48 protein-coding genes and 1 pseudogene (2 of these 49 running past the window's edge) are annotated in these 57,671 nt (G+C 44.8%); 22 read left to right on the top strand and 27 right to left on the bottom strand.

Annotated elements, in window-relative coordinates; all coding sequences use genetic code 11:
• From L2717_RS03800 to L2717_RS03790, 3 genes are all read right to left on the bottom strand, one after another.
• Positions 1-602, bottom strand: partial view of an alpha/beta fold hydrolase gene (locus tag L2717_RS03800; RefSeq protein WP_246611788.1) — the 5' portion only. 346 nt of this gene lie to the left of the window's left edge; 602 of the gene's 948 nt are visible here — the first part of the coding sequence; the start codon lies at positions 600-602; the stop codon falls past the left edge of the window.
• A gap of 93 nt (positions 603-695) precedes the next feature.
• Positions 696-1,745: a 3-oxoacyl-ACP synthase III gene (locus L2717_RS03795; RefSeq protein WP_220774488.1), complete on the bottom strand. Its 1,050-nt coding sequence runs from the start codon at positions 1,743-1,745 to the stop codon at positions 696-698.
• Positions 1,746-1,997: 252 nt separating this feature from the next.
• A complete protein-coding gene (locus L2717_RS03790; protein WP_220774489.1) occupies positions 1,998-3,278 on the bottom strand; it encodes a methyltransferase in 1,281 nt (426 codons plus the stop codon).
• 165 nt (positions 3,279-3,443) lie between these two features.
• Here L2717_RS03790 and L2717_RS03785 point away from each other — a divergent pair, with 165 nt between their 5' ends.
• A complete protein-coding gene (locus L2717_RS03785) occupies positions 3,444-3,677 on the top strand; it encodes a DUF1289 domain-containing protein (protein WP_220774490.1) in 234 nt (77 codons plus the stop codon).
• 60 nt (positions 3,678-3,737) lie between these two features.
• On the opposite strand, the gene L2717_RS03780 is transcribed toward L2717_RS03785, so the two are convergent.
• From L2717_RS03780 to L2717_RS03770, 3 genes are all read right to left on the bottom strand, one after another.
• The gene (locus tag L2717_RS03780) at positions 3,738-4,097 is read right to left on the bottom strand and encodes a YajD family HNH nuclease (protein WP_220774491.1); all 360 of its coding nucleotides are present in this window, start codon (positions 4,095-4,097) and stop codon (positions 3,738-3,740) included.
• Positions 4,098-4,225: 128 nt separating this feature from the next.
• Entirely contained in the window at positions 4,226-6,202 is a 1,977-nt protein-coding gene (locus L2717_RS03775) for a BCCT family transporter (RefSeq protein WP_220774492.1), read from the bottom strand.
• Between the two features lie 400 nt (positions 6,203-6,602).
• Positions 6,603-7,187: a DUF502 domain-containing protein gene (locus L2717_RS03770; RefSeq protein ID WP_220772801.1), complete on the bottom strand. Its 585-nt coding sequence runs from the start codon at positions 7,185-7,187 to the stop codon at positions 6,603-6,605.
• Between the two features lie 498 nt (positions 7,188-7,685).
• On the opposite strand from L2717_RS03770, the gene L2717_RS03765 reads away from it, so the two are divergent.
• Both L2717_RS03765 and L2717_RS03760 read left to right on the top strand, forming a co-directional pair.
• Positions 7,686-9,170, top strand: a complete 1,485-nt coding sequence (locus tag L2717_RS03765; RefSeq protein ID WP_220772800.1) for a SulP family inorganic anion transporter — start codon at positions 7,686-7,688, stop codon at positions 9,168-9,170.
• Positions 9,171-9,202: 32 nt separating this feature from the next.
• Positions 9,203-10,057, top strand: coding sequence for a universal stress protein (locus L2717_RS03760; RefSeq protein ID WP_220772799.1), 855 nt, complete (start codon positions 9,203-9,205; stop codon positions 10,055-10,057).
• 147 nt (positions 10,058-10,204) lie between these two features.
• Here L2717_RS03760 and phoU read toward each other — a convergent pair whose 3' ends face one another.
• The 4 genes from phoU to L2717_RS03740 form a co-directional block, all read right to left on the bottom strand.
• The gene (gene phoU / locus L2717_RS03755; RefSeq protein ID WP_220772798.1) at positions 10,205-10,915 is read right to left on the bottom strand and encodes a phosphate signaling complex protein PhoU; all 711 of its coding nucleotides are present in this window, start codon (positions 10,913-10,915) and stop codon (positions 10,205-10,207) included.
• An 86-nt stretch (positions 10,916-11,001) separates the two neighbouring features.
• A complete protein-coding gene (gene pstB, locus L2717_RS03750) occupies positions 11,002-11,820 on the bottom strand; it encodes a phosphate ABC transporter ATP-binding protein PstB (RefSeq protein ID WP_220772797.1) in 819 nt (272 codons plus the stop codon).
• A 33-nt stretch (positions 11,821-11,853) separates the two neighbouring features.
• Positions 11,854-13,512, bottom strand: coding sequence for a phosphate ABC transporter permease PstA (pstA, locus tag L2717_RS03745; protein WP_220772796.1), 1,659 nt, complete (start codon positions 13,510-13,512; stop codon positions 11,854-11,856).
• A gap of 59 nt (positions 13,513-13,571) precedes the next feature.
• Positions 13,572-15,830 (bottom strand): ABC transporter permease subunit, encoded by a 2,259-nt coding sequence (locus L2717_RS03740; RefSeq protein WP_220772795.1) that lies wholly within the window; start codon positions 15,828-15,830, stop codon positions 13,572-13,574.
• 198 nt (positions 15,831-16,028) lie between these two features.
• Here L2717_RS03740 and L2717_RS03735 point away from each other — a divergent pair, with 198 nt between their 5' ends.
• The gene (locus tag L2717_RS03735; protein WP_220772794.1) at positions 16,029-16,529 is read left to right on the top strand and encodes a glycine cleavage system transcriptional repressor; all 501 of its coding nucleotides are present in this window, start codon (positions 16,029-16,031) and stop codon (positions 16,527-16,529) included.
• A 180-nt stretch (positions 16,530-16,709) separates the two neighbouring features.
• Here L2717_RS03735 and L2717_RS03730 read toward each other — a convergent pair whose 3' ends face one another.
• Positions 16,710-16,922: a hypothetical protein gene (locus L2717_RS03730; protein ID WP_246611725.1), complete on the bottom strand. Its 213-nt coding sequence runs from the start codon at positions 16,920-16,922 to the stop codon at positions 16,710-16,712.
• 189 nt (positions 16,923-17,111) lie between these two features.
• Between L2717_RS03730 and L2717_RS03725 the strand changes: the two genes are divergently transcribed.
• Positions 17,112-17,933, top strand: coding sequence for a DUF2797 domain-containing protein (locus L2717_RS03725; protein WP_220772793.1), 822 nt, complete (start codon positions 17,112-17,114; stop codon positions 17,931-17,933).
• A gap of 219 nt (positions 17,934-18,152) precedes the next feature.
• Here the strand turns inward: L2717_RS03725 and L2717_RS03720 are convergent, their stop codons facing one another.
• The gene (locus L2717_RS03720) at positions 18,153-18,764 is read right to left on the bottom strand and encodes a DUF4136 domain-containing protein (RefSeq protein ID WP_220772792.1); all 612 of its coding nucleotides are present in this window, start codon (positions 18,762-18,764) and stop codon (positions 18,153-18,155) included.
• A 360-nt stretch (positions 18,765-19,124) separates the two neighbouring features.
• Between L2717_RS03720 and L2717_RS03715 the strand changes: the two genes are divergently transcribed.
• Both L2717_RS03715 and L2717_RS03710 read left to right on the top strand, forming a co-directional pair.
• Positions 19,125-19,718 carry a LysE family translocator gene (locus tag L2717_RS03715; protein ID WP_220772791.1) on the top strand — a complete coding sequence of 198 codons (594 nt, stop codon included), beginning with the start codon at positions 19,125-19,127 and terminating at the stop codon, positions 19,716-19,718.
• 26 nt (positions 19,719-19,744) lie between these two features.
• Entirely contained in the window at positions 19,745-20,293 is a 549-nt protein-coding gene (locus L2717_RS03710; protein ID WP_220772790.1) for a DUF1415 domain-containing protein, read from the top strand.
• Here L2717_RS03710 and L2717_RS18180 read toward each other — a convergent pair.
• The 3 genes and pseudogenes from L2717_RS18180 to L2717_RS03695 all read right to left on the bottom strand — a co-directional run bounded on the left by L2717_RS18180 (position 20,262) and on the right by L2717_RS03695 (position 24,479).
• Positions 20,262-20,441: pseudogene (locus tag L2717_RS18180) on the bottom strand (hypothetical protein). The gene L2717_RS03710 and the pseudogene L2717_RS18180 overlap by 32 nt on opposite strands.
• A gap of 429 nt (positions 20,442-20,870) precedes the next feature.
• Positions 20,871-21,887: a protease SohB gene (gene sohB, locus L2717_RS03700; RefSeq protein WP_220772789.1), complete on the bottom strand. Its 1,017-nt coding sequence runs from the start codon at positions 21,885-21,887 to the stop codon at positions 20,871-20,873.
• A gap of 108 nt (positions 21,888-21,995) precedes the next feature.
• Complete coding sequence (locus tag L2717_RS03695) at positions 21,996-24,479, bottom strand: VolA/Pla-1 family phospholipase (protein ID WP_220772788.1); 2,484 nt, start codon at positions 24,477-24,479, stop codon at positions 21,996-21,998.
• Between the two features lie 262 nt (positions 24,480-24,741).
• Here L2717_RS03695 and L2717_RS03690 point away from each other — a divergent pair, with 262 nt between their 5' ends.
• Positions 24,742-25,479, top strand: coding sequence for a YciK family oxidoreductase (locus L2717_RS03690; RefSeq protein ID WP_220772787.1), 738 nt, complete (start codon positions 24,742-24,744; stop codon positions 25,477-25,479).
• Between the two features lie 90 nt (positions 25,480-25,569).
• On the opposite strand, the gene L2717_RS03685 is transcribed toward L2717_RS03690, so the two are convergent.
• The 3 genes from L2717_RS03685 to L2717_RS03675 all read right to left on the bottom strand — a co-directional run bounded on the left by L2717_RS03685 (position 25,570) and on the right by L2717_RS03675 (position 27,870).
• Positions 25,570-25,971, bottom strand: coding sequence for a YbaY family lipoprotein (locus L2717_RS03685; protein WP_220772786.1), 402 nt, complete (start codon positions 25,969-25,971; stop codon positions 25,570-25,572).
• Between the two features lies 1 nt (position 25,972).
• The gene (gene tesB, locus L2717_RS03680; RefSeq protein ID WP_220772785.1) at positions 25,973-26,839 is read right to left on the bottom strand and encodes an acyl-CoA thioesterase II; all 867 of its coding nucleotides are present in this window, start codon (positions 26,837-26,839) and stop codon (positions 25,973-25,975) included.
• A gap of 92 nt (positions 26,840-26,931) precedes the next feature.
• Positions 26,932-27,870: an SDR family NAD(P)-dependent oxidoreductase gene (locus tag L2717_RS03675; RefSeq protein WP_220772784.1), complete on the bottom strand. Its 939-nt coding sequence runs from the start codon at positions 27,868-27,870 to the stop codon at positions 26,932-26,934.
• A 350-nt stretch (positions 27,871-28,220) separates the two neighbouring features.
• Here L2717_RS03675 and L2717_RS03670 point away from each other — a divergent pair, with 350 nt between their 5' ends.
• Entirely contained in the window at positions 28,221-29,096 is an 876-nt protein-coding gene (locus L2717_RS03670; RefSeq protein WP_220772783.1) for a 1,4-dihydroxy-2-naphthoate polyprenyltransferase, read from the top strand.
• Positions 29,097-29,250: 154 nt separating this feature from the next.
• On the opposite strand, the gene L2717_RS03665 is transcribed toward L2717_RS03670, so the two are convergent.
• Positions 29,251-30,063: a DODA-type extradiol aromatic ring-opening family dioxygenase gene (locus L2717_RS03665; protein ID WP_220772782.1), complete on the bottom strand. Its 813-nt coding sequence runs from the start codon at positions 30,061-30,063 to the stop codon at positions 29,251-29,253.
• A gap of 100 nt (positions 30,064-30,163) precedes the next feature.
• Positions 30,164-30,646, bottom strand: a complete 483-nt coding sequence (locus L2717_RS03660) for a DoxX family protein (protein ID WP_220772781.1) — start codon at positions 30,644-30,646, stop codon at positions 30,164-30,166.
• A 162-nt stretch (positions 30,647-30,808) separates the two neighbouring features.
• Between L2717_RS03660 and L2717_RS03655 the strand changes: the two genes are divergently transcribed.
• A complete protein-coding gene (locus tag L2717_RS03655; protein ID WP_220772780.1) occupies positions 30,809-31,708 on the top strand; it encodes a LysR family transcriptional regulator in 900 nt (299 codons plus the stop codon).
• Positions 31,709-31,854: 146 nt separating this feature from the next.
• Here the strand turns inward: L2717_RS03655 and gndA are convergent, their stop codons facing one another.
• The 3 genes from gndA to L2717_RS03640 all read right to left on the bottom strand — a co-directional run bounded on the left by gndA (position 31,855) and on the right by L2717_RS03640 (position 36,048).
• Entirely contained in the window at positions 31,855-33,381 is a 1,527-nt protein-coding gene (gene gndA / locus L2717_RS03650) for an NADP-dependent phosphogluconate dehydrogenase (protein ID WP_220772779.1), read from the bottom strand.
• A gap of 160 nt (positions 33,382-33,541) precedes the next feature.
• A complete protein-coding gene (gene sugE / locus L2717_RS03645) occupies positions 33,542-33,856 on the bottom strand; it encodes a quaternary ammonium compound efflux SMR transporter SugE (protein ID WP_220772778.1) in 315 nt (104 codons plus the stop codon).
• Positions 33,857-34,089: 233 nt separating this feature from the next.
• Positions 34,090-36,048: a propionyl-CoA synthetase gene (locus L2717_RS03640; protein ID WP_220772777.1), complete on the bottom strand. Its 1,959-nt coding sequence runs from the start codon at positions 36,046-36,048 to the stop codon at positions 34,090-34,092.
• 290 nt (positions 36,049-36,338) lie between these two features.
• On the opposite strand from L2717_RS03640, the gene L2717_RS03635 reads away from it, so the two are divergent.
• The 10 genes from L2717_RS03635 (at position 36,339) to L2717_RS03590 (ending at position 47,463) form a co-directional block, all read left to right on the top strand.
• On the top strand, positions 36,339-36,746 hold the full coding sequence (locus L2717_RS03635) for a MerR family transcriptional regulator (RefSeq protein WP_220772802.1): 408 nt from the start codon (positions 36,339-36,341) through the stop codon (positions 36,744-36,746).
• A 182-nt stretch (positions 36,747-36,928) separates the two neighbouring features.
• On the top strand, positions 36,929-38,098 hold the full coding sequence (locus L2717_RS03630; protein WP_220772776.1) for an isovaleryl-CoA dehydrogenase: 1,170 nt from the start codon (positions 36,929-36,931) through the stop codon (positions 38,096-38,098).
• 105 nt (positions 38,099-38,203) lie between these two features.
• On the top strand, positions 38,204-39,811 hold the full coding sequence (locus tag L2717_RS03625) for a carboxyl transferase domain-containing protein (RefSeq protein ID WP_220772775.1): 1,608 nt from the start codon (positions 38,204-38,206) through the stop codon (positions 39,809-39,811).
• Between the two features lie 46 nt (positions 39,812-39,857).
• Complete coding sequence (locus L2717_RS03620) at positions 39,858-40,712, top strand: enoyl-CoA hydratase-related protein (RefSeq protein ID WP_220772774.1); 855 nt, start codon at positions 39,858-39,860, stop codon at positions 40,710-40,712.
• A complete protein-coding gene (locus L2717_RS03615; protein WP_220772773.1) occupies positions 40,713-42,770 on the top strand; it encodes an acetyl/propionyl/methylcrotonyl-CoA carboxylase subunit alpha in 2,058 nt (685 codons plus the stop codon).
• Position 42,771: 1 nt separating this feature from the next.
• Entirely contained in the window at positions 42,772-43,716 is a 945-nt protein-coding gene (locus L2717_RS03610) for a hydroxymethylglutaryl-CoA lyase (protein WP_220772772.1), read from the top strand.
• 61 nt (positions 43,717-43,777) lie between these two features.
• Positions 43,778-44,482: a CoA transferase subunit A gene (locus L2717_RS03605; protein ID WP_220772771.1), complete on the top strand. Its 705-nt coding sequence runs from the start codon at positions 43,778-43,780 to the stop codon at positions 44,480-44,482.
• A gap of 45 nt (positions 44,483-44,527) precedes the next feature.
• The gene (locus L2717_RS03600) at positions 44,528-45,184 is read left to right on the top strand and encodes a 3-oxoacid CoA-transferase subunit B (protein WP_220772770.1); all 657 of its coding nucleotides are present in this window, start codon (positions 44,528-44,530) and stop codon (positions 45,182-45,184) included.
• A gap of 225 nt (positions 45,185-45,409) precedes the next feature.
• Entirely contained in the window at positions 45,410-46,171 is a 762-nt protein-coding gene (locus L2717_RS03595; protein WP_220772769.1) for a sulfite exporter TauE/SafE family protein, read from the top strand.
• 134 nt (positions 46,172-46,305) lie between these two features.
• Positions 46,306-47,463, top strand: coding sequence for a PQQ-dependent sugar dehydrogenase (locus tag L2717_RS03590; RefSeq protein WP_220772768.1), 1,158 nt, complete (start codon positions 46,306-46,308; stop codon positions 47,461-47,463).
• A 784-nt stretch (positions 47,464-48,247) separates the two neighbouring features.
• Here L2717_RS03590 and L2717_RS03585 read toward each other — a convergent pair.
• The 4 genes from L2717_RS03585 to L2717_RS03570 all read right to left on the bottom strand — a co-directional run bounded on the left by L2717_RS03585 (position 48,248) and on the right by L2717_RS03570 (position 54,313).
• Positions 48,248-48,667 carry a hypothetical protein gene (locus L2717_RS03585; protein WP_248937984.1) on the bottom strand — a complete coding sequence of 140 codons (420 nt, stop codon included), beginning with the start codon at positions 48,665-48,667 and terminating at the stop codon, positions 48,248-48,250.
• 112 nt (positions 48,668-48,779) lie between these two features.
• Positions 48,780-49,586 (bottom strand): hypothetical protein, encoded by an 807-nt coding sequence (locus tag L2717_RS03580; protein WP_220774435.1) that lies wholly within the window; start codon positions 49,584-49,586, stop codon positions 48,780-48,782.
• Positions 49,587-50,423: 837 nt separating this feature from the next.
• Entirely contained in the window at positions 50,424-53,501 is a 3,078-nt protein-coding gene (locus tag L2717_RS03575) for a transglycosylase domain-containing protein (RefSeq protein WP_220774436.1), read from the bottom strand.
• A 233-nt stretch (positions 53,502-53,734) separates the two neighbouring features.
• Positions 53,735-54,313, bottom strand: a complete 579-nt coding sequence (locus tag L2717_RS03570) for a thymidine kinase (protein ID WP_220774437.1) — start codon at positions 54,311-54,313, stop codon at positions 53,735-53,737.
• Between the two features lie 540 nt (positions 54,314-54,853).
• Here L2717_RS03570 and L2717_RS03565 point away from each other — a divergent pair.
• Together L2717_RS03565 and L2717_RS03560 are read left to right on the top strand one after the other, a co-directional pair.
• On the top strand, positions 54,854-56,938 hold the full coding sequence (locus L2717_RS03565) for a multiheme c-type cytochrome (RefSeq protein WP_220774438.1): 2,085 nt from the start codon (positions 54,854-54,856) through the stop codon (positions 56,936-56,938).
• A 207-nt stretch (positions 56,939-57,145) separates the two neighbouring features.
• On the top strand, positions 57,146-57,671 hold the 5' portion of the coding sequence (locus L2717_RS03560) for a M3 family metallopeptidase (RefSeq protein ID WP_220774439.1). It continues 1,628 nt past the right edge of the window; only the first 526 of its 2,154 coding nucleotides appear in the window; it begins with the start codon at positions 57,146-57,148; its stop codon lies off the right edge, out of view.

Here is a 57,671-nt window from a genome sequence, read left to right as displayed (position 1 = left end):
AGGGTCGAAATCCGATTAGCCCAAGAGTTAAACGGCGCTACATAGGCTTCACGAATGTATTTAGACATAGGTTGGCGCTTCACGCCGACATAGGAGGCAATAGATGAAAAAGCATTAAAACCACGTACTAGCACGGTACCTAACAAGGTATTACGGCAGACCCACAACGGCCAAGGGAAAGGCTTAGACTTAGGTAGGTGAAAAGCACCGGTATTTAACATCACTAACCGTTTAATACGATCAGGATAACGCGCCGCATAGCCCATACCTATCATACCGCCCCAATCGTGGACGACTAAGGTGATATTGTCTTTAACATTTAGGCTATCTAACAGGGCCTCAAGATCATCAATTCGACTCTTAAGCGTATAATCATAACCGCTATCGTCGGGCTTATCTGACAAACCACAGCCGATATGATCTGGCACTATGCATTGGTGAGTCTCTTTTAAAGCGCTGACTAAATTGCGGTAATAAAACGACCAGCTAGGATTACCGTGAACCATCACCACAGGTTCGCCTTGGCCTTCGTTTATATAATGCAGCTTGTTGCCATTACGGCTCAAAAAATGACGTTGAAAAGGCAACAGATTGTCTAACATAACGCTTCCTATCTTTTTAATACTATTGAACGCGAGCGCTATTTAAAGCGAATAAATATATTAGGGTGCAAGATTAAAAGGCCTATAACGCTTTTACCACTTAATGCCTAACATCATACAATTTAATCCACTACCTATGCCTAAAAAGCTCACTTGGTCGCCCGCCTGTAAAAAACCTTGATCGTGCGCCATCGCCGCAGTCACAGGTAAAGATACGGTACCCATATTGCCAAGCAACTGATAAGTTGGGAATTCTTTCTCTGGTGGAATATTCAGTGCATTAAGCACTTGTCTGCGGTTTGATGCACCGACTTGATGACAAATCACTTTATCAACTTGATCAACCACCCAATTGCGCTGCTCAAGAAAATGATCCCAAGTGTGTTTGGCCAGCTCAACCCCTTCTTTTAACAAGGTGACCGCATCGGTTCGCATAAACTCGCGATATAGATTATGCCCCACTTCCTGTAATCCCCACTGACATAGCTGGTGATGCTCAGGTGCCGATAAATGCGATGCGCCGAGCAATTGATGCTGACGCACATTGGTCAGTGGCAAACTGCCGTCGGTTAAGATAACCGCTACTGCGCCAGAACCACCGGTTAAGGTCGCCAGCGACTGGGCAAAATTCTGCATGGTCGGATCGGCGAGCATGTTGTCGATAGTGACATCAACAATGTCCCTTGCCGATTCACATGACACCACCATACCTGCTTTAATTTGGCCCAACTCAATGCGGTTAGCAATATCTAAAATACCCGATAACACCCCAAGGCAAGCGTTGCTGATATCGTAAATAGCGGTGTCTTTTGACACCCCCAAAGAGGCCGCAATACGGCAAGCCGTGGCGGGTTCATGTTGGTCGCGGCACACACCGGTATAGACCACGGCGCCTAAATCAGCAACATCAATCCCCGTTTCAAGTATGGCTTTGCGGGCAGCCTTAATGGCACCGTCGGACAATTGATGCCCTTTAGGCCACCAGCGGCGTTCGGTGATCCCAGTCAATGCGGCAAGCTGTCCCATAGGAATACGGAACTTTTGATACAAAGGAGCGAGACGAGACTCTAGCTCACTACTGGAAACCACAACAGGTGCCAGTTCGTAGGCCAGGCTATTAATAAATACGCGGGAATATTTCATGAAACTGTTTTATTCGCTCACTAGAATGACTGACCTAAGGTCAGCTTTCAGTTGTTATTCGTCATTAATGCGACATTTGAACAAGAAAAGCCCGATGATTCAATAAAAAACCACCTTTAGTGTAAGACTTGTCTCACAGTGCAGGTTCTAAACACCACAGAGTTGAATTTGCTTTGATTCATTTAAAATAGACTAGTAAGCAAATACTTCATAAAAAACATAACAGTACAGTATACTTTAAGACAGTTTAAATTATGTCGCCATTTTTTGCGCTAAAATTAATGCATTTCTTGGTGTGACGCTGTTTGTACAAAATTCACCCACGCGAACGCCGTATCCCTGCTCCTGTAAAAAACAAACACGATCTAAGATTAACCACTGTTCTAGCACCGCGCGAAATAGATGTGCGACAAGGTCGATGCGCCGTGTTAATTGCTGCCTTTTGTACCCGACTTCAAGCCAAGCATCAAAATCACAGTTTTGCGTTAACTTAAGCGCTTTAATCTCAGCCGCCCATAGGCAAAAATGGCTGAAACTGCCGCTGAGTTGGCTCTGTTTAATCGATGGTAAGGGTAAGTATTCATCAATTTGTCGACATTGACGTTGCAGCGCATCAAACCCTAAACGCCAGGCAATTTCTTGATGACGCAGCGCCTGTTGTTTAGGACTGGCAATCACGCTTTGTTGTAGTGGTAGCTGTAAGTCATGGCGACTCAGTTTTATCGCGCTTTTTTTAGCCATATCTGACAATGCTTGATAATAACTGCCTTGAATTAAATGATAACAACAGGGAGAAATCGCCAGCGCCTGTGTGCCCGCGGCGGCCGCCAGCATTAATAACCTCACATGCAAATCACCGCAAGCATGCAGTGCCACGACTTGCTGTTGCCTCGTGAATGGATTGGTATTGACGTTAATAGCAAAGGCATCGGCGCAAACAAAAGTTTGCGGCAATTGCCACTTATCGGCAAAGGCTTGGCCAGCCTCACACAGTGGCGCTTGCCATTCTAGACTCACCACTTCGGCGCCGCGGGCCTTGGCTATCAAGCGGCCTAAATGGCCTTTACCTGCACACCATTCCAGTACAGATAAATTAAGATCAGGTAAATGTTGCACAAACGCAGTAATTTGCTGCCATTTACGACCTTTAATGTGCGCACTAAAATGCGTTTCATCATCAATGGATAAACCGTTAACCTGCGTCTCATCAACAACAAGTATTTTATCTGCAGCGGTAATGGGGTTAGTGAGTAATGATAAATCCCAGTCTTGGCCTAACGCCTTAAGATCTTTGCTTAATGCCGGTGTTAGTGCCTTAACCAGTATAGATTGCTCGGCATCGAGCCCATCAAGCTCATCGTCTGCCAGCGCCCACACAGCGGTGGCCAACTGCGGAAAATCCTGTGCCCAAGGTAAAGCGAACACTTCAAATGCACGCACTTGCCACAGAGCAGTACTCTTTTCAAGCAACTGATTAAGTTTGCTAAATTGCTGTGAGTAAGTGAATTGTTGCTGCAGATTATCTTGATTCACGTCATGCCCAGTGTCAAAAATACTTGTCTTATTTTAGGCCAAGTTAATGCGCCTTAAAGATGACTTTATACGAAAAAATGTTAGTATCGCGCCACGTTAGACACTCAACCATACTAGTTAACTGAAACCTTAACGTTATAGCGATAAGGTCCTCAGAGGACACCTATGCTTTCACCTTGCGTTGCACGCTGCGGTTTAAATGATGACGACTATTGCATGGGTTGCTTTAGGCATATCGATGAAATAGTGAGTTGGCGCACGTCCAACGAAGCGCAACAAGCCGCGATTTGCGCACAATTACCAGCCCGTAAAGTCGCATTAGAAGGTCATGAAAACCAACATATTTTAAGCCGCGAAAAATGGCTCGCCGCCGAAGCGCGTTTAATCACCAAAGATTAAATCCCGCTAATTAACCTATCGGCCTTAACGCTAGCAATCTATCGCTCACATCATAAAAAGCTACTTTTTTAGCAGCGATTTCAAGTCAGCAAAAGGATTATAAGTGGCCGCCGCTTGCTTAGTTTCAGTGGTGCCACCGTAACGGATCAGTTCTTCAAAGCGGGAATGTTCGTTATCGTGGCAATACAGGCACAATAGCTCCCAGTTTGAACCGTCTGACGGGTTGTTATCGTGATTATGATCTTTGTGGTGGACAGTCAATTCACTTAAATTTTTAGGCGTAAACTCACGGGTACAGCGACCACATACCCAAGGATAGAGTTTTAGAGCCTGTTCACGATAGCCACCTTCACGTTTGGCTTTGTACTCTCTCGCATCGGCTAATACTTTGTCTAATTTACTCTGGCCTGGTACTGACATAGTGACATTCCTAAAACAAACCCTAAAAAATTGCCCCAAGGATAATCGCTGTTATCACTTGGGGCAATATATGCCGCACTTTATAGGGTAATACGGCTTGAGATTTAGCCTTAGTAGGCTAAATAAAATTAGGTCACATGACCTTGGTCGGCATTAGACAAATGTAAATAGTGCAAGTATTTTTCATACTGAGTCACCACATCCGCGAGGATTTGGTCTTCAGTATAGCCCATCACATCATAATGCTGACCACCTTGCTCTAAGTAGACTTCAGCGCGGTAATACAAGGTATCACCCTGCTCGATTTCAGTCCCAACTGGGTTAATGATTTCAAAGCAACGCGTTCGTACACCGTAGACAAAAGGCAAGTTCAGCTCATTGCTGATCACCAGTCGTACCCGTCCATCTAAATATTCAAGATCGGCAGCAATCCCCTTAGCCATAAAATGTTGGCACACCTTTGATAGCGCAGGCGTTGCAACATTATTTAAGAAATACTGCGCTTCTTCATGGGTTGGATGCGAGACTAGTACGCCAATTCGTTCCTCCCAGCTCATGTTTGTCTTGGCATATTGCACACTGGTATTGTGTAGCTGCACGCTATTAATTTTCAGCCAATCATTCTTCAAGGCTTTAAATAAGCCCAGACACATGAACAGCATCACCACTAAGAACGGCATAGCACTGGCGATAGCCGCGGTTTGTAGCGCCTGTAAACCACCAGCTAGTAATAATACTGATGCGACAACACCTTGTAATAACGCCCAAAAAACGCGCTGCCACACAGGAGCATTACTATCGCCACCGGAGGTTAGGTTATCGATCACTAACGATCCCGAATCAGATGAGGTGACAAAGAAAGTGACCACTAAACAAATCGCAATCCCCGAGAGTAATGTTGGGAACGGCATGTGCTCAAAAAATACAAACAACGCCACTGACACGTCGGTATTGACCGCATCAGCAAGATACTTAGCGCCGTGATTCATGATCGAATCAATCGCCGAGTTACCAAACACTGTCATCCAAAGGAAGGTCAGCGTCGATGGCACAAATAATACCCCAATCAAAAACTCACGAATGGTACGTCCGCGACTCACGCGTGCAATAAAGGTACCGACAAAAGGTGACCACGAAATCCACCAGCCCCAATAGAGCAAAGTCCAACCTCCGAGCCAATCTTCTTTATGTTGATAGGCATACAAGTTAAAGGTTTTATTAACTAAATCGCTTAAATAACCGCCCGTATTTTGCACAAATGCCTGCAGTAACATCACCGTAGGGCCAAGAACTAATACTATGATTAATAAAATAATGGCTAGGCCAAGGTTAAGTTCGCTTAAACGTTTTACGCCCTTATCAAGGCCAGAAAATACTGACAGTGTTGCAAGCAAGGTTATAGCGATAATCAAACACACCTGCACGACCGCGTTATTGGGTAAACCTTCAAATAGATAACTCAACCCAGAGTTAACCTGTAACACCCCAAAGCCGAGCGACGTCGCCACACCAAACATAGTGCCGAGCACGGCAAACGTATCAACGGTATGGCCAATAGGGCCATAAATACGCTCACCAATTAAGGGATAAAGCGCACTTCTAGGCAATAAAGGTAACTTATGCCGATAAGAGAAATAAGCCAAACTCAATGCCACTACGGCATAAATCGCCCAAGCGTGCAGACCCCAATGGAAGAAAGTGATCTTCATCGCTTCTTTCGCAGCGGCGAGACTTTCAGGCGTGGCATCTGGCGGTGCAAGATAATGCATCACAGGTTCAGCGACGCCAAAAAACATCAAGCCAATACCCATACCCGCCGAAAACAACATAGCTATCCAGCTTTTATAGCTGTAATCCGGCACTGAATGATCTGGCCCTAGCTTGATATCACCAAAACGACTGACCATGACAAAGAGGATAAAAATCAGGAAAAAAGCCACACTTAAAATGTAAAGCCATCCGGCTTGCGTTTCTATCCATGACTGTATTGATTTAAAAATAGTATTAGCCTCTGTGGGCCATACCGCGCAAATCATCACCATTAAAGTGATCAAAAAAACCGATGAATAAAATACCGGCGGATTAATACTCGATTTGATCGACATTGATTCTCCCAATTTCTAGCGAGTTCACTCTCGAAATATCTCAGCACACAGTGAGATAAGCATAAACTTATATTTAAAATTTGTTTTATGGGGTGGGTTTATCCAATTGTAGTACGGACTTATTTCCTCGGCTTATTATAACGATGCACTCTGGCTAAACGTGGTAAAGACTGACAAGGAGATTAATCGCATAACTTTATAAGTTAAGGCTATCTAACAACCTAAGCCGTAAACGCTAGGTAAAACAGCATTCAGCATAAAACAATTTTTTATTAGTATATTTAGCATAAAAAATGGCGACTAGATTAGTCGCCAAAAAATTATACCACAAAAATCATCAAACTTGATGTTAAACGCTAAAGCATACAAGCCGATAACGTAAAATCGCCTTTAGACAAAGCTAAGGATTAGTCGGCGTTTGTGAAATTCCTGCGGTTAAATTAAAGCGCATCGCCTCTTCAAACGACCAATCGACCATAATTAAATCGTCCCGTTTGATTAAACTTGTCACGCCAGCCATTTGATAGCTGAGCTGGAATAATACCGGCACCCAATCTCCTTCAGGTAAGGCATCGAGCAGTGGTTGCGGTGGCGTATCCGTCATGATAAACCCCACCACAAAACTGCCATTGGCTTGTTTCACTAACACTGTTTTTTGGCTCGTCGGTTTGCCATCACGATTCATTAACGAAGCAATATCACGGATACTGCCGTAAACCGATTTAAACAGTGGAAAGCGCATCAGTTGCCGCTCAATCCAACCATAAATCCATACAATTGGGCTGACGGAAAATAACAGCCCAACGACAAACACTAATGCCACAACAAGGATAAAACCGGTACCAACAATATGTTGGTTAATACCCACTAACTCTAAAATAACAATCCCTAGGCCATCTAAGGATACAAATAACGACCAAAACAGCCACAAACTCAAGGCCATAGGTAACAAATTCATCAAGCCACGGGCTAAGGTATTCTTCATCACACTCTCATTTAATCACAGGTTCACTAGGCATAAGATATTTACGCAAAAATGCGTGGCAGATGCTACCACAGAGTCAGCAATGCACCAGCACATGATGTGTTCAACGCTTCCTGCACACTTTTTATCACCGCCGCTTATGTTCGCTATTTTGACTTTTCCGCCCCACAACTGTACTCTTTGCCGCCACTTTAGGTTGGCATGTATAACTTAACGTCAGCATTTTACTCATTGAGTATTTAATAGGGTTCTTTTTACAATGGCGTTAAGCCACATTAGTTTACCCCTTCTTTTTAAGTCCACTGCGTTCAGCCCATAGTGACTACTGTCTAGCGAGCTGTTTGCTACAACCTATTATTCCAATAGCCATGTCGCCCTTATTGCATTGTGCTAAATAAGTGCTGAATAAGTATCTGAGCGGCTGTACGCTGACATTTATGTCTCGCGTTAATCATGACTATTGGAGCGTATGACGATATTTTTAATAGAGTAAAAAACATGATACAAACCCTAAAAAAAGAATGGTTCTCTAATATCCGCGCAGATCTGTTAGCCGGTATTGTGGTGGCATTGGCGTTAGTCCCAGAGGCGATTGCCTTTTCTATTATTGCAGGCGTTGACCCTAAAGTTGGCCTGTACGCCTCTTTTTGTATTGCGGTGGTCATAGCCTTTACAGGTGGCCGGCCTGGAATGATTTCAGCAGCAACGGGTGCCATGGCGCTGCTAATGGTGACCTTAGTTAAAGAACATGGGCTTGAATATCTACTGGCTGCCACCCTATTGACTGGTGTACTACAAATTGCTGCGGGTTACTTAAAGCTCGGTAATTTGATGCGCTTTGTTTCGCGTTCTGTCGTGACTGGGTTTGTGAATGCGTTAGCAATTTTAATCTTTATGGCTCAATTACCTGAGCTCATCGACGTGACTTGGCATGTATATGCAATGACGGCTGCAGGTCTGGGTATCATCTATTTATTTCCATTAATTCCAGTCATTGGTAAATCCTTACCCTCACCGTTAGTCTGCATTGTTACCTTAACGATATTTGCTATCTATATGGGTTTAGATATTCGCACCGTTGGCGATATGGGGCAGTTACCCGATACATTACCGATATTTCTCTGGCCTGATGTGCCATTGACGCTTGAAACCCTGCTCATCATTTTCCCTTATTCTGCGGGGCTTGCTGTGGTCGGTTTGCTGGAATCGATGATGACAGCCACTATAGTCGATGATTTAACTGATACTCAAAGTGATAAAAACCGCGAGTGTAAGGGCCAAGGTATCGCTAATATTGGCGCGGGTTTAATGGGCGGTATGGCCGGTTGTGCCATGATTGGTCAATCTATTATCAACATAAAATCTGGTGGTCGCGGACGATTATCAACACTAACCGCGGGCGTATTTTTGTTAGTGTTAATTGTATTTCTTGGTGAATGGTTAAAATTAATCCCGATGGCAGCCCTTGTTGCCGTGATGATTATGGTATCCATCGGCACTTTCTCTTGGGATTCTATTCGTAATCTTAAGCACCACCCAATATCGACCAACCTTGTGATGATAGCCACGGTAATTGTAGTGGTCGCAACACATAATTTAGCCATAGGTGTTTTTGTTGGCGTGTTACTCGCTTCACTGTTTTTTGCCAATAAAGTAGCGCGTTTTATGGTGGTTAAGAGTACAACAGCTGATGCTAGTCGTTGTTATCACATTATTGGCCAAGTGTTTTTTGCCTCAGCAGATAAATTCTGTAACTCATTTGATTTTAGAGAAGTTATTGATAAGGTAACCATTGATTTAACTCAAGCGCACTTTTGGGATATTACTGCGGTATCGGCACTGGATAAAGTAGTGATTAAATTCCGCCGTGAAGGAACCAGAGTTGAGGTCATTGGCCTTAACGGAGCCAGTGCAACCATAGTGGATAAATTTGGAGTACACGATAAACCAGAAGATGTTGAAAAAATCATGTCTGGCCATTAAGTCTGTAGTAACGCCGTTAAAGGAGAATAATAATGACAAATGTGATTGCCTGTATCGACGGTTCAAAAGCAATGCTGTCAGTCTGTGATGCCAGCGCATGGGCAGCGCTAAGATTAGATGCGCCAGTAACCCTATTACATGTTTTAGATAAATCATCCTACCTTACGGGATTTAATTTATCTGGCAGCATAGGTTTAGGCACCCGCGAACATTTACTGGCCGAAATGGTTGACCTTGACGAGCGCAGGAGCAAGCTGGCACTTGAGCAAGGTAAATACATGCTACAAGATGCCAGCGCGCATATTATTAAGCAGTACCCCAAAGTTTCCGTTGAAACACTGCAGCGCCATGGTGACTTAGTTGAAACGCTGCTAGAACAAGAGCCAAACGCCAGACTGGTGGTGATTGGCCGTCAAGGTGAGCAACATCAAGAACAGACAAAAGCCATTGGCAGCCATTTAGAAAGTGTTATTCGCACCCTAAAGCAGCCTATTTTAGTGGTTATGGCTGAGTTTGAGGCGCCAAAGCGTTTTATGATTGCTTACGATGGCAGTGATACCGCCAAAAAAGTCATTAATCGAGTGATAAGTAGTCCATTGCTTAAAGGGCTGGAATGTCATTTAGTGATCGTATCAAGTAATCAATCACAAGAAGAAGCGGGACTGGCATCGGTTGCTGCATCCCTTACTGAGGCTGATTTCAACGTTGTAACGGCAGTTTTTCAGGGCGAAGTACAAACCGCCCTTGAGGTTTACCAGCAAGAAAACCATATTGATTTGATGGTTATGGGCGCTTATGGCCATTCACGTATCCGTGAGTTTTTTGTTGGTAGTAACACCACACGTATGATCAGCAAAAGCCATATTCCATTATTATTATTGCGTTAATAGTGACTACTGCGCTAGTAATGACTACTGCGTGAGTTACGATTGAATTAGTTATTATTGCGTTAGTATCCGATAACATTAACGCCTATGCGGCTAAACCGCATAGGCGTTAAATACCCGTAAAAAGCACGTAAGCCAACATAAATCTTAGCTTTGCATGTCCTTTTCCATTTCTTCGTAGGAAGTGTGGCGCACATCTTTGCCCTTCACGTAATAGATAATATATTCGCAAATATTTTTACAGCGATCGCCTACACGTTCTACCGCGCGCGCCGCCCACAGTACATCTAATATATCGGGAATTGAGCGCGGATCTTCCATCATATAGGTCATTAATTGTCGAATAATGCCTTCGTACTCGCGATCTAACTTAGCATCCTCTTTGTGCAAAGCTAAGGCGGCATCGGCATCCATACGAGCCAAGGCATCTAAGGTGGCATGTAGCATACGGGTTGCATGGCGGCCCATATTTTCAACACTCACCAACAAAGGTTGTTGATTATTCAAACGTTTATCTAATGCGGCTTTCGCTATTCGCACACAGGCATCACCAATGCGCTCAAGATCGGCAATGGTTTTTGAGATGGCAATAATTAAACGTAAATCGCTGGCAGCAGGTTGGCGCTTAGCAATTATGCGCGTGCACTCTTCGTCAATCGACACTTCCATGCCATTCACCTTGTGATCGCCCACTATTACCTGCTGTGCAAGCTCGGCATCTAAAGCACTTAAAGCATCAATGGCTTGTTCTAATTGACGCTCAACTAAGCCGCCCATAGCCAAAACTCGGTTACGAATATCATCCAATTCGGCGGTAAATTGTCCTGATATATGCTTGCTTAAATTCATGTTTTCCATTGTACACTCACCTTTTACTTAACGGTTGGTTAACCCACGCGAATAAGACTGTGCTTACAGCGCAATTCGTTAACGGCCTAGGACAATTAACCGTAGCGCCCAGTAATATAATCTTCAGTCTTACGCTTTCTAGGCGTAGTAAAAATAGTATTGGTATCTGCGTATTCGACCAATTCACCCATATACATAAAAGCGGTTTGATCTGAGACTCGCGCCGCCTGTTGCATATTGTGCGTGACGATAACCACGGTATATTTAGTTTTAAGCTCAGAAATCAACTCTTCAATGGTCAAGGTTGAAATCGGATCCAGTGCTGATGTCGGCTCATCGAGTAATAACACCTCAGGTTCGATGGCAATCGCGCGGGCAATCACCAAACGTTGCTGTTGGCCGCCCGATAAACCAAAGGCGTTGTCATGTAATCTGTCTTTTACTTCGTCCCAAATTGCTGCGCCGCGCAGTGAACGCTCGGCCGCTTCGTCAAGTTCACGGCGGTTATTCAACCCTTGTAAACGCAAACCATAAACCACGTTTTCGTAAATCGATTTAGGGAACGGATTCGGGCGCTGGAACACCATACCCACGTTACGGCGCAGGGCCGCCACATCGATTTTTTTGTCATAAATATTCTGGCCGTGCAGCAAAATCTCGCCGTCAATATGGCAATTATCAACTAAGTCGTTCATACGGTTTATACAACGCAGCAAAGTTGATTTACCGCAACCGCTGGGGCCGATAAAAGCGGTGACTTGCTTCTTGGGGATCTTCATCGATACATTAAACAGCGCTTGTTTATCACCATAGCGCAAATCTAAGTTACGGATCTCAAGCGCAGTATCGTTGGGCGCTAAGTTAGCTAAATCAAGGTTGTTAGCTTTCAGGGCAGTCGAATCTATAGAAATCATATTCAGTCCTAATACTTTCAGGATAATCGCTGGTTAGTGCTCAAGCGAACGGTATTTTTCACGTAAGTGGTTACGTACACTAATGGCCGTCAAGTTCAGTGCCACAATCACAGACACCAGCAAGAAGGAGGTTGCATACACCAGAGGACGCGCCGCTTCAACGTTAGGACTCTGGAAACCCACATCATAAATATGGAACCCTAAGTGCATGAACTTACGTTCTAAATGCACAAACGGAAAGTTAAGATCTAATGGTAATGTTGGCGCTAATTTTACTACGCCCACCAACATCAGTGGTGCCACTTCACCGGCGGCGCGCGCCACCGCTAAAATCAAACCTGTCATGATTGCTGGGCTTGCCATTGGCAGCACGATGCGCCACAGGGTTTCGGCCTTAGTTGCCCCCAATGCCAAACTACCTTGACGCACAGCGCTTGGAATACGACTTAACCCTTCTTCAGTCGACACGATAACCACTGGCAGCGTCAAAATCGCTAAGGTTAATGCTGACCAAATCACTCCGGGCGAGCCAAAGGTGGGTGATGGCAATGCTTCAGCGAAAAACAATTGGTCGATTGAGCCGCCCATCACGTAGACGAAGAACCCTAAACCAAATACGCCATACACAATCGAGGGCACGCCCGCTAAGTTAATCACCGCAATGCGGATCATCTTAGTAATTGGACCTTTCTTGGCGTATTCATGCAGATAAACCGCCGCGACCACGCCAAATGGCGTCACGATAACCGCCATTAACATCACCATGAATACAGTACCGAAAATGGCCGGAAATACGCCGCCCTCGGTATTGGCTTCACGCGGGTCGTCACTCACAAAACGGCCGATCCCAACAAACCATTTACCGACTTTATCGATAAAAGTTAAGTGATTTACGTAGGTTACATCAAGCACGGTATCAAGCTTAAGCTCGACATCTTTCCCGCGCATATCCCGCACGATTACAGAATCTCGCGCCGCATCATCACGCAGGGCAAATAATGCTTTTTCAAGTACGAGATAATCTTTTTGCAGTTGCGCTTTTTTAGCGGCGAGCTCGGCTTTATTACTGTCGGTTAGCTCGCCATCTAGCTCGTAACGGCGCTCCTGCAAACGCAGCTTTTCAATAGCATAGTTAATCGAGCCAATGTCTTGTTTCTGCAAATCGACCGCTTTGTCCGCTAGGGCAACTGCGCGCTCGATATGATCCATTAAGGATGATTCTATCGCATCGTTGACTAAATCAAGACGTTTACCGTTTTCAATCACAGCCACGGGATAACCGTAAAAATTACCGTTTTTGGTTCGCTCAATCATGGCGACATCGCTTGGCGTAGTGCGACTTAAAATATCTGTACCCAGTATCCAGCGAAAATCTAGGCCTACAAATTCACGGTTACCGGTTTTAACAAGATAACGGCTTACAAATTCTCCAGGAGACTGCTTAAACACATGGCCCGCGGCAATCAAACGCTCAGTTGGCACTTCTTCTCGGTCATAAATCTCACCAATTAAGGTTGACCGTACACCAGTATTATCTTCCAGTTCCCACTGGTACACAGTGGCGGGCCAAAAATAACTTAATCCACGCCATGCGATTAACAGTAGTAAGCCTAATACGGCAATCAAACTGATGCTCACCGCGCCGCCCGTCATCCATATCCATGGCGAGCCTGATTTTACCCACTTACCCATTGCACAAACCTCTCAAGGTCGCTGGCGAAATAGTATTTAATATCATTATTTTATCCCCGTTACAGCGAGCTATAGCGTTCACGTAGACGCTGTCTCACTACTTCTGCAATGGTGTTAAAGAAGAAGGTAAAGATGAATAGCACAAACGCCGCGAGGAACAGCACACGATAATGCGAGCTACCAATAGCCGACTCAGGCATTTCAACGGCAATGTTTGCCGCTAAGGTTCGCATCCCTTCGAACACACTCCACTCCATAATGGCAGTGTTACCGGTTGCCATTAATACAATCATGGTTTCACCTACTGCGCGGCCAAGGCCCATCATAATTGCCGAGAAAATACCGGGACTTGCGGTTAACAGCACTACCCGCGTCAGTGTTTGCCAAGGCGTAGCACCTAAAGCTAAGCTGCCGTTTGATAAATGGCGTGGTACGGAGAAAATGGCATCTTCTGCAATAGAGAAAATGGTTGGAATAACCGCAAAGCCCATGGCAATACCCACCACCAGCGCGTTACGTTGATCGAAAGTGATGCCCAGTTCGTTAGTAATAAACTCACGGGTATTACCATCAAACAGCGCCACTTCAATAGCAGGACTGATGGCAAAAGAGAACCATCCCACAAAACAGACCACAGGGATCAACATCAGCTCTTGGTAAACTTCCGGTAAACGTTGCTTCCAAATAGCGGGTAACTGACTCCAGCCATAGGCAGAGGCAAGAATCGAGGTGGGTAACAGGATAAGTAAAATCAAAATACCGGGGAGATGCTCTTCAATTAGCGGCGCTAACCATAGACCCGCCAAGAAACCTAAAATAACCGTCGGCAAGGCCTCCATGATTTCGATGGTCGGTTTAACTAAACCGCGTACCTTGGGCGACATAAAGTACGCCGTGTAAATGGCACCGGCAATGGCTAACGGTACGGCAAATAACATGGCATAAAACGCCGCTTTCATGGTGCCGTAAGCTAATGGCATTAAGCTCATCTTAGCTTCAAAATCGTCAGATCCAGAAGTGGACTGCCAAACATATTGTGGCTCTGGATAACCCTCATACCACACCTTGTCCCACATCGCGCTCCATGACACTTCTGGGTGAGTATTTTCCACACTGAAGATATGTAGCTTTTTATCAGCCTCAACCACAATGCCGTTTGAACGGGGCGTAAAGCCCATTTTACCCGGATTTTTAAGGTCAAATTTTTCGTCAAACAATTCACGATGACTGGTGGTGTAGAGCAATGTAAGCTCACCTTCTGGGCTCACTGTCGCAAAACTTTTACGATAGAATTCTGAAGCGATGGAGTTAATTGGCGGTAAGTCATCAAACTGGCGAATTTCTTGATATAAACGCCCTTTTGGGCCGTTAACTTGGAAGTACTGAGTCACAATACCCGTGTCGTAACTGACCAATAATGAGCTCGCCCCCGCCAGTAAAGCCACGTTATTAACGTGTGCTTTGGCGCGTTCAACATCAATCACCTGCAGCAGGTCAATACTGTCAGCCTCTGCAATGTTATACACAAAGATTTTATTGCCCGTTTGCAACATCAATTGACGTTGATCGGGCGTCATCAGCTCATGGGAGACTTTTTTCGGTGCATCTTGAATTTGTGACGTTGTAGAAACCCATTCCACGGTTTCTGTCATCATGTTCTCTTGCCCTTCCAAACGCGCGAGGCGCCAAGCGCCATTATCATCTTGATAAGCAAAGCTCATTTTATCTGAATTATAAGTGAAAGTTAGTTTGTGAATCGCACTCCCCGCGCTATCTACGGTAATGGGAGTTTCACCTGCAGGATAGACTAACTTAGGCGTAATTAAGCGTTGGTTATTGGGGTAACTTAAACCAAACTCTAGGCCAACAACTAAAGCCTGACCGTTACTTAAGCCCAGCGCGAAACGTTGCTCACTCGGCGCGGCAATCGCAGCACTGGTTACACTTACGCCCGTTGGCAGTGGCGGCGTAAAGCTAGATAGTAGGCTACCATCAGCAACGGTATAAAAGTCTACTTGGCCATCAACGGCCACGCGGTACATCACTTCATTTTGCTCATCGGCGCCCACCATTAAGGTTGCCACATCGCCATGTTGGTAGCTCACACTCTTAACCGGGGTGACACTGGCACTATCAAAAATAGGTTTAATCACATATAACAAATAAAAGAAAATCAACAATAAGGCGACAAACACCATAGTGCCGCCAATAGTGACCCCGATTTGTGCCGCTTTATCCTTAAACGCCCTACGATTCGAGCGCCCGCCTTTAAGCATACTGTGCGATAAAGAACCAGGTTGAGTGACCTGACTTTCCATGAAGAACCTCGATGATTAATAACTAGCGAGTTTTCCGCTAGGATTTGCTAAGTGCTATGCTTACACTGTTTGGACGTAAACTGAGCAATAACAACATCCTTTATTCTAAGTGCGTTGGATTATATGACGCAAAGATGACAGTTGTGTTACACCCCATTTAAAAATCGGTGCTTTTTGCAAAAATAGGAGCCAACCATAATGCTACGATATTTAATCACCTTACAAGCACCTGATAGAAAAGGATTAGTAGAACAAATCGCCCATGCAGTAAGCCGCCATGGGGGTAATTGGCTCGACTCAGAATTACGCCATATTGACGGGGTTTTTGCCGCAATATTACTGCTCGAAATGCCCTCACTGCGTATAGATGAGTTAATTGAAGCGTTAGAATGCATCGATAGCCTTAGTCTCACCTACTCCAAAACTGCTATTTCCCTTAAGCCTATCAAACGCTTAAGTTACAATTTGGTCGCCTATGACAGACCCGGACTCGTGCTTGATATCTCAAATAAAATCAATGCTCTTGGCATTAATATCGAGCAGTTTAGTAGCCAATATGAAACCGCAGGCCACACTGGTATTGCCCTGTTTAGAGCAACCATAGGCCTTGGACTCACCGATCCCGCCCAAGAAGATAAACTGCTGCAATCTCTCTATGATCTTGGTGATGATTTAGTGCTTGATAGATTAAGTCGTTAGCATACAAACAAATAGTAAGAGGTAAACAGTGTTCAATTTGCGAACAGTCCTATACCGGCGGTTCGCATTAAGCCGTCGAGACCGGTGAAACGGTAAAACGGTAAAACTGACTCTACTGGCGTTCTTATTTAACTCTCCCAATAGCTTTTCTCTTTCCCACTCTCAATCGAGAATTTCTATCTAAACGGCATTGGATAATCTTGTATACTGACGGCCACTCAATGACGATAAAGATAATCTCTGTACCCAAACGCTTGATGGGCGACTAATACCAATCGTATTAACTATCTGTTCATTCAGCGGGAGTTCAACGCGCTTTAGACAAGGCGAAGGCTTGAAGGCATAGTGGTGCTCTGTCGAAAGCCTTAAACGCAGTATAAAGCGCGTTGCTATGCAGTTAAATCAGCCGCCCTTTGGGAGCTTCACAGGCATCCTACTCCCGTGTTGCATTGACTTAAAAGGGAATAACCATTTCTGCGTCAATGCGCCTCGGATTGAAATATCTGTGAGGCTCTGAACTGATTAGATAGTTAATGTGGTTGGTATAAAGTACACCGATGACCGCAATACATTAGGATGACCATGTTAGGAACGCTAAAAAAAATGCGCGCACTGTTAGATGACGCGCAACAAGTGCAATACCAGCTCGTAGTGGGTGATGAGTTACTCCCGCTCAATCCATTGATAGGCAAGCAATTAACCTTGACTCATACGGGCAATATTTTTTGCTGTAACTGCGGTAAAAAGAGCAAAAAGAGTTACTCGCAAGGCCATTGTTTTGTTTGTATGCAAAAGCTCGCCAGTTGCGATATGTGCATCATGAAGCCGGAAACTTGCCATTATGACCAAGGCACTTGCCGCGAACCAGAATGGGCGCAAAGCCACTGTTTTGTGCCGCATTATGTTTATCTGTCCAATACCTCGGGTGTCAAAGTGGGCATTACTCGCCACAATCAGCTACCAACACGCTGGATTGACCAAGGTGCAACACAAGGCTTGCCGATTTTTAAAGTGTCGACCCGCCAACTGTCTGGTTTAGTGGAAGTGGAACTGGCAAAACTGGTCAACGACAAAACCCATTGGCAAGCCATGTTAAAGGGCCACGCTGACGATATTGATTTAACAGCAAAAGCGGCTGAACTTATCCCACTAATTGAGGCTAAGTTGCACGAAATCGGTATGCAAAAAGGCGATTACAGTATTGAACGTTTACATGAAACGATTCAGCCAATTCATTATCCGATAGACACGTTTCCGAAGAAAATAATCTCCCACAACTTCGATAAAGAAGTGATTGTAAGCGGCATTTTGCAGGGAATTAAGGGGCAGTATTTACTGTTTGATACGGGCGTAATTAATATTCGTAAGTTTTCATCCTACGAAGTCAGCGTTGAACACGGCTAATTATTCCGTAGAACAATACCCAGAGTATAAAAATAAGCATTTGAGAATTAAGCATAAAAAGCGCAACAGTTTTCACTGTTGCGCTTTTTTATTAGGATAACAATTGCTCAAACATGCCTTTGCGACTCAAATCATCACTAAAAATAGCAAACACTTCGCAATTAAACCCCACTTGTATTTACATGGTTACCGCTATGATGAAAGGCTTTTTTACCTGTATTAAGGCGTCACATTAACTAAGGGCAGATTAGTCAACATTGAATCGATTAAGCTGTCAAAGTTTGTCGTCAACTCATCTATTTTTTCGACGTTACCAAAACCTTGGGCAAGCACTCGCCAAATGAGATCATTACCCCCTTGCACTCCGATAGGTTTAAAAAGCGCAATTAACACCGTACCTTTATCATATTTTTGGGTGTTAACACCTTCGGTTGACAACCCCGCGACCAAGCCTGCTACTGCGAGAATTTGCGCATCACTCATTTCAGTGCCCATAGCGACGCCAAATCCCACCTGAAAATCCGCCAATTGTGGATCTTCAACAAAACGATAACCCTTAGCTTGCAAGGTCCGTTTCAATACATTTTGCATATGCTGTGATACTTGCTGTGGATCCAATCGTTTATCGGTAATAATTCTATGTAACTCGGGATGCCAAGAAAATGTCGTTGCCGAAGTAGATAATCCACTGAGATCGCCAGCCATAACAATGGTAGTTCTCAAGGGTTGTGCAGCATTATCTTCTACTGTGACACACCCTGCCAGGCTGGCGATGGCCATAAAGCTCAAAATTAACATCCGTAAATATCTCTTTAACAGGCTATCTATCATGCTCGTTTACCCCATTTAGTCCAATTTGCTGTAAGGATAGTGACTATTTTAAACTTCGAAAGTTGATATCCATCATAGTGTTAAATCATCTTTTTTCGATATTAACGTAGCATGTGCTTAATAGCTAAAAAATAACCACCATGCTCATGCCAATAACCGTTTCAAGAAAACATATTTCGTTATTATTTTTATCTTATAAACTCGTTATAACCTATAGGCGTTGCAATCTTTAACCGCTAAAATGCGTCGCCTGCGCTAAATTAACCATATAAATAACAGCTTGATTACTAACAAGTGAGCAAATTGCCACTATATAACCAATTCGATAACCACAACACACTAAAGGTATAAGATCTATCTATGGAGTTAATACTCGCTATCGCGCTATTTGCCTTTTCATCTGGGATAACTCCTGGACCGAACAATATTATGTTGATGACCTCTGGGGTTAACTTCGGCGTTAAACGCAGTATTCCGCACCTTATGGGGATAAGCCTTGGGTTTCCCACCATGATCCTCGCGATTGGTTTAGGGTTAAGCGCCTTATTTCAAACTTATCCCGTTATCCATCAAATCATTAAGGTCGTTGGTATCGCGTACCTTTTATATCTATCGTGGTTGATTGCCAATAGTAGTAGCAAAATGGAAGGCAAGACCATTGCCAAACCCTTTAGCTTTATTCAAGCCGCAGCATTTCAATGGGTTAATCCTAAAGGTTGGATTATGGCTGTAGGCGCCATAGCGACCTTTACATCAGTACAGCAAGATTTAACAGCACAAGTGATTACTATCGCCACAGTATTTTTATGTATTGCTTTCCCCTGTGCGCTCGTCTGGCTTGGTTTTGGCGTGGTGCTAAAGCGCCTGTTGAAAAATCCTCGGCAGCAAAAAATCTTCAATATCAGTATGGCCGTCTTGCTTGTGGCGTCTATCATCCCTATGATCGCCCCCTGATTTTAACTCCAGTACGAGCCACAACCATGAACGAAATCGACATGATCATTACACACACCGACAACTGGGTAAAAAATGTGATCATGAAATACAATATTTGCCCGTTCGCCAGGCGAGAAGTCGAGCGCGGCACTATTCGGTATCTGGTGGTGGAACAAACAAAAGTTAAACTCGTGCTTAAGGCATTAATTGAAGAATGCCAATTCCTCGACGCGCACCCAGAAGCCGAAACTACGCTATTTATTCTACCCCGCGGTTTTGAGGGTTTTTACGCCTATCTCGATCTTATCGATATGGCAACCGATGCGCTTATCGACAACGACTATGAAGGTATTTATCAACTGGCCACCTTCCACCCAGATTATTGTTTCGATGGTGAACTACAGGATGCTCCAGCCAACTTTACCAACCGCGCGCCCTACCCAACCCTGCACATCATCCGCGAAGCCAGCATGGAACTCGCATTAGCCAACTACACAGATCCCGAAACCATCCCTGAGCGCAACATCGCCTTTTGCCAACGTAAAGGCAGTGACTTTTTCGTCAAGCTGTTAGCTGAATGTATGGGGAAATAGCTTTTATACCGATCGTATTAAATATCTGTTCATTCAGCGGGAGTTCAACGCGCTTTAGACAAGGCGAAGGCTTGAAGGCATAGTGGTGCTCTGTCTAAAGCTTTGAACGCAGTATAAAGCGCGTTGAAACCCGCCCTTCGGGAGCCACACAGGCATCCCACTCCGGTGTTGCATTGACTTAAAAGGGAATAACCATTTCTGCGTCAATGCGCCTTGGATTGAGATGCCTGTGAGGCCCTGAACTGATTAGATATTTAATGTGATTGGTATTACATTTCATTCTTAGCGATGAAAATAAAGTCATTATAAAGGATTAGTAAAACTTGACGCAGACATATGGATCAGGAGGTTTGAGCATGGGATATGGAAGTTATTGGAAGCTTACGATACCACACAGACTTTGCCTTGTATAAAATCCAGCCAAATCTATGCAAAAACTGACTCTAAAAAAGTTAACACATCCTAATCATTCAAAAGTGTTATTAGGGTTGAGGTGTCCACTACTTTGCTAGATTGTAGATAAATATTTACCGCAAAAAAGTGTGAATACTCATCAAAGTATCCACACTTTGACCCATTACATTGGGCGATTTTTTTCGATAAGACGATTAAAAATCGCGTTCACAGATAACGAAGCGCCATGGGCAATTTTATCGGCTAATTTTTTTCTAATTTGATAACGAATCTTATACACATTGCGCTCACCCGCAAGAGACATAATCACATCATCACTGGTAGAAATTGCATCGACTAAACCTAATTCAATGGCTTGTTGACCGTACCAATGTTCACCTGTAGCAACTTTTGCTAGATCGAGTTCAGGCCGATATTTACCGACAAACTCTTTAAATAAAACATGGGTTTCTTCTAATTCTTCTTGAAACTTCTGTCTTCCTTCATCGGTATTTTCACCAAACACAGTCAAAGTACGTTTGAAGTTACCCGCGGTATGCTGCTCATAATCAATTTCATGCTTTTTCAACAACCGACTAAAGTTAGGCAATTGAGCCACAACACCAATTGAACCCACAATGGCAAAGGGAGCGGCGTAAATTTTATTGGCAACACAGGCCATCATATAACCCCCACTGGCGGCCACTTTATCAACGCACACCGTTAGCGGGATATTTGCTTGGCGTAAACGATCGAGTTGGCTAGAGGCTAGACCATAGCCATGTACCATACCGCCGCCACTTTCAACATTAACAACCACCTCATCGCCTTTGTCGGCGATAGCCAAAATGGCACTGATTTCTTCACGCAGTGACGCAACTTCAGCGGCATCGATACTACCTTTGAAATCGATGACAAACACTTTGCCCGTGCTGGCATCATCAGCAGCTTTGTCTTTCGCCTTTTCTTCAGCCTTTAATTGCTTTTCATAGGCTTTGAATTGTTTCTTTGAAAGGAGTTCTTCTTTTAAGCCATGCTTCAGTTCTTCTAACTCTTCAGACAGATTAGTGATCCTTAGCTCGCCCTTATCTGACTTATGCTTAACAGTGGAAGCCAACACCACAATAATAACAGCAACAATTGCGACAACTATCGTGGCAGCTTTCGCCAAAAACATTCCATACTCGTATAAAAATTCCAAAGCGCTCTCCGTTAGGGTACTTCACTCAATCAATTACGCGCTATTCTAACAGCCTAAAGGCCCATAAAAAAACCCAGCATTTGCTGGGTTTTTCAGATTAAAGCAAGATTAGTTAGGACAAGTCGCAATGACTTCACTGTTTGTCACTAAAATCGTCGCATCATTTTTACCTGCAGTGGCAGCATAGGTTGCCACTTGAGTCTGCATTTCAACAGTTGCTGCGGCGGCCATACCGTCAGTAGCGTCCGTTTCACCTGGACTCACAATCGAGCTATGGTGACCTTTAGCGAAGCGCACTGCGCCTGGGCCTTTTTCTGTGCTATCAACGCAAGGTAATCCAATAGCAGCAATCAGTGGCTCTGTGCCCGAAAGAGGGAAGTTATCCACACGGTTCGGTAACACTTGATCAGGTAAGTTACCGTTACCATCGCCTGCGATTTCAATTAAGTGCACCGGTAAACCCGTTGCTTTTAACATTACTGCATGGTTTACAGGATCCGCCGAATCCACGGCCGTTTGTACTGCAAAGGCAAACGTCGGAATAAACTGCGCATATACGGCTTGTACTAATGCCGCATATTCAGGACTACCCAGCTCATAACCTGCCGTGTTAGCTGCATTGACCAACGCTTGGAAAGTTGGCGATGCGGAGATATTGCTAAACAACACAGGGCCAAAGGTTGCTGAACCCGCAAATGAACCCGCTAAGCCACCTGCTGGTGCCACTAGCGATACCGCATTGATAGCATAAGGGTTAGGTAATGCACTTCCCGTTGCAGGATCTTTCATGCCTGTACTGGCATAGGTCGCAAAATCAGTACCGACGATAGCGCCTAAGCTAAGGCCTTGTGCACTGATTTTAGACACATCAAATACTTGTGGCTGACCTGCTTTTGCTAAGCCCTGCGCTAAACCGGTCAGCGCAAGACGCACACCTAAATGGTCCATCGTTGCTTGACGGAAATTATCACGCACCGACAAGGTGCTTGATATGTTCACAAACACTAATGGATTGCCATTTTTAAAGGCATCCGGTGTACCGACAACAGCACCGAAAGAAGGATCGGTTGCCGAGACTTCATAGATACCATCGCCGTTAGCATCGAATGAACGCGCTCCATGGAGCGGCATATCAATGGCAATCGTTGCAACCCCCATCGCCGCATATGAACCAGCGTAGGCCAATGACATTTCTTTACCACCCCCTAACCCGTGCAGTGCGATTGTTGTTGGCCAGCCCGCGGTCGGTGGGGTAAAAGGAATACCTTGTTGCTGGTAAAAGTTCGCTAATCTTACTTCATTTGGCATAGAAATCAGTACAGATACAGTTTCATAACCCTTGATGGCTGGGATTGGGTTAAATTTAGTGAGATGCTTGGTCTTATCTACCGCTGTACCATCATCTAATAGCCAGGTTTTACCCGCCATTAAAGACGGATTCGCTAAAGCATCGGCAGGATTTGCAATACCATTAGCGACTGCCTGCATACCAAAGTTAGTTTGACTTAGTTTGCCTGCTTGTAATGCAAGCAATACCGAGACAGGGCTATCACCTTGTGCTTTCCAACGGCCGTTAATTAATGGCTGCCCTGCAGACGATAAACAGCTCACTGAAGAACAGTCACCGTAAATAGGCAGTTTAATTTTTGCGGTATACACATCCGCTAAGCTTGCCACTACATAGGCTTTTCCTGCAGCAGGAGTTAAACCCGCGGCTTGTGCAACGGTATAACCCGCTGGCGTTGGCGTTTGAGCAAAGCTTGGTGCATAGGGGGCGCCCCTCGCCATCAGCAGTTTAGTGGTTTCATACACATTCGCGATTGACTGTGTCGTAAATAAACCAGAGTAACTAATCGTTGATGGATCAACATTGTGAGCCGCTGCGATCCCTTTTTCATAGCTATTGATTAAGGTTTGCAGCATGAGCTGGTCTGGCGTTTCTAACGGTAACGTATCAATATCCATCTTCAACAAACCATAGGTTGTTGATGGCGCAATACCGCGACCTTCAGAATCTTGAATAAGATTTGTTGTCGCATAAATATAAGACTGCCCAGCTTTAAGTGGCTTAAGAGGCACAATCACCACTTTTTTACCCGATGCAGTAGAAACAAAATCAACGCCAAACTGCAATTCAGCGCCCACTTTACACGCTGACACCGACGGCTTGGCCGTACATTCGGGATCAGAAGACAATGGACCGCCAACCGTCGCCTCAAACACTCTTACCGCGCCCGGTTGTGCAACTGATGCAGCCACTAACGTTAGTGGTGTGCCATCATTCTTTTTCGCTAAATCGATATCAATAGAAATGGGTGATGTTGTCGACCAACCATCTAACGCCCCAAGCGCTATTTGTGGGTCTACATAATTGCCCGAGTTTTCACCGGGAATGGATAAGGTCCCGTCAGTAGTACCACTGAAGAGCAAATCGTTCGGCAATGGCACTTTAGCATTAGCAGGGTCGAACACCATGTGTGATTCAGGGACGAGTGCTTCTGTCTTATCCTTGAGTTCGTTATAGCTGTCCTCACCACATCCAGTGAGTCCTAGCGCAGATGCAATCGCAACACCCAAAATGAGTCTTTTCATCTTTTTTCCCCAAATCTTGTTGTAATAGTTTTGTTTTCCCCAATAAATTAGTCACAATAGCTTCCAGCTCTGTGACTAAATAGGGCTTATGTTAGCCCCTAACTCATTTCAAGTTAACGTAAAAACATTGAGTTAGCTACAAGTTTGTCACAAACGTCATCGCTATTAATAACAAAGTTTCATTCATTTGTTTGAAACATGCGTTTATCACTTCGGCGACTCTAGAAGTGGCGGGCATTCCCGCCAAGAGGAAAAAAGACTCATGTTGGAATATCAAGCTGTAAAAGATTTACTCAAAGGCAAAACAATTTTAGTAACTGGGGCTGGGGCTGGTATTGGTCGCACAGCAGCCATCGAGTTTGCAAAGCACGGCGCTACGGTGATTTTACTGGGTAAAACAGTGAAAAAACTAGAGGCGGTTTACGATGAAATAGAACAAGCAGGTTATCCCAAGCCTGCAATCGTCCCATTAGATCTTAAGGGCGCGACCGAACAACATTATCGTGATATGGCTGATACCATCGCTGAACAATTTGACTCTTTAGACGGCTTATTACATAACGCGAGTTTGCTTGGCGCCTTAGGTCCGTTTGAACACATAGATATTCCATCACTCGAAGATGTACTGAAAGTAAACGTCATCGCGCAAGTCATGCTAACAAAAGCATTATTGCCTGTGATGCGCCAAGCACCAAGCGCCTCGATTATTTTTACCTCAAGCAGTGTCGGTCGCCAAGGTCGTGCCTATTGGGGGCCTTATGCCTTCTCTAAATTTGCCACCGAAGGCATGATGCAAGTTCTCGCCCATGAATGTGATGGCACGTCAATCCGTGTCAATAGTATCAATCCTGGCGCGACTCGCACTGAAATGCGCGCTAAAGCCTATCCTGCTGAAAATCCATTGGATCTTAAAACCTCAGAGGAAATTATGCCGACCTATTTATACTTAATGGGTCCAGATTCAAGCGCTGTGAACGGTCAACAGTTTAACGCTCAATAAATTTCGTTACGCACAAAAAAGCCCTTTCAACCGAACATTGAAAGGGCTTTTTATTAATCAAAATCCAGCCAGACTAGGTTACAGCCATAGTTACTTCGCCATAACTGCCTTCATTAATACTTCAGTGGTGAATTTATCATTATTTATCACAGGAAATCTGTCATAGGTTTGGAAAATCACTTGATCTTGATACTTGATCATCGCCACTACGCCATATTGAATATTTTTGTCGATTGATTTAGCGGGTAACGTAAATTTAAATGGCACAGGCGCCCTGGCAATGTTAAAGGTTTTTTGCGCAACAATAACACCCGGCGTATTCAAATCTATGATAGCAATCGTAATTTGACAACCTTGTGGTAACGGGAGCTGTTCTAAATAACCCGCGGCGCCATTGATGATAACAGGCTGCTCGGGTTGTACCGTCACGCAGCCATTAAGCAACAATGCCATTAGAGAGAATACAATTAACGTCTTAATTTTAAGATACATTTTAATTTCCTTTTACCCTACGGATCAGCCCTTCTTGCGTAGCTGAAGCAACTAATTCACCCTGTTGATTGAAAAATTGTCCTCTAACATAACCTCGGCCACCACTGGCATTGGGGCTATCAATACTGTACAGCAGCCATTCGCCCATATTGATGGGTCGATGAAACCACATAGCATGATCTATCGTTGCCATTCTTACGCCAGGCGTCAAAAATGACACGCCATGGGGCTGAGCTGCCGTCACCAAAAAGTTAAAGTCGGATGCATATGCGAGTAAATACTCATGAATATGCGCATCATTTGGCATGGGGCCATTAGCTCTTAACCAAACATAACGATAGGGCTGGGTTTCATTAGGAGCAAACGGGTGTAATGGATTGACGAGCCTCATCTCGATTGGCGCATCAGCCATAAATTTTTCGAGCATCCTTGTCGGTACTTTGTCCCGCAACGTCATCGCTAATTCTTGTTGGTTCAATAAACCTTCGGGGCCAACCACTTGCGGCATCGTCGCTTGGTGGCTAAACCCTTCCTCTGGTTCTTGGAAAGAACAGGTCATATGGAATATCGGCCGGCCTTTTTGGATAGCACTAACACGGCGGGCGCTAAAACTGCCACCATCACGCATGTTTTCCACTTCATAGACAATGGGTAACTTCTCGTCACCTGCCCGTAAAAAATAAGAATGTAATGAGTGAACTTTGCGCTCGGCGGGGACAGTTTGTTTCGCAGCACTCAATGCTTGTCCCATCACTTGGCCACCAAATACATGTCCAAATCCCAGATCTTGACTTTGACCACGGAACAGACCGATTTCAATTTGTTCAAGGGAAAGTAATGATAAAAGATCGTCTAATACCTGACTCATGGGGATCCTATTGCACAATTAGCCATTAATGCTAAAGGGTAACTCAGTTGGCCTTTAGCTGACTAGCCTTGTGTCGATTATTCGCAATGTGATCAATCAATTTTAATATGATGTTCTAGGGCACTTAAAATAGACCAAGACAGTACCTTATCTTCACCACAGGGATGTAAAGTTACAGGGAAAGAGCGGTATAACTGTCGCCAATGTTGTAACAGGTTATTAGGCGTCAACAGATCTTCATTAAAATACATCGGCTCAAACTCGACAAACATACCATGGCTAACACTGCCAGCTCCGGCAAGTAAATGTTGACCGTTAGGCGCTTGTTCGCTCACTAAAAATGCGGTAGTCGCCGTTAATGACTCAAAAGAAAATAGCGGCTGAATCACACTGGCTAAATGATGCTCTGTCATCGCAGTAACAGCATGGGGACATAGACTATTAACGTGAATATTATACGCATCACCTTCTAATGATAGGCAATTCACCATACCCACCAGCGCCATCTTACTCGCACTGAATCCTACTTGATGCAAATCACCAAACAAAGCCGAAGTGCCAGTGGTCATCATCACTCGACCAAAATTTTGTTGCTGCATATAGGGCCATACGGCTTGAGTCAGATAAAAGCAACCATTGAGATCGACATCCAATTGCCGTTGCCACTGCTCAAGCTTAATGTGCTCGAACGGACAAGCGCCGTAAACTCCCGCGTTATTAATCAAAATATCAATACGACGCCAACGGAGGATCACCTCCTCGACCATTCGATTAACCTCATCCCTGTGGCTCACATCAAGCATAAAGTAAATACAATCGCCACCGAGATTAATAATACTGTCGTAAGTTTGTATTAACGCCTGATTTGTCTGAGCGGCCTGTTCGCCGTTAATAAGCACAGACTCCTTGCAAGATAGCAACTGATCGACAAGTACGACTTTAGCCCCCCTCTCGGCCAACATAATCGCATAGGCACGTCCAAGCCCTGCTGCCGCCCCAGTGACTAATGCCACTTTATTATCGAAACGCATCCCAATGTGTCCTTACTGGTGAAGTAATGGCAGCAAAGCTTCGCCAAAATAACGCATAAAGTGCGACCGTAATGAACATCAATCGCCTCATATGGCCTCAAGCCATACATTGAAGTAATCAACAATACGAGCCGCCATTAACATCAACTATAGGAACATAGACTTTTATGCTTTTCTTTGAGCTTGGCGGCAAATCTTCGACCACATCAGTGAACATATGTGCGCTAATTCAAACTCTGTTACATGCGTTTATTAGATAGTGCTCACTTTCGAGTTAAATCTTGTTATGCTATGCATTAATAGAGCCCTAGCTTGAACCCATTCCCATTTACCCATAACGACTGGACACTATGAATCCTTGGATTTTAGCCATAAGACCTCGTACGCTCCCCGCAGCCATAGGTCCTTTACTCATCGGCAATATTCTTGCCCTGCATCTTGAGAGTTACAGCTGGTTAATTGCTGCAACCTCTATGCTTTGCGCTGTTTTATTACAGATTGCAGTCAATCTCGCTAACGACTATTTTGATTTTAAAAATGGCATTGATACCGCCGAACGCTTAGGCCCCATTCGCGTGACTCAAAGTGGGTTGCTTTCACCCTCTAGCGTCCGTAATGCGATGATCTTATGCCTGTTAATGGCGCTTGCGGTGGGTTCTTATTTAATTTGGCATGGCGGCTGGCCTATCGCCATTCTCGCCGCTGCCGCTATTTTAGGTGCGCTGGGTTACAGTGGTGGCCCCTATCCACTCGCCTCCCATGGCCTGGGCGAAGTCGCAGCCTTTATCTTTTTTGGATTAGTGGCCGTTGTCGGTAGTTACTATCTACAAGCGGGTGATACCACAATCAATGCGTGGTTATTAGGTTGTGCTATTGGGCTATTCAATGCGGCTATCATGCTGGTCAACAACACCCGCGATATTCGTACCGACACCCAAGCCGGCAAACATACTCTGGCTGTACGTATCGGCGAAGCGCAATCAAAAGTGCTATATCAAGCACTGATTTATCTGCCCTTTGGTCTCGTTATCGCAGGCTTCCTACTCGGCATTTTACCGGGACTCCCCGTATTGCTCGCGGGCTTATCACTGCTTATCGCCCGTAAACTTAGTAGTGATTTTTATGCTGTATCCGGCGAAGCTTTAAATCCATTACTCGGCCGCACAGCTAAATTAACCATGATTTTTAGTACTTTGTTTAGCGTAGGTCTAGTGTTTACCGCATAAGAGTAAAGCCGCTATGCTAATGCTATAAGACGCCCAAGCTTAATCCTGAATACAAAAAAGGTTCGTATCCTCAACAGATACGAACCTTTTTTATTGGCTAGCGAAGCCAAATCTAGTTTGCTGCCATATTCAACGACACAAACTCAGCATCTGATTATTGCCAGATATAGCCTGAGATCAGTGTGTTTAACAAAATACTGTTAAAGTTACGTAGCGCTTGAGATGAATCACTGCTCCCTGCACCAAAACACACATGTAGTGGTAATAAATGTTCTTCCCGCGGATGACTAAAACGCGCTTCAGGGGCCATTTCCCAGTGGGTTAATACAGCTTTAGCCTCGGCAATGCTCGCACTTGCCGTTAATGTTTGCGTGAGCCAGTAGTCAAATTCTGCGCTGCGGCTTTGTACTGTAAGATCGCTTGAGAAAAACGCCCGCATATTGTGAAACGACATGCCCGAACCCACAATCAATACCCCTTGCTCCCGCAGTGGGGCTAAAGCTTCCCCAATGGCAATATGAATTTTAGGATCGAGACTGTTAATTAAAGACATCTGCACCACAGGAATATCCGCCTCGGGATACATCAACTTAAGTGGCACAAAGGTGCCGTGATCAAATGCACGATTGCTATCTAAGCGGGCAGCAATCCCCTTTTCATCTAGCATATTCGCAATCTGTGTGGCTAATTCTGACTCACCGGGTGCAGGATATGTCAGCTGATAAGCCTCAGGTGGAAATCCATAGTAATCATACAAAATACTTGGCTTTGGGCTACTCGACAAAGTCACCACAGATTCTTCCCAATGGGCAGTGATCAACACAATCGCCTTTGGAGTTGGCATTGACGCTGTTACTGAAGTTAAAAATGCACGCAATTCCCTATGATTAACATCATTGAGCAAAGGCATTGAGCCACCACCGTGGGGCACAAATAGCACAGGCATACGACTCGTTTTAACTTGCATCACACTCTCTCATTTTGATTAAATTATCTGCATAACGGCTTACCGTGCACCCCAAAATTTCCGTTTAACTAACTGTTAAATAATACAATTCAAGGTAAATTTAAAATGCGGAGCGATTCAGCACCAACTGCCGCTGAAATTGCACTAAACGCTCAATAATTTCATCCAGTTTGATAACCAGAAAGAGGCCAGCCGATAAACTCAATGCAGGCAGTGCATTCATCGACGCTTCATAGTTAAAGTGGAAATAAATCGCTCCCATCATAATCGCCAGTAAACCGCTCGCCGATAACACTCGGTAGTCACGTAGACACAAACCAAGGGCACCAATCACCTCCATCAAACCAATCACGTAACCAAAACCTGTCGGTAAATTCATTAAAGTGAACGGAACATGGAACATAGGCACACCAAATAACTTAGCAAATCCCGAGATGAAAAACACGATACTCAGCGCCAATGTGACGGTTGCAGCGGCGCGATTAAGTGTATTGGCACAAAGGAATAGCTTCTGCGTATCAACCTCGGCAACTAAGCCATTGATACTTTGTCCCTTAGCACCGCATAAGCTTGAAAATCGCATAGTTCATACCCCATTAAACTTAATATTGCCGTCAATCTTGAGCACCAATGCACAGTCAACAAGCGAGAATGGCGTGGATTATGAGCCGATAAAATATAAATAAATATGGAATAAAATCTAATATCTCATAAACTAATAATTTATGACTTACGAGCAACACCTGTGACCTTAGACCAACTGCTGATGTTTAAAACCGTAGCTGAGGCGGGCTCACTCAAAGCTGCTAGTGACAAGTTACATAAAACCCAACCCGCAATAAGCCAAAGTATCAAGCAGTTAGAATCACAGCTCGATCTTATTCTGTTTAATCGGGAAGGTTATCGACTCGCCATTACTGAACAAGGCCGAAAACTGCTGCAACATACCCAACGGGTACTGAATGAAGCGCAGGAAATGAGGCAGGTGGCAAAACATTTGGCCAAAGGCAACGAAGCGAGTATCACCTTAGCTTTTGAAGCCTCTTTTAATCTCGCTCGAATTTTGCCGATTTTAGAGCTGACTCAAAATGAATTCCCTTACACCCAAATCATTCTTAAACAAGAGTTTTTAACCGGTGCACTCGAAGCCCTGAATCAAGATATAGCCGAAATCATCATCTCAGCGGGCGGAATTGAGCCCATACCTTCGAGCCATTTAGAATTGGCCTATTTATTTTCCGGCAACTTGCTCGATGTGGCCGCACCGCGCATGCTTGAGCGTCATCCAACACTAACCTACGCAAGAGAACTCGTTAACGAATATCAAATCGTGATCCAAGATACCGGCACTGGTACTGCGAATATTGAGTTTGGGGTACAGGCGGGGCAACGACGTTGGTATGTTAATGATTTTTATACCAAGAAAATGCTCATCCAAAGTGGTATGGGTTGGGGCAAACTGCCGCACTATATGATTGAAGATTCACTCAAACAAGGCACATTGCTGGCACTGGATTTGCGCGAAAGACAAAACAACATCCAACTCGATTACTATGTGATGCGAAAACCCCATTCACCCTTAGGCCCTGTTGCCCAAGCACTGTGGCAAAAACTGATCGCCTTTTCATCTGAGCTGAATGCTTAGGACTTCAAACTTAAGATGTAGCTTTTTGACTTAAAATGAATTGAAGCCAAAAAGTTATAAGCCGTTATGAAATCATCGACCATAAACAAAAACGCCCCTTGATAAGGGGCGTTTTTCATTTTGATAATAAGCTAGAAACCTTAGGCTTAAACCTTAGCTAAAGTACGCTCTTTAGCGCTCCAATCTAAGTGATATTTCTCGCCTGCTGGTTTGTCAGTACGCTCAAAGGTGTGGGAGCCAAAAAAGTCACGTTGACCTTGGAGTAAGTTCGCCGGTAATGTTTCGCAGCGATAACTGTCGTAATACGCCAGAGCCGAGCTAATACAAGGCGCTGGAATGCCCTGCATGACAGCAGTCGCAACGGCTGTACGCCATAGTTCTTGTTTTTCAGATAAAACAGATGCAAAACTGTCAGCCATCAACAGATTGCTAAGATCGGCTTTTTCTTCATAGGCTTGAGTGATTGATTGCAAGAAAGTGGCGCGAATAATACAACCTGCGCGCCAAATTTTTGCAATTCCAGCAAAGTCTAACTGCCATTTTTGCTCACTGGCCGTCATTGCCATTAACTGGAAACCTTGTGCGTAACAACACACTTTGGCGCAATATAACGCGCTTTCAAGGGCATCAATTAATGCTACTTTTTGCGTAGCATCAATCGCAACTCTTTTTGGCCCAGCCAATTTTTTATTTAATTGCAGACGTAAAGATTTTTGGGTACTTAAAGCGCGGGCATACACAGCTTCAGCAATCGTCGGCGTTGGGCAACCCATTTGTAAACTGCTCACAGCAGTCCACAAACCAGTGCCTTTTTGGCCCGCTTTATCTAAGATCATTTCCACCAGCGGTTTACCCGTTAAAGGATCGGCCTGTTTTAATACTTCGGCGCTAATTTCCATCAAATAGCTATTTAAGCTACCTTTGTTCCAGCGCTCAAACACGTCGCCTACTTCAGATGCGCTCATGCCTAAACCGTCATGCAACATTTGATAGGCTTCGCAAATCAATTGCATATCAGCGTATTCGATACCGTTGTGCACCATTTTCACATAATGACCAGCCCCCGCAGGACCTATATAGGTGGTACATGGCTCGCCTTCAATCACTGGGTTACCTGGCTCAAAACGCTCAATGGGTAAGCCTGTTTTTGCATCAACCTTAGCCGCAATTGCCTTCCAAATAGGTGCGACATGATGCCAAGCATCAATATTGCCACTTGGCATTAAAGACGGGCCAAAACGCGCGCCCACTTCACCGCCTGAAACCGCAGAACTAAAAAAGACAAATTGTTCTTTGTAACGCGACTCTCGCTCGACTGTGTCAGTCCACAGGCTATTGCCCGTATCGATAACAATATCGTCAGATTCAATTCCGGCAGAAATCAAGGCACTACAGACACCATCAACCGGGGCACCAGCAGGAACAGAAAGCACTAAAATGCGGGGTTTTGTAAGGCTGGCTAACATTTCGGTAAGATTAGCACAGCCAAGAATACGAGGCTCAAGTCCAACGCGTTCGTGCTTTTCTTGCTGTACAACAGCATTAACTTTATCAGCATCGAGGTCAAATGCGCTGACGTTATATTGATTATCCGCGATGTTTAACGCCAGGTTTTTACCCATTACGCCAAGACCTATTACGCCGATATCATTAAGGTTTTTGTGGTTTTGCATTATATAATTCCCACGGGTCGCAGAGGTTAGATCTAACCAATTTTGAAATATAATTATAGCGAGCTTTGTAACTTAATTACCAGAAACATACGATTGGCAATTTCGATTGTGCCAAAAGTCGCCATCGTTTACGTCTCATCTCATCTGGCATAACCGTCAACTAATGGGCGAGTTTAAGTCCTAAAACACCCAATAATATCAGTACCAAACTGGCAGTTTTGAGTAAGCTAACCCCTTCTCCTAAAAGAACAATTCCCGCGATAGCTGTACCCATGGCACCAATACCGACCCATACGCCATAAGCTGTACCAATAGGCAGTTGTTTAACCGCGAGTCCGAGTAGCAACACACTCACGGTCATCGACGCAACTGTAAAGATACTTGGCCATAAACGCGTAAAACCTTCGGTATATTTAAGCCCTACGGCCCAACCAATTTCGAATAAACCCGCAAGGATTAATAAAAACCAGCTCATAGTGAACACCCATAAAGGGGTCGTCCCCATAATAGATTTGGCGTATTTAGGGTCGTCCCTAAGCCATGTGATTATCATGTAATGATGTCGTGATAGGGGCTCAAGACTAACAAATTTAAGATAAAAACTTCAATCTTTGATTTTACCTAATCATTAATACAACAAACAAAAAAGGCGATAGCAAACTTGGTTAGTTTACTATCGCCTTGATATTTCAGCTTTGTTATAGGATTTTACACTAAAGCATCTGCATAACCCATGCGAGTAAGTGCAGTACGCACTAGCTCTAACGTTTGCGGATCTTCTATGGTTGCTGGCGCAGTATATTGCTGATTATCGGCAATTTTACGCATTGTTCCGCGTAAAATCTTACCGGAGCGCGTTTTAGGTAATTTTTGAATCGCACTAACTAACCTAAAGGAAGCAACGGGACCAATCTCTTGGCGCACCAAGGTAATTAACTGCTTATGCAATTCTTCATCACTGATCGTCACGCCCTTTTTCAGTACCACCAATCCTAATGGCACTTGACCTTTAAGCTGATCATCAACACCAATCACAGCCGCTTCGGCCACATCGGGATGTTGACATAATACCTCTTCAAAACGTCCGGTCGACAACCTGTGGCCCGCCACGTTTATGATGTCATCGATACGACTCATAATGTAGAGATATCCGTCTTCATCGGTGTAACCCGCATCGCCAGTTAAGTAATAACCTGGGTACATAGACAAGTAACTGTCTTGATAGCGTTGATTGTTTTGCCACAGTGTCGTCAAGGTGCCCGGCGGTAAAGGCAGTTTGATCACCACATTCCCCGAGGTATTGGGCGCAACTTGTTCACCCAATTCATCCACCACTTCAACCGCATAGCCAGGCACAGGCAAAGCGGGTGAGCCAGGCTTAATGGCGACGGGCGCTGTGCCCATCAAATTTGCCGCGACAGGCCAACCCGTTTCAGTTTGCCACCAGTGATCGATAACAGGTTTAGCGAGTTTAGTGTGTGCCCAAACTAAAGTGTCGGGATCGCAACGTTCCCCCGCCAAAAACACGTTTTTAAGACAAGCTAAATCAACACCTTGTAGATACTCACCATCAGGATCTTCACGCTTGATTGCGCGAATGGCCGTCGGCGCGGTGAAGAAGCTTTTAACCTTGTATTTGGCAATCGTGCGCCAAAAGGCTCCTGGATCGGGCGTACCAACAGGTTTGCCCTCGTACATTAGGGTCGTAGCGCCCACCAGCAATGGCCCATACACAATGTAAGAATGACCCACAACCCAGCCCACATCAGACGCGGCCCAAAACACATCGCCCGCTTGAATATCGTAAATATGTTGCATCGACCAAGCCAGAGCCACAGCATGGCCGCCATTATCGCGCACCACACCTTTAGGCTGACCCGTGGTGCCAGAGGTATAAAGCACATACAAAGGATCGGTAGCCTTAAGCGCAGCGCAATCCGCCCAAGGTGCCGTGACTAACGCAGCTTGCCAATCTAAATCACGGCCCTCAAGCAAATCGGCATGATACTGGCTACGATTCAAAATCAGGCAATGATCCACTTGATGGACAGCTTGTGCCAAGGCTTTATCTAACAAAGGCTTATAAGGGATAACACCCGAAGGCTCGATACCGCAGGATGCCGATAGCACCAATTTAGGTTTGGCATCGTTAATCCGCGTTGCGAGTTCATTGGCGGCAAAACCACCAAAGACCACAGAATGAATCGCGCCTATACGGGCACAGGCCAGCATAGCAAAAGCCGTTTCTGGCACCATTGGCATATAAATCACCACGCGGTCACCCTTGCCAATACCAATGGATTGCATAAACCCTGCGAGTCGGCTCACTTGAGCTTGCAGCTCCGCATAGCTAATGCCGTATTCAGTATCCGTTACTGGGCTCACATACTGGATAGCGACTTGATCGCCGCGTCCAGCCAACACATGGCGATCGACGGCGTTATAACAGGTGTTCATTTCACCATCGGCAAACCAATGATAAAACGGCGCCTGCGACTCATCGAGCACCGTTTTAGCGGGTTTAATCCAATCGAGCGCCTTGGCCGCTTCTCCCCAGAACTCGGCTTTATTAAGCAAGGATGCTTGATGCAACGCTTGATGTTTTTGTTGGTTCTGTTTTTGATTTGTGGCTTGCGCTACAGATGCATTTTGCTGTTCTGTCAACATATGTCCTCCAATCAGGACTGCGGCTAAAATCGTCAGCCGCAATAACTACCCCTTCCAACAACCATTATTAACAGGGGCGCACCAAGCCCACTATTAGACGTTAGCCTATAACCAGAAGATATTTGTGGCTTTATGTGAGAACACTAATTTAAAGCACTCGTTTTAATCAAGCCATATAGGCTTGTGGCAATTGGGATTGACACCTTTTTGCTCCCAGAATAAAGGCCTAAATCTTTACCTTTACGTAAACTTCATATATCTTGCTTGAAATTGATTATTTAGGGTGCATGATGAGCGCAACGAACACGCCACAAACGACTTACTCGATTAGTGATCTCTCAAAAGAGTTTGATATTACGACGCGTAGTATTCGTTTTTACGAAGATCAAGGTTTGCTTAAGCCTAAGCGCCGCGGTCAAACCCGTATTTATAGTCTCAAAGACAGAGTCCGTCTCAAGCTCATTCTTCGCGGCAAACGCTTAGGCTTTTCATTGGCAGAAACTCGCCGCTTGTTTGAGTTATACGATGCCGACAAGAGCAGCACTTCACAACTCAATACCATGCTCGCCCTAGTGGAAGAAAAAAAATCTGCCCTACAACAGCAAATGGATGACATTAAAGTGGTGTTGATGGAACTCAATTCTGCCGAGCAGCAATGCCGTTTAGCCTTAGATGATAACAAAACGACTAAAGCCTAAATCCTCGTTGAAACAAGATCAAGTCAATATGATTGGCTATAAGGCCTAAAAACGCAGGATGTAAGCACTAGGATTAAGTACAAGATTTAAAAGACTCAAGCACCTAAAAATCATAAAAACTATAAAATTACATATCAGAAATTTAAACATCTGAAATTAGAACATTTGAAAGGACAAAAGCAATGAACTCACTCTACACCAGTCTGAATTTTGGCCTAGGCGAAGACGTCGATATGCTGCGCGATGCGGTGCAAGATTTTGCCGACCATGAAATCGCTCCAATTGCCGCCAAAGTAGACCAAGACAACGCCTTTCCCAATGAGCTTTGGCCTGTACTAGGGGGAATGGGGCTACTAGGCGTCACGGTGCCAGAAGAGTTCGGCGGCGCAAACATGGGCTATCTTGCCCACGTAGTGGCAATGGAAGAAATCTCCCGCGCATCGGCCTCTATCGGCCTAAGCTACGGCGCCCATTCAAACCTGTGCGTAAATCAAATTAACCGTAACGGCAATGCTGCGCAAAAAGCCAAGTATCTGCCTAAGTTAGTGAGCGGTGAACATATCGGCGCACTGGCTATGAGTGAGCCAAACGCAGGTTCTGACGTAGTCTCAATGAAGTTACACGCCCGCAAAGAAGGCGACCGTTTTATCTTAAACGGCAACAAAATGTGGATCACCAACGGCCCCGATGCCCACACCTATGTGATTTACGCTAAAACCGACCTAACCAAAGGCGCACACGGTATTACCGCTTTTATCGTTGAGCGTGATTCTAAAGGTTTTAGCCAAGCACAAAAGCTCGACAAACTCGGCATGCGCGGCTCTAACACCTGCGAATTGGTGTTTGAAGATGTTGAAGTACCGGAAGAAAATATCTTAGGCGGCTTAAACAACGGCGTAAAAGTGCTGATGAGCGGCTTAGATTACGAGCGCGTCGTACTGTCTGGCGGCCCATTGGGCATCATGAACGCCTGTATGGATATCGTTGTACCTTACGTCCACGAACGTGAACAATTTGGCAAATCAATCGGTGAATTCCAACTAATACAAGGCAAATTAGCCGACATGTACACAGGTATGAATGCCGCAAAATCCTACGTTTATGCCGTGGCAAAATCCTGCGATCGCGGTGAAACCACCCGTAAAGATGCTGCTGGCGCGATTCTGTATAGCGCAGAGCTCGCAACCAAAATGGCATTGGATGCCATTCAACTGCTGGGCGGCAATGGTTATGTGAACGAATACGCCGCAGGCCGCTTACTGCGTGATGCCAAGCTGTATGAAATCGGCGCGGGTACTTCTGAAATTCGCCGCATGTTGATTGGCCGCGAATTGTTCAATGAGTCGAAATAACACAATCTTTCACAAGTGAATGGGTAGCCCCTCACTGTAGCTACAGTTTGCGCCACCCATTCGAGCCAAGTAATACCGAATTTCCGCTTTAGAAGGACAATAAAAGTGACGCAAATAAGCAGTCGTATCAACGCCCGTAGCGATGAATTTAAAGCCAAATCCGACGATATGGCCGCCCTAGTGGCCGATCTAAAAACTAAGTTGGCAAAAATCGAACTTGGCGGCGGCCCTGTGGCGCTGGAGCGTCATTTATCCCGCGGTAAATTACTGCCACGTCAACGAGTTGAAAAACTACTCGATGCAGGTTCACCCTTTTTAGAACTGTCGCAATTTGCCGCGTTTGAAGTCTATGACGAAGAAGTACCCGCAGCAGGCATTATTGCTGGTATTGGCCGCGTGAGCGGCGTTGAGTGCATGATTATCGCCAACGATGCCACGGTTAAAGGCGGCACTTATTACCCGATTACGGTCAAAAAACACCTTCGCGCCCAAGATATTGCCAGCCGTTGCCACTTGCCTTGTATCTATTTAGTCGACTCAGGCGGCGCTAACCTGCCCCGCCAAGACGAAGTATTCCCAGACCGCGATCATTTTGGCCGCATTTTTTACAATCAAGCGCAAATGTCGGCTAAGGGTATACCACAAATTGCTGTGGTGATGGGTCTGTGCACCGCAGGTGGCGCTTATGTGCCTGCGATGGCAGATGAGTCAATTATCGTCAAAGATCAAGGCACTATATTTTTAGCAGGCCCGCCATTAGTGAAAGCGGCTACCGGTGAAGAAGTTAGCGCAGAAGAGCTTGGCGGCGCCGACGTACACACCAAAATATCTGGCGTAGCGGATCATTTAGCGCAAAACGATGATCATGCTTTAGAGCTAGCACGCCGCGCTGTATCGCGCCTTAATCATCAAAAAGAAATCAAGTCGCTGTTAAGCCCAGTAAAACCACCAAAGTTCGACATTAGCGAACTATATGGCATTGTCGGCACCGACTTGAAAAAGCCCTTTGACGTCAAAGAAGTTATTGCCCGTATCGTCGATGACTCTGATTTTGATGAGTTTAAAGCCAACTATGGCGCAACCTTAGTGTGCGGCTTTGCCCGTATTCACGGCTACCCAGTGGGTATCGTCGCGAACAACGGCATTCTATTTTCTGAATCAGCACAAAAAGGTGCGCACTTTATTGAGTTGTGTTGTCAGCGCAAAATTCCGCTGCTGTTCCTGCAAAACATTACCGGCTTTATGGTGGGTAAAAAGTACGAACACGAAGGCATTGCCAAACACGGCGCTAAGATGGTGACCGCAGTATCCTGCGCCAATGTGCCTAAATTTACAGTGATTATTGGCGGCAGCTACGGTGCGGGTAACTACGGTATGTGTGGCCGCGCATTCGAGCCAACCATGATGTGGATGTGGCCTAACGCGCGCATTTCTGTGATGGGCGGCGAGCAAGCGGCTGGCGTACTCGCCACAGTTCGCCGTGACGGTTTAGCCCGAAAAGGTGAAGAATGGTCACTTGAAGCTGAAAAAGCCTTTAAAGCGCCCATTGTCGCCCAGTACGATAAAGAAGGTCATCCGTACCATGCCAGCGCCCGTTTATGGGATGACGGTATTATCGACCCAGCGCAAACCCGCGACGTGGTCGGCCTTGCCCTATCTGCAGCGTTAAATGCTCCTATCGAAGACACTCGCTTTGGTGTGTTCCGCATGTAATTCATGCGTGTAGATAATGACATGTCAACAAGATAGGGAAACGACCATGACAAGTTCACAACCAATACCACACACGTTAAGCAACTTACAACACGTGAGCTACGCTCTCAATAACGGCGTTGCAGAGTTAATCCTTAACCGAGCAGAAGTGCACAACGCCTTCGATGAAGTGATGATTAGCGAGATGATTAGCGTCCTTAGCTATTTTGCTGAGCACAAGCAATGCCAAGTGCTGGTACTCAAAGCCAATGGCAAAAATTTCAGCGCCGGCGCCGATCTCAATTGGATGCGTAAACAAGCCAAAATGGACTTTGAGCAAAATCTAAATGATGCCAAAGCCCTCGCTAAACTGATGCAGGATTTAGACACCTTTCCTAAGCCCACCATTGCATTAGTGCAAGGCGCAGCCTTTGGCGGCGCACTGGGGCTGATTTGCGCTAGTGATATCGCTATCGCTACAAGCCGCGCCAGCTTTTGTTTAAGCGAAGTTAAACTCGGATTAATTCCGGCGGTGATAAGCCCTTACGTTGCCCGCGCTATGGGTAACCGTGCCTCGCGCCGCTACATGTTAACGGCCGAACGTTTTAGTGCAGAAACCGCCCTTAAGCTTAATGTTATCAGTGAAATCTGTGATGACTTAGACGCCGCAGCTAAGCCGATTATCGACGCGCTGCTGGCCAATAGCCCACAAGGCATGGCGTGGGTAAAAACACTGCTATCGCGCCTTGAAGATGGCGTGATAGACCAAGACGCCATTGATTACACTAGCGAGCGTATCGCGCGCATTAGGGTATCGACTGAGGGCCAAGAAGGCTTAAACGCTTTTTTTGAAAAACGTCAGCCGAACTGGCTGCAAACCGCGGCAACGCCAGAGCCAAGTGAAACCCAAGGAGCACGTTAGATGTCTACTAAGCACATGTTTACCAAACTATTAATTGCTAACCGGGGTGAAATTGCCTGCCGCATCATCAAAACTGCCCATGCCATGGGCGTTCGCACCGTTGCTTTATATTCCGATGCCGATAAAGAAGCGCGCCATGTCGCCATGGCCGACGAGTCTTTCTACTTAGGCGGCAGCGCGCCAGCAGACTCCTATTTAAAGGGCGATTTGATTATCGACATCGCCAAAAAAGCCGGTGCACAAGCTATTCATCCAGGTTACGGATTTTTATCAGAAAACGCCGACTTTGCCCGTAAATGTGAGGCTGCAGGCATCGCCTTTGTTGGCCCAGGCAGTGATGCTATCGATGCCATGGGCAGCAAAAGTGCCGCCAAATCGATTATGACAGCGGCAAACGTGCCGTTAGTACCCGGTTATCATGGTGATGACCAGAGTGATGCAGTGCTAAAAGCTGAAGCGCTGAAAATCGGCTTCCCTATGCTGATTAAAGCGGCCTATGGCGGCGGCGGTAAAGGCATGCGTATCGTCGAGAACGAAGGTGAAATCATGGAAGCCGTTAACTCGGCGCGCCGTGAGGCGGCCTCTTCTTTTGGTAACGATAAGTTATTGATGGAGCGCTATTTACGCCAGCCGCGCCACGTCGAAGTGCAAGTGTTTGCCGACACCTTTGGCAATGCCATTTACCTGTCAGATCGCGATTGCTCAATTCAACGTCGCCACCAAAAAGTGGTTGAGGAAGCACCAGCTCCAGGGTTAAGCGATACACTGCGCGCCCAGATGGGTGCAGCGGCAGTGGCAGCAGCTAAAGCCATCGATTATGTTGGCGCTGGCACGATAGAATTTCTGCTAGATACGGACAATAGCTTCTATTTCATGGAGATGAACACCCGTCTACAGGTGGAGCATCCCGTAACTGAAATGGTCACTGGCCAAGATTTAGTGAAATGGCAATTGCTGGTCGCCAGCGGTCAGCCTCTGCCCCTTAAGCAAGATGAAGTGCGTATTCACGGCCATTCATTTGAAGTGCGAATTTATGCCGAAGATCCACAAAATGAGTTTTTACCCGCCAGTGGTAAGCTCAATTTTCTACGCGAACCCGAGCAAAGTAAGTTTGTCCGTATCGATTCAGGCATTCGCGAAAACGATGTGATCAGTAACTTCTATGATCCTATGATTGCCAAGCTTATTGTCTGGGATGAATCCCGCCCGCGCGCCCTGCAACGTTTAGTGCATGCCTTAGAGTCGTATCAAATCAGCGGCCTTAAGCACAACATTGAGTTTTTGGCGAACATTGCCGAGCACCCAGCATTTGCCAATGCCGACTTTAGCACTGACTTTATTGGCCGTTATGGCGATACCTTAATTGGTACGGCCTCGAGCGAAGCCGATACTGCGCTTGCCTTTGCCGCGCTGTATCAAGTGCTTGCCCGTAAAGAAGCCGCTAAAGCATTGGCCATTAACAGCGCTGATCCTTACTCGCCTTGGGGTCAAGTGAGTGGCTTTAGACTTAACAGTTGTAGCCAACACAATATTACCCTGCTCGATGACGCCCATGAATTGCAGCAGTTAGTAATGCTCGATTTAGGCGGCATGTATCAGCTACCACTGCACGGCCAGGACTGGATTTTAAATGGTGAACTGAAACAAGACTTACTGCTCGCCGAAATCAACGGCCATAAGAGTAAAGTGCCAGTGAGCGTACAGGGCGATGACTTTACGCTATTTTTACCTTCTGGCAGTTATCACTTTAAAGCAGTGCAAACTGTCGTTGTTGAAGAACAAGCCAGCAGCGCAGACAAATTAAAAGCACCGATGAACGGTACAGTCGTGACCCATTTAGTTGATGTGGGCAGCGAAGTCAAAGCGGGCCAAGGCTTATTGGTGATGGAAGCCATGAAAATGGAATACACCATCGAAGCGCCCTTTGATGGCACTGTCACTGAATTCTACTTTAAGGCCGGCGAGCTGGTAACCGATGGTACAACCTTGCTCAATGTTGAGCCGCTAGAGCCATTATTAGCATCTGACGACGAGCAAATAGCGAGCAAGGAAGCTTAAGATGTCTTGGAAAACGAGTGATAGCAGCAAACAAACAGGTTGGGGTAAAAAACCTCAAAGTGACAGCGTGAGCATTTTTGAGATGGGCGCACGCGACGGACTGCAAAATGAAGTCGCCGTACCCACCGCGGCTAAAGTCGCTTTAATTGAATCTCTGGCAGATGCAGGGCTTAAGCGCATCGAAGTCGGCAGCTTTGTGTCACCTAAATGGGTGCCACAAATGGCTGATTCAGCCGATGTATTAGCGCAAATACAGCGTCAAAGCGGCGTGGTGTATAGCGCACTCACGCCCAACGTTAAAGGTTTTGAACTGGCACTGAATGCAAAAGCCAGTGAGGTGGCGATATTTGGCGCTGCCTCACAAAGCTTTAGTCAGCGCAATATCAACTGCTCAATAGAAGAATCAATTGAACGCTTTATCCCTTTGATGGAATTAGCAAAAAAACACAATATTCCGGTGCGCGGCTATGTGTCCTGCGTGCTGGGTTGCCCCTACGAAGGTGAGATTGCGGTCAGTGAAGTGGCCCGCGTGTCTGAAATCCTTTATAAAATGGGCTGTTACGAAATATCACTCGGCGACACTATCGGTATCGGCACGCCGCAAAAAGCCCGTAGAATGCTGCAAACCGTGGGCGAGCGCGTACCGGTTGATAAACTGGCACTGCACTTTCACGACACCTATGGCCAAGCACTCGCCAACATTTTGGCCTGCTTAGATTTAGGCGTGCGAGTATTTGACTCCTCCGTAGCCGGTCTTGGTGGATGCCCTTATGCCAAAGGCGCATCGGGCAATTTAGCCACCGAAGACTTAGTGTATATGCTGCACGGTATGGGATTAGAGACAGGTATCGAGTTACAAAAACTCGCGTTAGCGGGTCAAGCTATCAGCACCCAATTGAACCGCAAAAATGGTTCAAAAGTCGCCACGGCCCTATTAGCCAAATAAAACAATAACCAAATAGAACAAAAAATACTGATATTTAGCGCGTATATAAGAGGACATCACAATGGCAGGACTCAATAAAGTCGTCAGCAGCTATGAAGAAGCATTGAAAGGCTTATCTAACGATATGACCATAATGGTCGGCGGCTTTGGCCTATGCGGCATTCCAGAAGGCTTAATCAATCAAATGGTTAATATGGGTGTTAAAGGCTTAACGGCGATTTCAAACAATGCTGGCGTTGATGATTTTGGCCTAGGTTTACTGTTAAAACATCACCAAATCGCGACGATGATCGCATCTTATGTAGGCGAGAACGCTACCTTTGAACAGCAAATGCTCTCTGGCGAATTGAACGTGATTTTGACTCCCCAAGGTACGCTAGCGGAAAAAATCCGCGCAGGTGGCGCAGGTATTCCGGCATTTTTCACCGCAACGGGCTACGGCACGCCGATAGCTGATGGTAAAGAAACCCGCGAAATCAAAGGTCGCCATTACGTATTAGAAGAGTCACTCAGCGCTGATTTTGCCTTAGTGCGCGCATGGAAAGCCGATACCATGGGTAATCTGGTGTTTCGTAAAACCGCCGCCAACTTTAATCCTATGATGGCGACCGCCGGTAAAATTACCGTGGTTGAGGCCGAGTTTATTGTCGAGCCGGGCGAGCTAGATCCCGATCATATCCATACGCCGGGCATTTATGTTAACCGCGTGATTCAAGGCTCGTTCGAGAAACGTATCGAGCAGCGCACTGTAAAAGCGGCTAAATAAGCATCGTACTGCGGATTAAAGAACGGATATCAAAGGATAAGTATCATGGCATTATCAAGAGAACAACTGGCTCAACGCGTCGCCAAAGAATTAAAAGACGGTTACTACGTCAACCTAGGTATTGGTATTCCTACACTGGTGGCTAACTATATTCCAAGCGGCATGGAAGTCATGTTGCAATCAGAAAATGGTTTATTAGGCATGGGCGAATTCCCCACTGAAGACACCATAGACCCTGATTTAATCAACGCCGGCAAACAAACGGTTACCGCAGTCAAAGGTGCCTCGTTTTTCTCATCGGCGGAAAGTTTTGCCATGATCCGTGGCGGCCACGTGGATTTAACGGTTCTGGGCGCCTTCGAGGTCGATGTTAACGGCTCTATCGCCTCGTGGATGATCCCCGGAAAATTAATTAAAGGCATGGGCGGCGCGATGGATTTAGTCGCCGGCGCTGAAAACATTATCGTGACTATGATGCACGCCGACAAATACGGTAATTCTAAACTACTAAGCGTGTGTGAATTGCCACTGACAGGTTACGGCTGTATCAAACGTGTTGTCACCGATTTAGCCTTTATCGAAATAAAAGATGGCGCATTTCATCTTTTAGAGCGCGCTCCTGGCGTGAGTGTTGATGAAATCGTCAGCAAAACCGCTGGCAAGTTAATCATGCCAGAGCATGTACCAGAGATGACATTTTAAGCCTTAACTTTCATCTTGTTGTCCGCTTTGCTGACCTAAGCCTAGAGAGTGTCTCTAGGCTTTTTATATTTATCAAGCGCTCCGGTATCAAACGTCACCTCCAGTTAATACTTAACTTCCAATACCCAAATCATCCTGCTAGGGTAATGTTTTTAGATTGGCCCATAACGACAAACACCTTGTTAGCTCTCAGATAAACTGACTAATTGCCCAAAGGATTTTTCTATGGACTGGCTTATTATTGCACTTGCAGGTTTTTTAGGTGGCATGCTCAATGCCGTAGCAGGCGGTGGCAGCTTTATTACGCTTTTAGCATTAGTGTTCGTTGGTGTGCCGCCAATTGCAGCCAATGCCACGGGAACCGCAGCACTACTCCCCGGTTATATCGCCAGTGCTTGGCGCTTTAGAAAAGATATCGAATATCCGGCCAGCCTTAGCTTTAAAAATCTCATCTTGATTGCCCTCATCGGCGGCAGTATTGGTGCAGGCATTTTATTAACCACCAGCGAGCAAGTGTTCGCAACACTGATCCCTTGGCTAATTTTACTGGCCACTGCAGCCTTTATTATTGGCCCTTGGCTAATCAAGAGAAGAATGGCATTGCAAGGCATGAGCACCTCTTCTACGCCGGCATTACGCCCAATAACAGCGCTTTTAATGCTAGCCGCGGTGTGTATTTATGGTGGTTATTTTAATGGCGGCTTAGGTATTATCTTACTCGCCAGCTTTGGGCTGATGGGTCAAACCAATCTACATGGGATGAACGGACTTAAAAATTTAATATCCGCTCTACTCACCGCTATTGCTGTAGTGATTTATGCATTGGGTAATGTCATCGATGGACAATATCTGTTGCTGCTTGCCATTATGGCAATAATCGGCGGTTATGTGGGCGCAGTGCTGGCTTATCGTATTTCACAACCTTTACTGCGCGGCTTTATTGTCATCGTAGGTTTAACGATGGCACTAGGCTTTTTTATACGCTAGGTTGTTCATACATTAGGCTTTTTATACGTTTGCTTTTATACGTGATCCACTATGCCGATAAACTGCGCGTATGTTACCGATTTTTTATTACCCTGCCCTAGCATTTAGGAAAGCACTGTTACTAAAGGATAGCTATGAAACGGACCACCTTAACTCTTGCCCTGTGTCTTTTTACATTCCAAGCAGAGGTTTACGCTGAAGTCACTCGCGCTGCCCCACTTAACGTCAAAACAGAAGCGGGAAATATCCAGATAAAAACCATCGCTGAAGGGTTAGAAAATATCTGGGGTATGGCATTTTTACCCGACGGCAGCATGCTGGTGACTGAACGCGCCGGCAGAATGCGGATTGTCAGCACCGCAGGCGAAGTGGGTGAACCCTTAACGGGTTTACCGCCGATGTATGCCAAGGGTCAAGGTGGTTTACTTGATGTGGTACTTGTGCCAGATTTTGCCACCAGCAAAAAAATCTATTTCAGTTATTCAGAACCCGCTGAAGGTGAGGCAAGCTCTCTCAATAGCACAGCAGTCAGTTTTGCCACGCTCAATGGTAACAAACTTGAAAATCTCACCCGCGTTTTTAGCCAGCAACCCAAAATAGATAGCAGCCACCATTTTGGATCTCGTTTAGTGTGGGCACCTGACGGTACACTGTTTATCACGCTTGGCGACCGCTACAGCGAAAAAGATAGCGCCCAAACATTAGACAATCATTTAGGCAAAGTCGTGCGGATTAATGCCGACGGCTCTGTGCCTCAGAATAACCCCTTCGTCAATATGGCTGGCGCTTTGCCAGAGATCTGGTCGATTGGTCACCGTAATATCCAAGGCGCAGCCATTAATCCTATCAGTAAAGTATTATGGACTGGCGAGCATGGCCCGCAGGGCGGCGATGAACTCAATATCGACCAAGCGGCCAAAAACTATGGTTGGCCTGTGATTACCTATGGTGAGAATTATGGCGGCGGTAAAATTGGCGAAGGAACCCACAAAACGGGAATGGAGCAACCTGTCTATAAATGGGTACCTTCCATTGCCACCGCGGGCTTTATGTTTTACACAGGTGATAAATTTCCACAGTGGCAAAATAATATTTTACTCGCCAGCCTAAAAGAAAAAACACTGGTGCGTTTAGTGCTTGATGGTGACAAGATTATTAAAGAAGAGCGCCTGCTAAAAACCGAACTGGGGCAAAGATTACGCTCAGTCGTGCAAGGGCCAGATGGACTAATTTATCTTGTGACCGATGAAGCTAAATCAAAAATTTACCAGATCTCACCGCAGCAATCTTAAGCACTCGCTTTAACCACAGCCTTTTAACCAGTGCAACAAGCTCAATGCTGGGAGGGGAATACAGTTCGATACTAAATCGTCACATATGCTTGATTCTACTGCGCCCGATTGAATCCGTGGCCAAATTTAGTTGACCACTTCAGAATTAGCTGTCCACCAGATGATATTTCAAGATATTTCTCTTCAGTTTCATCATCGGCATATATTTTCAACAAGGGATAATCAACGGCATTGCCGATTGCATGATCCCCCGTTTTTACGAATAACTAGAAAGTCATACCGAAATCTGAGACGACCTGATTTTTTACTTCATCTTCTTTTATACGTTTCATAATCTCGGCACTTTTGACACATAACGCCCACTTAAGCGGACAAAAATTGTTGGTTATAATGTGAAGCGAAGCGTAACCTAACCAACTGTTTTTTTGTTTCGTTTGAAGTTCTTGTTATGTGATTACTCTGCTTTGTTATTCTTCTCTATTTTAGCTTTCAAATTGTGGAATAAGGAAGCAAATATGAATGTGGTAAATAGCAAAGTTAAGCACAATAACTTAATGCCAATACTTTCATTTTCAATAAATATATTCAATATTGCAGATGAGAAAATAAAACCTAAAAAATAATAACTTTGTAAACTACTCACAGAAACTCCTTGTGCACATAACGCCGTGCTCAACGGCAGTTTGTAAGTTGTGGTTTTGTGGAATACTTTTGCGCAGCAAAACCACAAAGCCGCGACTTATAAACTGTCCAGCGCACGAAGTGCGCGGGTTGCAGCACGTTGTTATGTTTTCAAAAGAGTATTAGCCTCTTTCAAAATATCAGGAATAATGCTAGCTCTGGTGATTCCGATGTGTTCATGATCTGTTTGCTCATGAGCGAGAAGACCAAAGCCTGATAATTCTTGAGGCCACCCGAGCTCTTGATTTAGCTCACCAATTTTCAAACAGCCAATATTTGGGTCAATTTTTCCGGAAATAATATTTTCAGCAATATTTTTCGCAATTAGCAATTTCAACTGACTTTCATTAGGTAGAGCAATTCCTAGTTCATTAGCGGCTTGATGGGCTAATTTTAAAGCTTCGTATGCAGATGGCTTTTTCAAGCTTGCCAGTTCTAATAGACCATCAGACATTTCATCATTTGAAATTCTTTCCATTGCCCAAAAGACCAGCTCACTCGTGCAAGTTATCCCTGTTTCCACACGAACCATAATATCAATAATTTTATTAATTTATCGTTCTCCCCCAACATAACGCCGCACTCTGCGGAAATTTAGGAGCGCCAGCGAGTAAATTTTCCGTAGCAGTGCCTTGTTAGCCATTTTCTGCCTCTGCTGTGTCTTTAAAAACGAAACCAATAGCCTCTTTAGCTTTTGGGTCAATGATATAGATGTAGTTTCTTTGGGGCTGAGTAAAAATTATGCTATTGGAGTAGTGTGAAAACACTCTTTCATTATCATAATACTGACTACCTGACGAAGTTCGATTGTATCTTTTCGTTCCTATCGATTCTTTGTTCATAAACTCTAAAAAATGTCGTGATTCTTCAGGCTGTAAACCTTCAAAAAATCTGATCAAGGCATTAAGCTTTAATTCGTCAAAACGTCTCCATAATTCGTTTTCTAATATATCTTTTGCAATTGGAGTGAGTGACGCTGACTCATATCGCTCACCTACTGCTGGGGTATATATAATTTTGAAATTTTTTAAAGTGAAAAGTGGTGCACTTTTTTTAACTTGAACGTGATTCTGCCTTTTGAGCTCTTGAATAATGTACAACTGAAATATATCCAACGTCTCAAATATAGAACGAATTTTCTCTCTGTTTTTTAGATTATCTGACTCTGCATTTTTCGCATCTAATTCGGCTTTGACCAATTTAAGTTTTTCTTCTTGTCGATTTTGAAAGTGGGAGTAAATAAGACCGACGAAACCATAAACTAGCCTAACCAATGTTATAAAAGTTAGCCCTCGAAGAACGGTTTCTGATACTGGTTCGAGCGCTATAAATTCATTTTTTGAGGCGAATAAAATACTTGTAGAAACCAAAAAGATTGCAATATTTAATCGCATATCCTTCGCTTTGGTTAGTAGTTCAAGAACTTCCTTAGAACTCTGCACTCAAATTATCTCCATATTGATGGCTAACATTTTATTAGTGCGCATGCGCGTTTATCACGTTAGACCAGTGAAAGCACGCATTTTTAACTGATTGTATTGCAAAGAAGTTATCAGCTTTACTTCAAATACGCCACCTAGAAAAACGCGCATGCGCGTTTTTCAAACCTATTATCTACTTAATTAAAAGTATAAGTAATTGATTTTAATGCTATTTATTTAAAAAATGAGAAAACGCGCACGAATACAGGATGAAAATCGTTCAGAATCCTTATGATTTGAATACGACTGTATAATTATCCAGTTTTTTGATGGGTAGTAGTGAATTACATCACACGGGTATAACGATGAAAATTTCTAGGACAGAAAGTCCGTTCGTTACTGTTCTACTGACAACTTGTTAACTCGTTTTGGGGCACTTTTTAGCTGAACGAACAGCAGAAGTGTTAGTTAAGATTGGCATTGATGTACCAGTGACCTTCTAAAACATGGATGTTTTAGTAGAGCCCTCAGGGACGAGTTTATGGCGAGTCACTGGGAAACAATGACAATTAATGCGTAACAACTGACGACAAAGTTATCTTGCTTTGGGGTATTTTCGAGTCAGAGAATGCAGTTAATCGGCCAAAACTCCTGCTATTTAGGCGGACAATTTAATTATTCATAATAAATCTTTATCGCTTGGTATGAGATGTTATAACCCTCCTACACGAATCGATAGATAGATAGATAGATAGTTTAAGCGATAAAAAACAAAGAGCGTTCTTAAAGAACACTCTTTGTGGTTAGCTTGCGGTTGTTAATTTGCGAATATTAAACTTGGCATGAAACTCACCGCCTTTATTCGTTTACCACGCACATCCCCTGCTCTGTTTTTACATAGGGTGACAAAATGGGCATCATGCCTTTCATCACTTGTAAGGGTAGAGCAGAGGTAAAGCTAAAGTCATCGGATTTACTGCCAGGAACAAAAGCCGTCAACGTACCAAAGTATCTATCACCAAGATAAAACACGAAAGTCGCAGTACGGTTCACAGCCGTAGTTGCTACTCTTTTGCCTTGCTGCATTTGAGTCACAATACGGTTATCACCGGTGCCGGTTTTACCGCCGATAGGTAGCATGCCGCCTTGCTCATCGGTAAAAATACCCTTTAAACGCCTTGCTGTACCATTTTGCACTACGTTGGCTAACGCAGCTTTTAAGGCTTCTGCTACTTCATGGCGCATCACCCGCTCACCTTGGGTATTCTGGTTATCCAATGTCACTTCGTAAGGCGTATTTGCCGCAAAATGCAGCTGATTAATCCGCACTGTCGGTAAACGGTAACCGTCATTTTGAATAATGCCCATCAGCTCAGCTAAGGCTGCGGGTCTATCGCCCGAACTGCCAAGCGCAGAGCCTAAAGATGGCACCATAGAATCAAATGGATAACCTAAACGCGCCCAACGCTGATGTATGTCAAGGAATGCTTCTACTTCGAGCATCACTTTTACTCGTACATCACGGGCGTTTTTATGGCGCGTTCTAAACAGCCAACGGTAAACTTCTTGGCGCTGGGCTTCACTCGCCTGTTTAACATCACTTAAGATAGCGTCTGGATTATGGTTTAAATAATCGAGCACCCACAGTTCTAATGGATGCACCCGCGCGATATAACCTTGATCAGGAAGATTAAATTTATCCGGACCGTATTTGTTGTACAATTCCTTAATACGTCGATCGGTATAGCTCACTCGAGGTATTCTTTGCTGTATAAATGCTTTATATGCCGAGATAGGCTCATCGGGCAATAAATAGCGATACGCCGCAGTTAATTGTTGCTCCGACTGAGATTGGCCATCAAAAAACATAGCAAAACGCTCATTGGCGGCGACTTTTTTATACTTTCGATAAAACTTAGTCACAAACGTATTGCCTTCGCGGTCGGCAAATATTCGTAAATATTCGTCACGGCGCGGATCTTTATCACTGCGCAGTAACTGGGCCATATTGCCCTCGTTTTGCATACTGCTGCTGTAGTTGACTATGTCACGCATCAACCTTACAAAGGGCAAGTTAATCGAATCCTGCAGGGCTTGATAGAGTGTCGGAGTTTTCAGATCTTCCGTTTTCTTAAAGTTATTAAACACATGTAAACCACCACCCGTGAAGAATTGCTCACTGGCTGAAGCTGAATATTCACGCTGCAGCGCCGCATCTAGCATGTGATCTAAGCGCCTGCCTGGGTTTACAATCAAGTAATCAATTGCCCAACGAGTTAAGTGATCCCGAGGCTCGATAATGATCGATTCCAATTCAATACCGTGTTTCTTAGAATACTTATCGTAGATCTCGGCGATAATTTCTAAGTACGTTGCCATCACCCGTAATTTAGCGGTTGAACCTAGCTCTAGCTTACTGCCCTCATTGATATCAAAGGGTTGATCGGTACTATCAGTTTGCACCCGAACCCGATTGGCGGTATCAGTTCGCTCATAAAGCGTAAAACTATAAAGTACATTTTGTAACTGGCTTGGCTCAAGCAGACGCTCACCTAATAGCCCGACTTGCTCCGCTGCAGAGACTTGTGCAAGGCTGCGTAAGTAATTGCTCACTTGTTGCTGCAAGTCACTGTGTAAACTACTTTTTACCGTTAAATCGAGCCGGTCTAAATCGTACAATCCCACGTTTAGCATACCCGCGGTGCGAATGCGTACTGTGTTCACACCTTTATCGGCACCTGATTGAATATTGCGCTGTGGTTTAACGACTTTAAAATGCAATTTCTGCGCGAGTGCCGCATCACGCAAACCACGATCAATGAGATAATACTGGCCAAGTAAACGAATATGGCTATCGACTAAATTCTCAAGATCTTCATGGCCTTGCAATAAATAATACGACGGACGACGCTGGGCGATCATCAAAGCAACCACTTGACGAAATACCTGACCACGTTTAGCCGCATTGCTCTTGATCTGTGGTGAGGATAACAATTGGTTGGCTGTATCGAAATCGGTGCCAAACCAAGCCCATAAGCCATCGCCAATACCATGAACTTCACCATGATTGGGCGCCGAAGAGAGCGGCACTGTATTTAGATAATCTTGCACAATGCGCTTACGTGCAGGCTCAGTATTTTCACTGTGCTGGTAAACGCGCACACTGGCTGAGCCAATTTGCAGTAACTTATCCTTAATACTTAAGGTTAAACCTTGGGAAGAATGACGGAATTTCTCAATCTGCGTTGCTAGCGTACTACCACCAGCAGTAGAAACATTCATACCAACCATTTCAGCAATTTGGCTCATCCCTGCTACTACAAAACGTGGCCAATCAATCACAGGGTTAAGTTTAGCTTCCGTGGTCCACAGCTCGCGGTTTTCAATAAACAATAAGGTATTGACGATTTCATTGGGGATTTTATCGCTATCCTGATAAACCCTTTTTGGATAAGCAAACTCGTATAAATCGGTATTACGACAATCGAGTAGCGTGAGCCCTGATTGCGCTTTTTCATGATATGGAGGGAAAAAACCTAATTTAGCATATTGTTGCAACGCAGACGAAAACGCCACCTGCTGCGTTACCTGAAAATTACGCTGCAATAATCTGTCGATATAAAGCGGCAATTTACTGTAGCCATGGCGTTCATCAAAAGGCCCATAACTAGGATAAATAACCGCTTGGCTTGGCGCATTATCTAAATCGTAGGTGAGCGTTTTGGCATATTGATTAATGTATTTTGCTTGATAATAGGAGGTTTTAACTTCAAGCCCGATCAGCAGCGCAGCGCAGCAAATAAGAATAAAAAATAAGAACCACACTCGCCCCTTTGATCTGGCTTTACGCGCTGGTTTTTCTTTAACCTTGGGCTCTGGTTCGGGTGGACGAGGACGATAATTTTCGAACTTCATCTCTGACGTGGAATTAGGCAAAACAGCTCCAAAAAAATACTAAAATAAACATCTTTCATGCAACTCAGCAAATCCGTTGCCACTCAATAAGGCAATATATCAAACTCATTTAACCTTCATGATCCATTTTGTATCGATGGTTTGTATTCACGACATCTATTGAGCGGTAAAAAGCGATGTCTATTGCTTAAAACAACCAATAACGCATGCTCATATTAAGCTAACAGCACATTCGTAAAAATAACTGATGAATACTAATCCCAAATAAACTCACGAAAGTGTTTACGACATACGGACTCATAACTTTCATTGCCGCCAATAGCAACTTGCTCACCTTCGCGCATCACTTTACCTTCACCATCAAGACGCACCACCATGTTAGCTTTACGGCCACAATGGCATATGGTTTTTAATTCAACCAATTTATCAGCCCAAGCTAATAAATAATGACTGCCGGTAAAAAGCTCGCCTTGGAAATCTGTTCTTAAACCATAACAGAGCACAGGAATGTCAATATTATCGACCACATGTGTAAGTTGTTTAACTTGTTCTTTGCTCAGAAATTGGCATTCGTCAACCAACACACAGCTTAATGGCGTAGCTTGATGCACATCGGTAATCATCTGCGTTAAATCATCTTTACTACTAAAAACCTGTGCTTCGGTTTCAATGCCGATACGCGACGCGACTTTACCTTTACCATATCGGTCGTCTATCGAGGCTGTCATCACCAAAGTATTCATGCCGCGTTCGCGGTAGTTATAGGACGACTGCAATAAAGAAGTGGATTTCCCCGCGTTCATTGCCGAGTAATAAAAATACAATTGAGCCAAGACTTATACCCTTTTTAAAACGTTACCCATAGGCCTCTGTTACCAGAGCGAAATTGGTTGCTAGTCTAACATTGCGTTTCACATCAGAACACTAGCTAGCACTAAGCATTTTTAATGAATTTGGACAACTACGCCAAGTTATTCAGCATTTTATTCCACAATCATCTATGAGAGCACTTCCAATCAAGCTGGCTCAATCTTCATATTAACAAATGCAACCAAAAACACTCAGTTACCAGGTAGTTGTTACAACAACCTTAACTGAAACTTAATTGTTGTTTTGTAGATAAAAAGTGATAAAGACTAAATCACAAAACTGAGATCTACCCCCAAAGTAATAGGTGGAAATGGGCTTTCGCTCAAAAAATAAACATACCATTAACACTATTATCCTATTCGAGACAAATCGTGCTCAATAAAAAAAAGAAAGTATTCGATAACGAGCGAATGAAAATCAACGGTTAATGTACTGATCTCCCCTGCAGACTTTAGTGCCTCTCTCCGTCCCTTATTCGCATATTGGATCATATGGAGATAATAATGAAAATTTTCACTTCGAAAAAACTGGCATATTTAGTTGCCTTAGCGCTAACCGGAGCCCTTGTTGGTTGCGGTAGCGATGGTGATGATGGCGCCCCAGGTGCTCCTGGAATACCAGGCACCCCCGGAATTCCAGGCACTCCCGGAGTTCCAGGCACACCGCCACCAGTTACTAACTCAACGATGACTAACGTCAAAGTGATTAACTACAGCTTTGAAGAAGGCAGTATTAGTTACGAGTTTGAAGTTACAGATGAAAACAACAATCCAATCAAAGGATTGCTGAACGCCCAAGCTAAAGTTGCAGCATTAACAGATAAAGGCTTTATTACTAACCGTACCGAAGCAGATAAAAACGGTATTGTTGATAACGTTTACATTGGCGGTGAAGGAACTCAAGCAACAACGGGTGCAGAATTAACAGCATTAGCCGATGGGCATTATCAATTTAAAGTCCCCATGAAAGGCGTAAATCCAAGCACCGAAGGTATCGTTTGGTTACGTGTCGGTGGTAACGATGGTATTGCCACATCTAAACCGTTAGTCGTTAACAAACCTGAAGGCACCCATTCAACGACAACAGACAGTTGTTACTCATGTCACGTCGATTACGCTACCAGCCCGCGTCGTCATGCAAGCTACGTTGCAACAGGTATGGACAGTGAAGTCACCTTCGTAGAGGGCTGTTTAGTGTGTCACGGCTCAGTCAGCCGCGCTGTAGTAAACGCTGAAGGCTTCTCTACTGGTAGTTATGCGACCAACACCCTATCCAAAATTGGTCATATTAATCATCAGAAATTCACCAAAGATTTCTCAGTACAAAACTGTACATCTTGCCACGTTGAAGCGCCTACCAACATCAACGTAGCAGGACCTGGTTGTATTGATTGCCATGACAGTGGCGGCGTACCTGGTGCTGTAATCCCAAGTAATGGTGCCGATTTACGCATTTTGCACGAAAGCAAAGCCGGTATAACTGAGCGCAAAGCCATTCGCGCTAAGTACAAAGTAGCATTATCTACACCTGTTAAAGTGGATGATATTTCGACTAAAACTGATCATTACGCCCCGACTACTGCAGCAATGACCGTCAACGCACCAGGTTGGTGTACTACTCTGACGGTAAAAGATATCGATGGTAATCTTGTTAATATCAAAGATAAGTTTAATTACACCACAGTATTTAATGCTGCTAAACCGATTGTCTATGCAGGTGCTTATTTACATTCCTATGAAAATGGCAGCTTAGTCGGTCGTCCAGGCAACCGCACTAACTATTACTATGGTTACAACACTGACGGCACCAAAAATATCTGTCATTTATTGACTGATATCAGCGCAGTGAATGCTAACTATGCTTATTCAACCCGCGTCACATTTAGTACTGCTGGTTGGATGGCAAACGATGGCAATCAACGTTATTACAGCAATGGCAGCCTAAGAACTGACGGTTATGACGGCTCTATGGGCGTATCCTTTACCGCCTACTCAGATGTTGTTAATCCAACCACTGGAGCAAAAGTATCAGCCTTTGGTCGCCGTTCAGTTGTGAGTGATAATAGCTGTACAACGTGTCATAACGACGCCACTGCGTTCCATAAAGATGGTGCCTTCGATAACGGTGGTAATGGATGTATTGCTTGTCATGACAACGGTATGGCGCGTACTTCAGCAGCCTTAGGCGCAGGTTTTGGTCCTATGGTCCACAGCTGGCATTGGGGCAATGGTGCTAACGTGGGTGAAATAAAAGCAGATGGAACTCAAGCAAAAGCAGCCAATGGTGCAGGAGCCATCAATCCAGTGACTAGCTGTGTTGCTTGCCATGATAAAGCGATTGATTTAGATAAAATTCCAAATCAATACATTTTAGAACCTGGCAATAAAATGACCAGTCCTGTCACCGCTAACTGTTATGCCTGCCACACAAATGATTCAGCTAAGGCACATATGGCAAGTAATGGTGGTGAAATTAGCGTACCAAGCGTAGCGGATTGGTTTAAGCAACCGACTGCCGAATCTTGTGCAGTTTGTCATAGCGCAGGTAAAAGCTCTGGTATTGATAAATATCACAACTTTACTCGTTAATTCATCATCACCTGATTTAGATGCGAGCAAATAGTTAGTAAAAAGTGATATCAATTTTTCCTACAAGGAAATAGCCAAAGGAGTCCCACCAACATGGGGCTCCTTTTTTATTTAGATACATTTCCACAACAAGCCATTTTCAGTCCCATTTAAGTTAATAACGTTACAGTCCTAAAAAAACAACAATTAAAAGGAAGTCACTTAATTATGCGTAAACATTTTATTGCCATCGCCATCGGCGCCACGCTCACCGCCGGATTTATGGCAGGTTGTAGCAACACAGAAAGTAAAGCCCCTAACGCCATGTCAGTACAAACCCAGAACCCCTTGCTCCAAGTCAGTAGTCTGCAATATCAAGCGCCCGACTTTAGCATCATTAAAGATGAGCACTTTACGCCAGCCCTAGAACAAGGCATGGCCGAGCACTATCAAGAAATTCTTGTCATTGCCAATAATCCCGCAGCCGCCAGCTTCGATAACACCATTGTGGCTATGGAAAAAAGTGGTGCCCTGCTCAACCGAGCATCGAGTGTGTTTTATAATTTAGCCGGCTCGAACAGCAATCCTGAGCTGCGTAAAATTCAAGGTGACATGGCGCCTAAAATGGCGGCGCATTCTGACAACATCAATTTAAATCCTGCACTATTTGCCCGTATCGAAACCATCTATAACAACCGCACCAACTTAGGGTTAACTCCAGAAGCCGTGCGTTTGGTTGAGGTATATCACCAAC

Source organism: Shewanella glacialipiscicola, assembly GCF_023283485.1.
Lineage (GTDB): Bacteria > Pseudomonadota > Gammaproteobacteria > Enterobacterales > Shewanellaceae > Shewanella > Shewanella glacialipiscicola.
Note: the sequence above shows the minus strand (reverse complement) of the source record. Positions and strands in the feature narration are given on the sequence as shown.

What these genes read in the sequence shown, in the direction of transcription:
- L2717_RS03795 (WP_220774488.1), bottom strand. Translation starts at nt 1,745, where the DNA reads ATGAAATATTCCCGCGTATTTATTAATAGCCTGGCCTACGAACTGGCA.
- L2717_RS03785 (WP_220774490.1), top strand. Translation starts at nt 3,444, where the DNA reads ATGCTTTCACCTTGCGTTGCACGCTGCGGTTTAAATGATGACGACTAT.
- L2717_RS03780 (WP_220774491.1), bottom strand. Translation starts at nt 4,097, where the DNA reads ATGTCAGTACCAGGCCAGAGTAAATTAGACAAAGTATTAGCCGATGCG.
- L2717_RS03775 (WP_220774492.1), bottom strand. Translation starts at nt 6,202, where the DNA reads ATGTCGATCAAATCGAGTATTAATCCGCCGGTATTTTATTCATCGGTT.
- L2717_RS03770 (WP_220772801.1), bottom strand. Translation starts at nt 7,187, where the DNA reads ATGAAGAATACCTTAGCCCGTGGCTTGATGAATTTGTTACCTATGGCC.
- L2717_RS03765 (WP_220772800.1), top strand. Translation starts at nt 7,686, where the DNA reads ATGATACAAACCCTAAAAAAAGAATGGTTCTCTAATATCCGCGCAGAT.
- L2717_RS03760 (WP_220772799.1), top strand. Translation starts at nt 9,203, where the DNA reads ATGACAAATGTGATTGCCTGTATCGACGGTTCAAAAGCAATGCTGTCA.
- phoU (WP_220772798.1), bottom strand. Translation starts at nt 10,915, where the DNA reads ATGGAAAACATGAATTTAAGCAAGCATATATCAGGACAATTTACCGCC.
- pstB (WP_220772797.1), bottom strand. Translation starts at nt 11,820, where the DNA reads ATGATTTCTATAGATTCGACTGCCCTGAAAGCTAACAACCTTGATTTA.
- pstA (WP_220772796.1), bottom strand. Translation starts at nt 13,512, where the DNA reads ATGGGTAAGTGGGTAAAATCAGGCTCGCCATGGATATGGATGACGGGC.
- L2717_RS03740 (WP_220772795.1), bottom strand. Translation starts at nt 15,830, where the DNA reads ATGGAAAGTCAGGTCACTCAACCTGGTTCTTTATCGCACAGTATGCTT.
- L2717_RS03735 (WP_220772794.1), top strand. Translation starts at nt 16,029, where the DNA reads ATGCTACGATATTTAATCACCTTACAAGCACCTGATAGAAAAGGATTA.
- L2717_RS03725 (WP_220772793.1), top strand. Translation starts at nt 17,112, where the DNA reads ATGTTAGGAACGCTAAAAAAAATGCGCGCACTGTTAGATGACGCGCAA.
- L2717_RS03720 (WP_220772792.1), bottom strand. Translation starts at nt 18,764, where the DNA reads ATGATAGATAGCCTGTTAAAGAGATATTTACGGATGTTAATTTTGAGC.
- L2717_RS03715 (WP_220772791.1), top strand. Translation starts at nt 19,125, where the DNA reads ATGGAGTTAATACTCGCTATCGCGCTATTTGCCTTTTCATCTGGGATA.
- L2717_RS03710 (WP_220772790.1), top strand. Translation starts at nt 19,745, where the DNA reads ATGAACGAAATCGACATGATCATTACACACACCGACAACTGGGTAAAA.
- L2717_RS03695 (WP_220772788.1), bottom strand. Translation starts at nt 24,479, where the DNA reads ATGAAAAGACTCATTTTGGGTGTTGCGATTGCATCTGCGCTAGGACTC.
- L2717_RS03690 (WP_220772787.1), top strand. Translation starts at nt 24,742, where the DNA reads ATGTTGGAATATCAAGCTGTAAAAGATTTACTCAAAGGCAAAACAATT.
- L2717_RS03685 (WP_220772786.1), bottom strand. Translation starts at nt 25,971, where the DNA reads ATGTATCTTAAAATTAAGACGTTAATTGTATTCTCTCTAATGGCATTG.
- tesB (WP_220772785.1), bottom strand. Translation starts at nt 26,839, where the DNA reads ATGAGTCAGGTATTAGACGATCTTTTATCATTACTTTCCCTTGAACAA.
- L2717_RS03675 (WP_220772784.1), bottom strand. Translation starts at nt 27,870, where the DNA reads ATGCGTTTCGATAATAAAGTGGCATTAGTCACTGGGGCGGCAGCAGGG.
- L2717_RS03670 (WP_220772783.1), top strand. Translation starts at nt 28,221, where the DNA reads ATGAATCCTTGGATTTTAGCCATAAGACCTCGTACGCTCCCCGCAGCC.
- L2717_RS03665 (WP_220772782.1), bottom strand. Translation starts at nt 30,063, where the DNA reads ATGCAAGTTAAAACGAGTCGTATGCCTGTGCTATTTGTGCCCCACGGT.
- L2717_RS03660 (WP_220772781.1), bottom strand. Translation starts at nt 30,646, where the DNA reads ATGCGATTTTCAAGCTTATGCGGTGCTAAGGGACAAAGTATCAATGGC.
- gndA (WP_220772779.1), bottom strand. Translation starts at nt 33,381, where the DNA reads ATGCAAAACCACAAAAACCTTAATGATATCGGCGTAATAGGTCTTGGC.
- sugE (WP_220772778.1), bottom strand. Translation starts at nt 33,856, where the DNA reads ATGAGCTGGTTTTTATTAATCCTTGCGGGTTTATTCGAAATTGGTTGG.
- L2717_RS03640 (WP_220772777.1), bottom strand. Translation starts at nt 36,048, where the DNA reads ATGTTGACAGAACAGCAAAATGCATCTGTAGCGCAAGCCACAAATCAA.
- L2717_RS03635 (WP_220772802.1), top strand. Translation starts at nt 36,339, where the DNA reads ATGAGCGCAACGAACACGCCACAAACGACTTACTCGATTAGTGATCTC.
- L2717_RS03630 (WP_220772776.1), top strand. Translation starts at nt 36,929, where the DNA reads ATGAACTCACTCTACACCAGTCTGAATTTTGGCCTAGGCGAAGACGTC.
- L2717_RS03620 (WP_220772774.1), top strand. Translation starts at nt 39,858, where the DNA reads ATGACAAGTTCACAACCAATACCACACACGTTAAGCAACTTACAACAC.
- L2717_RS03615 (WP_220772773.1), top strand. Translation starts at nt 40,713, where the DNA reads ATGTCTACTAAGCACATGTTTACCAAACTATTAATTGCTAACCGGGGT.
- L2717_RS03610 (WP_220772772.1), top strand. Translation starts at nt 42,772, where the DNA reads ATGTCTTGGAAAACGAGTGATAGCAGCAAACAAACAGGTTGGGGTAAA.
- L2717_RS03605 (WP_220772771.1), top strand. Translation starts at nt 43,778, where the DNA reads ATGGCAGGACTCAATAAAGTCGTCAGCAGCTATGAAGAAGCATTGAAA.
- L2717_RS03600 (WP_220772770.1), top strand. Translation starts at nt 44,528, where the DNA reads ATGGCATTATCAAGAGAACAACTGGCTCAACGCGTCGCCAAAGAATTA.
- L2717_RS03595 (WP_220772769.1), top strand. Translation starts at nt 45,410, where the DNA reads ATGGACTGGCTTATTATTGCACTTGCAGGTTTTTTAGGTGGCATGCTC.
- L2717_RS03590 (WP_220772768.1), top strand. Translation starts at nt 46,306, where the DNA reads ATGAAACGGACCACCTTAACTCTTGCCCTGTGTCTTTTTACATTCCAA.
- L2717_RS03565 (WP_220774438.1), top strand. Translation starts at nt 54,854, where the DNA reads ATGAAAATTTTCACTTCGAAAAAACTGGCATATTTAGTTGCCTTAGCG.